The organism is Sphingomonas sp. M1-B02, assembly GCF_026167525.1.
Lineage (GTDB): Bacteria > Pseudomonadota > Alphaproteobacteria > Sphingomonadales > Sphingomonadaceae > Sphingomonas.
Genome location: NZ_CP110679.1, coordinates 3,526,323 through 3,583,454, shown reverse-complemented (window position 1 = coordinate 3,583,454; position 57,132 = coordinate 3,526,323). Strand labels below are relative to the sequence as shown.

Below are 57,132 nucleotides of genomic sequence, written 5' to 3'. Positions count from 1 at the left end.
TTGCTTATTCACCGGAGCGCGAGGATCCTGGCAACCCGACCTTCTCCACCACCAAGATCCCCAAGGTCGTCGGCGCCGACGATCCGGTCTCGGCGGACCTGGCGCTGGCGCTGTATCGCCATGTCGTCCCGAAAGTGATCGCAGTCTCCTCTGCCGCCACCGCCGAGGCGGTGAAGATCACCGAAAATGTCTTCCGCGCCGTCAACATCGCTTTGGTCAACGAGCTCAAGCTCATCTTCACCGCGATGGATATCGACGTGTGGGAAGTGATCGAGGCAGCAAAGTCGAAGCCGTTTGGCTTTATGCCTTTCTATCCAGGACCTGGCCTGGGCGGCCACTGCATTCCGATCGACCCCTTCTATCTCACTTGGAAGGCGCGAGAATTCAACCAGCATACCCGCTTCATCGAGCTGGCCGGGCAGATCAACGCAGATATGCCGCAGCATGTGATCCGCGTGCTTTCGGACTCGCTCGACGCGCGCTTCGGCAAGGGCCTGCGCGGCGCGCGCATCCTCGTCCTCGGCGTCGCCTACAAGAAGAATGTCGACGATATCCGCGAAAGCCCGTCGCTCCGGCTGATGGAGATGATCGAAGCGCGCGGCGCCACCGCCGATTTCCACGATCCGCACGTCGCCTGCATCGACAATACCCGCGAACATCCCACCCTCAACTTCCGCAAGGGCGTGGCCTGGGATGCAAAGGCCTTCGCCGGATATGACGCCGTCTTGATCGCCACCGATCATGACGCGGTCGATTATGCCGCGCTGGTCGATGCAGCCGAACTCGTCGTTGATACCCGCAACGCCTGCCGCCGCGCCGGCATGTTCAGCGAGAAGATCGTCCGCGCCTGATCGAAGCGACCCGGCATGCTGTGAGCGTCAGAGCTTCGCGATGAAGTCGCGCACCGCCGGCCCGATATCGTCCCGACCCAGCGCCACTGCGATATTGGCCTCGATGAACCCGGCCTTGTCGCCACAGTCGTAGCGGGTGCCGGCGAAGGTGACGCCGTGGAACGGCTGATCGGCGATCATCCGCGCCATCGCGTCGGTAAGCTGAATCTCGCCGCCGGCGCCCTTTTCCTGGCCTTCGAGCACCTTCATCACTTCGGGCTGGAGGATGTAGCGGCCAATCACCGATAGGTTCGAGGGCGCGGTGCCGGCCGCAGGCTTTTCCACCAGGCCTTTGACTTCGGTCAGCGCCCCGTCGCGGGCGCCCGGCGTGATGATGCCATAGCGATGCGTCTGATCGTCCGGCACCTCCTCCGCGCAGATCAGATTGCCGCCGACCTTGTTATACGCTTCGACCATCTGCTTGAGGCAGCCGGGCTTGCCGAGCATGAAATCGTCGGCGAGCAGCACCGCGAACGGTTCGTCGCCGACGATATGCCGCGCGCACCACACCGCATGGCCCAGCCCCATCGGCTCCTGCTGGCGGACATAGGCGACCGAACCTGGCTTGAGGAGCGTCGCATCGAGAATGTCGAGCGACTTGCCGCGCTCGTGCATCGTCGTCTCTAGCTCGAAGGCGATGTCGAAATGATCCTCGATCGCACTCTTGCCCCGCCCGGTGACGAAGATCAGCTGTTCGATCCCCGCCTCGATCGCTTCCTCGACCGCATATTGAATCAGCGGGCGATCGACGATCGGCAGCATCTCCTTGGGCATCGCCTTGGTGGCGGGGAGAAAACGCGTGCCCAATCCTCCGACGGGGAACACGGCCTTGCGAAGCGGCTTGAAGGGCATGGGATTTCCTAAGCTTTTCGGTTCAACGGCAGAAGCGGGTCATCAGATCCACGATCGAGTCCTTTGCCGACGGCTGCTTCGTCGCGACCAGCCACAGATCGAAATAAGTCGGCCGGTGGCGCACACCCAGCGACGCGAACCCGGCGAGGGCAGCATTTTCCTGGAGCGTCTTGCGCGTGAACCCGGTGCGGTGCGCCATATAGGTTTCGCCACGAGCGATCGCGGCGCCATGCCCGTAGAGAATGTCGAGCGGCGAAATAGGGCCCGCGGGTGATTGGTACAGCGGATCGGCAAGCTTGCCCGCAGCGATATGCGCCGCCACCGATTCGAGATCGGGGCAGGTGACGACCGCGAAGCCCTCGGGCTTGATCACCCGGCGGAACTCGGCGAGCACGCGCGGGACTTCATGCGCATAGACATGCTCCAGATTGTGCGACGAATAGACCGCATCGACGCTATCGCTTTCCACCGCCACCATGTCGGTGATCGTGCCGACGATGTCGGGGCGGGCATCCGGATTGATGTCGAAGCGGATTTCCTCCCAGCTGCCGTCCTGGAAGCCGGGGGTCATGTTCGCGATCGTCGCCTGACCGCAGCCGACATGCAGGACTTTGCGCATTGAATGAATGCTCCGAAGGAAAGGGTGCGCCGCTTTCCTACGATTGGGACGTGGATGGCAAGCATTGTCCGCCGCGGTTAGTCCAAGATTAAACCGGCCCGGCTAGGAGGTCCCATGGCAAGCGCGCACCCACCCAAGATTCTGATCGTCTTCGGCACCCGGCCCGAGGCGATCAAGCTGTTCCCGGTCATCCAGGCGCTGAAGGCACGCGGAGACCTCCAGGTGCGCACCTGCGTGACCGCGCAGCATCGCGGGCTGCTCGATCAGGTGCTGGCGATCGCCGACCTCGTCCCCGACGTCGATCTCGACGTGATGACCCCCGGCCAATCGCTCGACGATCTCACCGCGCGGCTTCTCACCGGGCTGGGCCGCGTCATGGATGACGAGAAGCCGGATCGCGTGATCGTCCAGGGCGATACCGCCACGGCGATGGTCGGCGCGCTCGCGGCTTATTATCGCAAGGTGCCGGTCGGCCATGTCGAGGCGGGCCTGCGCTCCGGCGACATCTATCAGCCCTGGCCCGAAGAAGTGAACCGCCGCATCGTCGCGCCCATCGCCGACCAGCATTTCGCGCCGACCGAGACCGCCGCCGCCGCGCTGCGTCGCGAGAATATCGATCCCGCCTCGATCCACGTCACCGGCAACACCGTGATCGACGCGCTGCACGCCACCCGTGCCCGCATCGACGGCGATTCCTCGCTCGCCGCCGGACTCGACGCGATCGAGATGCGGCTTCAGGGCAAGCGCATCATCCTAGTCACCACCCACCGGCGCGAGAATTTCGGCGACGGCATGTCGGGCATCGCCACCGCGCTCGCCCGCATCGCCGACCGCCCCGACGCCGCGATCCTGTTCCCGATGCACCCCAACCCCAATGTCGTCGCGGTGATGGACAGGATGCTCGGCGACCGCCCCAACATCGTCCGAATCGATCCGCTCGATTATCCGCACTTCATCCGTGCGCTCGGCATGGCCGAGATCGTGCTCAGCGATTCGGGCGGCGTACAGGAGGAAGCCCCCGCGCTCGGCAAGCCGGTGCTGGTGATGCGCGAGACCACCGAGCGTCCCGAAGGCGTGGAAGCGGGCACTGCACGGCTCGTCGGCACCGACCCGGATCGGATCGTTTCCGAAATCTCAACCTTGCTGGACGATAGCCTTGCCTATTCGGCAATGGCCCGCGCCCACAATCCCTTCGGCGATGGCCATGCCGCGACACGGATATCGGGGATCGTCGCACATGGTTTCGGACTCTGAACTCCAGGTAGCCGTATTGGGCCTGGGCTATATCGGCCTCCCCACCGCCGCAGTAATCGCCCGCACCGGCGCCAAGGTGCTCGGCGTCGACGTCCACGCCCATGTCGTCGATACGGTCAATTCGGGCCGCGTCCATATCGAGGAGATCGATCTCGACGCTTTGGTCTCGGGCGTGGTCGCGCGCGGCAATCTGCGCGCCTCGCTGCAGATCGAGCCGGCGGACGTGTTCGTCGTCGCGGTCCCCACCCCGTTCGGCGACAATCACGCGCCCGATATCGGCTATGTGCTCAAGGCCGCGACCACGATCGCGATCGTGCTCAAGGCAGGCGACGTCGTCATCCTCGAATCGACCTCGCCGGTCGGCACCACCGAGAAGGTCGCCGAACTGCTCGCGAAGCTGCGGCCCGATCTCAAGGTCCCCGGCCATTGCACGGGCAGCGCCGACGTCGCCATCGCTTATTGCCCCGAACGCGTCCTCCCCGGTCGTATCCTCGTCGAGCTGATCGACAATGATCGCGTCATCGGCGGCATCACCCCCCGTTGCGCGCGGAAGGCGCTGCAATTCTATCGCCGCTTCGTGCGCGGCGCTTGCGTCACCACCACCGCCAAGGCGGCCGAGATGACCAAGCTCAGCGAAAACGCCTTCCGCGACGTAAACATCGCCTTCGCGAACGAACTCTCGCTGGTCGCCGATCAGATGGGGGTCGACGTCTGGGAAGTGATTCGCCTCGCCAACCGCCATCCGCGGGTCAACATCCTCTCCCCCGGCCCCGGCGTCGGCGGGCATTGCATCGCGGTCGATCCCTGGTTCCTGGTCAGCGCCGCACCCGATCAGACCCCGCTCATCCGCACCGCGCGCGAAGTGAATGACGGCAAGGTCGAGCATGTCATCGCCCGCGCCTGCGCGATGCTGGAGGCCGATCCAACGGTCCGCGCCGCCTGCCTGGGCCTCGCCTTCAAGGCCAATATCGATGATTTCCGCGAGAGCCCCGCGCTCAAGGTCGCAACCGCATTGGCCGAACGCTTCGGCGCGCGGGTGTCGATCGTCGAGCCCTATGCCAGCACCCTGCCCGCGGCGTTCGACGGCAGCGGCAGCGCGCTGATCGACGTCGATTCGGCGCTGGAGAGTTGCGACACGCTGATCGTGCTGGTCGATCACGAAATCTTCCGCTCGATCCCGCTCGAGGAACGGGTGGGCAAGCAGGTCTATGACACGCGCGGCATCTGGCCCGATCAGCCGCACCCGGCCCCTGGCGAACCGCTGAGGCTGGCCAGCTGAACGCCTAGCGTCGTACCAGCAACGATTGCCAGTCGCCGCTCAGCGGCTGGCTTCGTTCCGCGATCAGCGCCGGCACGATCGGCCGCGCCGCCTGCGCCTCGATCTTGGGGATTTCCGCCTCCAGCGTGGCGATTCGATCGCGCCAGTGGGGATGCGAGCGGCTGCGGAACAGCCCGATCAGCCCGTCCGATCCGTATTTGCGCCAGAAGTCGATCGACGCACGCGGTGGGTAACCGGCATTGGCGAGCAGATAGGCCGACAGCAGGTCCGCCTGAATCTCGGTCTGGCGAAAATACTTCACGTTCGCCCCGAAACCCGAGAGCAAGCCGTAATCGACGCCGCGCGCGACCAGACGATCACGGTGGTGCAAGACATTGTGTGCGAATTCATGTGCGGTAACCGCGGCGACCTGATCGTCGGAATAGTCGTCGAGGAAGCGCGAACTGATCTGCACCATCGTGCCGTCGGCCGACGCACCGAAGCTGTTGATGATTTCGAGCTCGAACCGCGACTTGCAGGCGGGTACGGGCTCGATCGTGACGCGGATGGCCTCGCCGCCCCGCAATGCCTCGACAGCGATCGACGCTTCAGTCGGAAGCGCCGCGATCGCCAACTGTGCGGCGACAAGGCGCTCTGTCGTCCCCGCTTTGCCTGCAATGGCGCGCATATCCACCGAGCCGACACGAATCAGCGAATCATCGGCGCGCAGTCCGGCGCGTTCCGCCGGGCTCCCGGACACGATCGCCTCCACGGCAATCGGCGAAGCGAACCCGAAATGCGTCTGCGCCTGCGCACGAGTCGCCGAATCGAACTGGTCGAGCGTGTGCAGTTGGATTCCCGTCCCGGGCTCCAGGCGCTCGCACAGCGGGGCGTTGGCGGTCGCAAGGCGCCAGCCGATAGTCGCCAGCTTCAGATCCGCCGCGCGAAGTGCTTCGAACTGGGCGTTACCCTCAGTGGACTGCGCCCCTGCTCCTGCCGTCAAGCCAACGCAGGCGATCGATACCAGCGCGCAGGCCCGGAGGGCGCGGACGCAGCGAAGGGCTGAAAATCGGAACCGGAAGAACATTCGTCTCCATAGTCGCCATGCCGCCCCGCCGACAAGGATAGCGCCGCTGCAGGGACCATAATGAGCCGCGCGAGGAAATGCGTTGGGAGAGATTGTTAATACCCTTGGCCTTAATGCTGCGCCGCGTTATAGAAGGCGTACGCTTGCATCGCGGGTAACCGTTATGGGCATTGTGTTGAGCTCGAGACTCGACCAGTGTTGCGTTCCTGCAACGGCGAGAGTATCTCGTCGCGGCGTGGATTTTGAGGTGTTGCCGTCTGCGGGCTCCTATGCCATAGGGTCGCTGGACGAGAGCACCGGAGCTCGAAGAGGGAGTAGAATAATGTTGTCAAAGCTTCTCACGGCAGCTGCAGTCGCTACGATGGCAGCGACCCCGGTTCTGGCCGCTACGGCTAGCCCGGCTGCCAAGCTGTCGCTGTCGCGCGCTGCGACGTCGGGTGATGAAGAGAGCGAGCTCGCGCCCGCAGTCATCATCGGCGTGCTCGCAACCGCAGCAATCATCGGCGGCGCTGTTGCGCTCGCAAACAACGATGACGATCCCGACAGCCCCTAAGCTGTTTTCCGGATTATCGGATTTCGAAGTGGCGGCCTTTGGCCGCCACTTTTTTGTGCGTGAAAGATGCTTCGATTTGATTCGCGATTCGCAATCCATCGTCTTTCCGCCGCCCAAGCGAGCCTATGCTTCGATGCAATGCATTGAACCCACCTGGGTCTTCGAATATCTGCCGGGCACATAATTTTTGGCCAACATATGATTTTCAAGCTTTTTTCGAAGCGCGTCGTGACAGGCGAGCCAGTGGCAGCCGTCCCCGATGGTAAACGGGTTTATGCGATCGGCGATATACATGGCCGGTTGGACCTTCTCGAAGCGCTGCTCTCGAAGATCCATGAAGACGATCGCCGACGCGGCTCCCTGGACACGCAGCTGATTTTGCTTGGCGATCTGGTCGACCGAGGTCCGCATTCGGCGCAAGTCATCGATCGCGTCCTGCAGCTAAAGGCCGAGTATCCGGCAACCAGGATCCTGCTCGGCAACCACGAGGAGATTTTCAGCCTCGCTTTGGCCGGCGACCTCAAGGCGCTGAAGCTGTTCACACGGATCGGCGGGCGCGAGACGATTCTGAGTTATGGGATCTCCGAAGAGACATATCACGAGGCTGGTTTCCCCGAGCTCCTGACGATGATCCAGGCGGCAGTGCCGCGCGAGCATGTCGAATTTCTCGACGCACTCGAGGATCTTATCATCATCGGCGGCTATGCTTTCGTGCATGCCGGCATCCGACCGGACGAGCCGCTCGATCGCCAGCGCGTGGCAGACCTGCGCTGGATCCGCGACGAATTCCTGCTCCACCGCGGTGCGCTTGAGAAGGTCGTGGTCCACGGCCACACCATCGCCGAGGATGTCGAATTGCTATCGCACCGCATCGGCCTCGACACCGGCGCCTACAGCAGCGGCGTTCTGTCGGCGATGGGGTTCGAGGGCCACGAGCGCTGGGTCTTGCAGGCGAAGATATAGCTCGCGCCAGGCCCCCGCCCGCCCGGTGGGGCGTTACTGCCCCGGAGCGCCCTGCGGCGGAGGACCGGCGCCCGGAGGCGGGCCCTGAGGAGCGCCGCCGCCTGGGGGCGGCGCGCCCTGGCCGCCCTGCTGCTGCATCATCTGCTGCATCATCATCTGCTGGACGACGGCGGCGGGGAGGACGCGCTCGGGCGAGACGGTGAAGATCAGCATCGCATCGGCGGGAACCCGCTCGGGATCCGGGCTCTGCATGCCCGGGGCGCCATAAGCGAGATTGGCGGGGATCCAGAGGCGATAGGTGCCGCCCTTCTGCATCAGCTTCAGGCCTTCGAGAAAGCCGGGGATCGCGCTGCCCTGCTGCACCGGGAAGGGCACGGGGCGCTCGCTCTTGTCGAAAATGGCGCCGTCGCGGAAACGGCCTTCATAATTGGCGATGACATAATCGCCCTCGCCCGCCTTGGGGCCCTCGCCCGCCTTGAGCACCTGATATTGCAGCCCCGAGGCGGTGGTCACGACGCCGGCGCGGCTGCCGTTCCAGGCGAGGAACTGCTCGTTCGTGCCCTTGGCCGCGACGCGCTCACGCGTGCCGGCCCAGGCGAGGCCGAAAGCCAGCAGGATCGCGGCGACGACGCCGACCCAGATCCAGACGGAATAGGCTCGATTGAGGCCACGAAGCGGAACGGCGGTCACGGACATCAGATTATCCCAGTTTCGGCGTTCCGCCGCTTAGCTTCGCACTTTTCCCGCGAATCGGGAAAGAAAACTGCGCCGAAGCGCAGCAATCTTACCGTGCGCTGTCGCGCTCGACGCGCTTGCGCTCGAGCTTGCGGGCGCGACGGATCGCTGCCGCACGCTCGCGAGCACGCTTCTCGCTGGGCTTTTCGTAGTGCCGACGAAGCTTCATCTCGCGATAGACGCCCTCACGCTGCAGCTTCTTCTTGAGCGCCCGCAGCGCCTGGTCGACGTTATTGTCGCGAACGATGATTTGCATAAGGCCGTACAGCTCCAATCTCGAATTCAATAGAATAGGGTTCGCCGAAGCAGGGCTGCGGCGTTATCCGCGGGCACCTATCAGGGGGAATCCGATTTTTCAAGGCGTGAGAGGGGGGTGACGCCGATTATCGGCGTTTGTTGCCCATGTGCGATGCTTTGGTGCGCAACTACACCGTTCGCCATCCCCGGGCAGGACGGGATCCAGGGTCAAGCACGACTGGCCGGGCAGCGCCATCCTGGATCCCGGCCTGCGCCGGGATGACGGTCATACAGGCAATTGCGATGCTATGAGCGATGACGGTAGATTCGCAGGCATGGCGTAAATTGCCCGCCTTTGGCGCCGGAAAAGCGCGCCGGCGCCTCAAATTGTCACCCTTTCCGCTGCCTTTGGCCTCGTTATAGTCGCTGCATGGCATCCTCCGCACCCACTTCCACGCGCCACCGGCTTCGTTCGATCCTGGGGGGCTCGGCGGGGAATCTCGTCGAATGGTATGACTGGTATGCCTATTCGGCGTTCACGCTCTATTTCGCACCGCATTTCTTTCCCAAGGGCGACCAGACCGCGCAGTTGCTGAGCGCGGCGGCGGTCTTTGCCGTCGGTTTCCTGATGCGGCCGGTGGGCGGCTGGCTGATGGGCATCTATGCCGATCGGCACGGCCGCAAGGCAGGGCTCACGCTATCGGTGAGCCTGATGTGCGCGGGATCGCTGCTGATCGCGGTTACCCCGAGCTATGCGACGATCGGGGTCGCGGCGCCCGCGTTGCTGGTGCTGGCGCGGCTGATGCAGGGGCTTTCGGTCGGCGGCGAATATGGCGCGAGCGCGACCTATCTTTCGGAGATGGCGGGCAGGAAGAATCGCGGATTCTGGTCGAGCTTCCAATATGTCACGCTGATATCGGGCCAGCTCTGCGCACTTCTGGTCTTGCTCGTGCTGCAGGCAGTGATGAGCGAGGCCGCGCTCGATGCCTGGGGCTGGCGCATTCCGTTTGCGATCGGCGGGGTGCTCGCGGTGGTGGTGTTCTGGATCCGGCGGCGGATGGCCGAGACCGAGAGCTTCGAGCGCCGCGAGGCGGGCAAATCGAGCTTCTGGGCGCTGGTGACGCAGCATCCACGCGAGGCCGCGGTGGTGATGCTGCTGACCGCGGGGGGCACGCTCGCTTTCTATGCCTACTCGATCTACCTCCAGAAATTCCTGGTCAACACATCGGGCTTCGACCGGACGACCGCCTCGCAGATCAATGCGGCGGCCTTGCTCTGCTTCATGCTGATCCAGCCGATCGCAGGCGCGCTTTCCGATCGGGTCGGGCGCAAGCCGCTGATGGTCGGGTTCGGCGTGCTGGGGGTCCTGCTGACCTATCCGATCTTCACCGCGCTGGAGGGGGTGCGCAGTCCGTTCGTGGCGTTCCTGCTGATGCTCGGGGCGCTGGTGATCGTGACGGGCTATACGTCGATCAACGCGGTGGTGAAGGCCGAGCTGTTTCCGGCGCATATCCGGACGCTGGGGGTGGCCCTGCCCTATGCGCTGGCGAACGCGCTGTTCGGCGGGACGGCCGAATATGTCGCCTTGTGGTTCAAAAATGCCGGCTGGGAGCGCGGCTTTTACTGGTATGTTACGGGGATGATCGGGATTTCGCTGATCACCTATCTGCGGATGCGCGATACCGCGAAGCATTCGAAGATATTGGAGGATTAGCGGCACGGGTCCTACTCACATTCCCGCGGAGGCGGGAATCCAGAGTGACGGACGGACTGAGCAACCCTGGATCCCCGCCTTCGCGGGGATGACGATAAGGTGGGTTTAGGCGATCACCCCGCCGCCGCCACGCAGCGCGAGGACGCGGCCGATCGAATCGAACAGGGCGTCCATTGCCACCGGCTTGAACAGGATATCGTCCGCGCCGATCGCCAGGCAGCGCTCGCGCAGATCGACGGCGGTGTCGGCGGTGACGACGATGATCGGCAGTTCCTTCTTCGCATCGTCGCGCGCGCGAATCTGGCGGATCGTCTCGAACCCGTCGGTGCCGGGCATGCGAAGATCGACGAGAATGACGTCGAAGGTCTCCGCGTCGATCCGGGCAAGACCCTCCTCCGCCCAGGAAGCCTCGGCCATCGTCGCGCCAGCGACGTCGAGCATGTCCTTGACGACCCGACGGTTCATCGGATCATCCTCGATGAAGAGGATGTTCATCGGAGCCTGCCGAAGCCGGCTGAAGGGAGGTTTGCGACCATCATTTTTATCATATTGAGTGTGCTATTGCGCTAAGCCGCCTCCGACACAAGCGGCTCAGCGCTGCCCTTTCCTGATTTTTCCGGCGAGGCCGGGATGACCGCGTCGACGAGCGCCGCTCCCGAGATCGGCTTTTCGACGATCCGCCCAATCCCTGAGGATGAAAGCTGAGACCGAATCTCAGCATCGGGCTGCATCCAGAGCACCGTTGTCTCGGCAGCGCCGGAGATCGCAACCAATGCCCGCAATGTTTCCACAGCGTCCGCATCGGCCACCTTGAGGGTCGCTTCGTCCGCCAGCAAGTACGTAATGTCCCCCATGGCCAGGGCGGCAAGCGCTTCGTCCGCGGTGCCGGCGAAACGGAGTTCGGCGACGCGCGGCTCGAACAGCGTGCGCAACATGCTGCGGGCGATCGGGTTTCGATCGAGGATCAGCATGGTGCCGCCGGCGTTGGCTTCGCCCGGCGCGACCGCAGCGGGCGCTTCGGAAGGAACCAGCGGCAGATCGATGGTGAAAGCCGACCCGCGATCGGGCTCGCTGGCGACCGTGACGTCTCCGCCGAGCGCGCGGGCAAGGTTGCGGCAGATGGTGAGGCCCAGGCCGGTGCCGCCGAACTTGCGCGTCGTGCTGGTATCGACCTGGCGGAAGGATTCGAAGATGTCGTCGAACTTCTCGGGCGGGATGCCGATGCCGGTATCCGATATGACCAGCTTGAGCCGCCGTGCATCGCCCTGCCCCTCGTCGATCGCGCGCAGCGTGACGGTGCCGCGCTCGGTGAACTTGATCGCGTTGGACAGCAGGTTGAAGACGATCTGGCGCAGGCGCCCGGCATCGCTGACGATCCAGCGCGGCGCGTGGCTGAGCTCGAGCCGGAACACCAGACCCTTGGCGCGGGCCTGTTCTTCCCAGATGCGCGTGACTTCCTTGAGCGTAGCGCAGAGGTCCATCGGTGCCGCCTCGACGGTGAGGTTGCCGGTTTCCATCTTGGCGACATCGAGGATGTCGTCGACCAGCGCGCGCATCGTCACCCCGGCGCCGTGGACGATGTCGATGCGATCGCGAATCTCGGGCGTCAGCTTCGAATCAGTCAGCATGACCTGGGTCATGCCGAGAATGCCGTTGAGCGGGGTGCGGATCTCGTGGCTGGTGGTGGCGAGGAACTCGGTCTTGGCCCGCAGCGCCTTTTCGAGTGCGACATTGGTCTCGCCGAGCACGACGTTGGCGGCGCGAACCTGATTGCGGCTGCGGCGGATGGTGACGAGGCCGAAGGTCAGCAGCGCGATGAGCACCAGCGTGCCGCCGCCGATGCTGAGGAACAGCGTACGCTGGAATTCGGCGGTCTTGCGCAATTGCTCGGTAGTCAGTTGCTGGATGGTCAGCTGCTGATTGGTGTAATTGAACTTGGCCGCCATCAGCGCGGCGCTGGTCGAGGTCGCGACCTTCGCCGCCTCGTCGCTGAGCCGCTTGAGCGCCTCGAGGTGAACCAGCGAGAGCCGGATGTGTCCGGTCTTGCGGAAGATTTCGTGCGCATAGAGATGCGCGTTGCGAAACTCGTTGGCGGTCGTCGCGGGATCGATGCCGGCGAAGCTCTCTCGGATCAACTCGGCGGCGCGGGGATAATTGCCACGATCGGCGGCCAGCCGGGCGCTGGTGGCAAGCAGATGCCGCCGGGGCATCTCGGCATCGGAGCCGCGGACCAGCGCGAAACCGCGCGCGAGCGTGCGCTCGGCTTCATCGAACCGCTTGAGATCGACCTGAGCACGGGCAAGGTTCACGAGCACGCGGACTTCGAGCGTCGGCTTGGCAAGCCGCTGGGCGAGACGCAGCGCAAGCTCGAACTCCACGGCGGCTTCGGCATAGCGTTCGAGCGAGAGGAGGACGTTGCCGCGATTGTTGTGCAGCGAGAGTGAAAGAGTCGCGTCTCCGCCATAGGCCTGGGCAGCCTGCTTGTAATAATTCTCGGCGCGCGCACCATCGTTTGCAGATTGATAAAGCGACGCGATGTTCTGGAGCGCGATCGCTTGGCTGCGGGGCTCCCGCACCTCGCCGTAGATTCGATAGGCCTGCTGGAAATTGTCGAGCGCTTTCTCGGCCTGCTCGCGCTGCATATACAATGCGCCCTGCGAGATCAGCAGATCGCCGCGGACCTTCAGCGGCTCGTTGATCGACTCGACGAGACGAAGCCCCTGCGCGAGCAGCGGTACGGCCAGATCGGGACTGGCGCTGCGCAGGTGCGCTTCGGCGCCTAGCCACCGCGTCGTGGCGAGGCCGATGATGCGCTGGCGGGGATCGCTGATTTGCTGCGCGAGCGCTTCGGCAGCGGCAATTTGATCGAGCTTGTCGGGTGCATCCGCTACGACGCTGTCTTTGGCCGCGGTGATGGCTGCCTCGACGGACGCGGGCACGGGTCCAGCCGCGGCCGGGAGCGCGGGAAGGCCAAGCGACAGCAAGATCAGAATGCGGAGCAGCGTCCGCATCACGCGCGCTTCCAGAAGCTCTCTGGCCGGATGAAGGACGATGGCGACTCGCCCGATGTGGCGCGCGCCGCATCCTCCGCGAGGAAGTTGCGGAAGGCATCGAAGCCGAGCGGGCGGGAGATCAGATAGCCCTGGACCATGTCGCAGCCCATCACGCTGAGCAAGGCCAGCGCCGAGGGCGTCTCGACCCCCTCCGCCGTGACTTCCATCTCGAGCGCGTGCGCGAGATCGATGGTCGATCGGACGATCAGCGGATCGCGATTGCTGCTGGTGAGCTGAAGGACGAACATCTTGTCGATCTTGAGCTCGCGCGCGGGCAATTGCTTGAGGTAGGCGAGCGACGAGAGGCCGGCGCCATAATCGTCGATCGCGAGCTGGACGCCGATATCGGCGAAGGTCTGCAGATGGCGGATCGCGCTGTCCGGATCGCGGATGACCGCGGTCTCGGTGATCTCGAAGCCGAGCTTGGCGCCGCTGGAGGTGACGATCTCGCACGCCTCCGCGACGAAATGGGCGTCGGCGAGCAGCATGCCCGAAATGTTGAGGAACAGCGTCAGATCATAGCCGTCGGCGGCGAGGCGCTTCTGATCGGCGATGACCTGGCGCAGCGTCCAGATGGTGAGCGCGCCGATCTCGCCGGCCTCCTCGGCAACCGAGATGAAGTCGCCGGGCAGGATCAGCCCGCGCTGGGGGTGCTGCCAGCGGATCAGTGCCTCGGCGCTGGCTATTTCCTGGCGACGGACATGCACCTTGGGCTGATATTGCAGGAACATCTCGCCCTTGGCGATCGCGCGGGGGAGTTCGCGCATCAAGGTGAGCTTGTCGAAGGCCAGGTCAGCGCGCGAGAGATCGAGCATCACCGCCTTGCCCTGGCCGCGCGCCTGCTCGAGCGCCGATTCGGCGGCCTCGGTGAGGCGAACCTCGTCGCTGTCGTCCGAGGGCGAGGCGGCGATGCCGAAATGCAGATGCAGCGTGTAGGGTTCGCCGTCGAGATCGAGCGGTTTCAGGAATGCCGTGCGGAGGCGATCGATATCGGCGGCGCCTGCTTCGGGGGAGTCGCGCTCGAACGCGATCTCGATCAGCGCGCGGCCGGCGGTCACAATCCGGATGTCGGGGCAGAGATCGATGATCTGCGTCGCGACGTCCTGCACCAGCGCATCGGCGCGCGGGCGCCCGAGATGGCGCCGCAGCGTGGCGAAATTGCCGATCTCGCACAGGCAGAGGATCCGCCAGATACCGGCCTCCCCGCGCTGGCCGCGGCCCCAGGCCGGCAGCTTGGCGGGAGCGGCGGGCGCCGGCGACGGTCCAGCGGTGTCCGCAGCGATTGCGGGCTCCGTTCGCCCATCGCGATTGGCATTGGCCGATGGCATTATGGGCTCGATCCTCGCCGACATCCGCAGACCCATAGCCAGAGAGCCTTGAAGGAACGGTTAAGCGGTTCTCGGGGCCAGGCAATACGTGCCGGGCTCAGGAGAGTTCCGGATTGATTTATGCTAAACAGATCGTTAACCATCCGAATCGCGCATCACTGCGCACGATGGGAGAACAATGATGTTCGCGTTCAATCTTCTCTTCCGCGACGGCGCGACCGGCGAAGACATTCGCCCCTTGTGACCGACGCTACTTCCGGGCCGGCGGTGAGGCGATCTCAGCAGTGAGAGCGCGCTGACCGGCCCGGACGGTTTCAAAGAGGCGGCCTGCGGGCCGCCTTTTTTAATGCCGCCGCGCTCGGCCCGCAGCGCCCCCTCCCCTTGTTCTGACCGCAGGCTGCGCTAAGTGCGCAACGGACATTCACCCGAAGGGGAAACACGTTGCGCATCGCGATGATCGGCACGGGCTATGTGGGCCTGGTATCCGGCGCCTGCTTCTCGGACTTCGGCCATGACGTGGTCTGCGTCGACAAGGATGCGCGCAAGATAGAGCTGCTCCACCAGAATGTGATGCCGATCTACGAGCCCGGGCTGGCCGAATTGGTCGCCTCCAACGTCAAGGCCGGGCGGCTGACCTTCACCACCGACCTGGCCGAGGGCGTGCGCGATGCCGACGCGGTGTTCATCGCGGTCGGCACCCCCAGCCGGCGCGGCGACGGGCATGCCGATCTCAGCTATGTCTATGCCGCCGCGCGCGAGATCGGCGAAAACCTCACCAAGCCGAGCGTGATCGTCACCAAATCGACCGTGCCGGTGGGCACCGGCGACGAAGTCGAGCGGATCCTGGCCGAAGTGGCGCCGGACAGCGGCGCAATGGTCGTCTCCAACCCAGAATTCCTGCGCGAGGGCGCGGCGATCGCGGACTTCAAGCGGCCCGATCGCGTCGTCGTCGGCACCGACGATGAAGCTGCCAAGCAAGTGATGCGCGACATCTATCGCCCGCTGTCGCTCAACCAGTCGGCGCCGATCCTGTTTACCGGACGGCGAACGTCCGAGCTGATCAAATATGCCGCCAACGCCTTCCTGGCGGTCAAGATCACCTTCATCAACGAGATTGCCGACCTGTGCGAGGAAGTGGGCGCCGACGTCCAGGAAGTGTCGCGCGGGATCGGGATGGACAATCGGATCGGCGCCAAGTTCCTCCATGCCGGCCCCGGCTATGGCGGTTCGTGCTTCCCGAAGGACACGCTGGCGCTGCTCAAGACCGCGGCGGACAATGAGACCCCGCTGCGGATCGTCGAGGCGACGGTGCAGGTCAACGACGCGCGCAAGCGGGCGATGGGGCGCAAGGTGATCAAGGCGATGGGCGGCGACGCGCACGGCAAGACCGTCGCGGTGCTCGGCCTGACCTTCAAGCCCAACACCGACGACATGCGCGACGCGCCGAGCCTCTCGGTGATCGCGGCGCTGCAGGATGCCGGCGCGAAGGTGCGCGCCTATGACCCGGAGGGCGTCGAGCAGGCGCGGCCGATGCTGCAGGACGTCGAGTTCAGCGACAGCCCCTATGCCGCGGCCGAGGGTGCCGACGCGCTGGTGATCGTGACCGAGTGGGACGCGTTCCGCGCGCTCGATCTGGGCCGGATGGCCAAGATCATGGCGACTCCGCTGCTGGTGGATCTGCGCAACATCTATCCCCCCGCCGAAGCCGAGCGGGCGGGGCTGACGCTGGTGGGCGTGGGGAAGCCTAAGGGCTGAGACCCGGGCGGTATGCCCGGCTAAACATAAACTAGATCGCGCGCCCGGCCTCCGCTTCCTAAATCGCGTGCCATGCCGCATCCACAGAGCCTGATCCGCGAAGAGCATGGCGCGCCCCGAAGCGCGACACCGCCGCTTACGCACCTCCAGCGGCTCGAGGCCGAAAGCATCCACATCCTGCGCGAAGTGGTGGCCGAGGCCGAGCGGCCGGTGATGCTCTATTCGGTGGGCAAGGACAGCGCGGTGATGCTGCACCTGGCGCGCAAGGCATTCTACCCCGCGCCGCCGCCCTTCCCGCTGCTGCATGTCGATACGACGTGGAAATTCCGGGCGATGTACGAATTGCGCGACCGCGCCGCCGCGGACGCGGGAATGGAATTGCTGGTCCACAAGAATCCGGATGCGATCGCCCAGGGCATCAATCCGTTCGATCATGGCAGCCTCCACACCGATCTGTGGAAGACCGAGGGACTGAAGCAGGCGCTGGACCATCACGGCTTCGATGCGGCGTTCGGCGGGGCGCGGCGCGACGAGGAGAAGAGCCGGGCGAAAGAGCGGATCTTCTCGTTCCGCACCGCCTCACACCGCTGGGACCCGAAACGCCAGCGGCCCGAGCTCTGGCATTTGTACAATGCGCGGAAAGCCAGGGGCGAGAGCATGCGGGTGTTCCCGCTCTCCAACTGGACCGAGCTCGACATCTGGCAATATATTCTGGCCGAAGGGATCGAGATCGTGCCGCTTTACTTCGCGGCACCCCGGCCGACGGTGGAGCGGGATGGCATGCTGCTGATGGTGGACGACGATCGCTTCCGGCTGCGTGACGGCGAAGTGCCGTTGGAGCGATCGGTCCGGTTCCGGACCTTGGGCTGCTATCCGCTGACCGGCGCGGTGGAGAGCGAGGCGGATACGCTGGAGGCGGTGATCCAGGAGATGCTGCTGACCACGACCTCGGAGCGGCAGGGGCGCGCGATCGACCATGACCAGTCGGCGAGCATGGAGAAGAAGAAGCAAGAGGGGTATTTCTGATGCGGTCCCTTCTCAAAATCCTCCCCGGTCCGGGGAGGTGGCAGCGCGGCGCGCTGACGGAGGGGGCTCTCCTCTTGGCGACTCCTGCGCGGCACGCCCCCTCCACCATGCTTCGCATGGTCCCCCTCCCCGTGCCGGGGAGGATATTTTGACCTCCTCCTTCCGGCCGGATGCGCTGATCGCGTCCGACATTTCGGCCTATCTTGCGCAGCATCAGAACAAGTCGCTGCTGCGCTTCATCACCTGCGGATCGGTGGACGACGGCAAGTCGACACTGATCGGGCGATTGCTCTACGATTCGAAGCAGATTTTCGAGGACCAGCTGTCGGCGCTCGAGGCGGACAGCAAGCGGGTGGGCACGCAAGGGCAGGAGATCGACTTCGCCTTGCTGGTCGACGGGCTTGCCGCCGAGCGCGAGCAGGGGATCACGATCGACGTCGCCTATCGCTTCTTCGCGACGGAGAAGCGCAAGTTCATCGTCGCGGATACGCCGGGCCACGAACAATATACCCGCAACATGGTGACGGGCGCGTCGACCGCCGACCTTGCCGTGATCCTGATCGATGCCCGCAAGGGCGTGCTGACCCAGACGCGGCGGCACAGCTATCTCGCGCACCTGATCGGCATCCGCCACATCGTGCTCGCGGTGAACAAGATGGACCTGGTCGGTTACGACCGGGCGCTGTTCGACCGGATCGTCGACGACTATCGGAGCTTTGCCGAGAGCATCGGCATAGCGGGTTTCACCCCGATCCCGATCTCGGGGTTCAAGGGCGACAATATCACCGCGCTCAGCGACAACACGCCCTGGTATAGCGGGCCGACGCTGATCGAGCATCTGGAGCGGGTCGAGGTCGAGACCGAGGCCGCCCGCGCCAAGCCGTTCCGGCTGCCGGTGCAGTGGGTCAACCGGCCCAATCTGGATTTCCGGGGTTTTGCCGGGATGATCGCGAGCGGCACCGTGCGCCCGGGCGACGCGGTGCGGATACTGCCTTCGGGACGGACGACAACCGTGGCGCGGATCGTGGCGTTCGGCGGGGATCGCGACGAGGCGGTGGCCGGCGAATCGGTGACGCTCACGCTGGCGGACGAAGTCGATTGTTCGCGCGGCGACGTGATCGCGCTGGCCGATGCGCCGCCGGAAAGCGCCGATCAGTTCAAGGCGAAGATCGTCTGGATGGACCAGACCGAGCTGCTGCCCGGTCGGGCCTATTGGCTGAAGCTCGGCACGCAGACGGTGAGCGCGGTGGTGCGCGAGCCCGAATATACGATCGACGTCAACACGATGGCCAAGATGTCGGCCAAGTCGCTGGGGCTCAACGATATCGGCGTGGCCGAAGTCGCCGCCGACCGCGCTCTGGTGTTCGAGCCCTATGCCGACAGCCACGATCTGGGCGGGTTCATCCTGATCGACAAGGCGACCAACGCGACGGTTGCTGCGGGCATGCTGCACCATGCGCTGCGCCGCGCGCAGAATGTCCATTGGCAGGCGGTGGAGATCACGCGCGAGGCGCATGCCGCGCAGAAGGGCCAGCAACCGCGCTTGCTGTGGTTCACCGGGCTTTCGGGATCGGGCAAGTCGACGATCGCCAATCTGGTCGAGAAGAAGCTGCACGCGATGGGCAAGCACAGCTTCCTGCTCGACGGCGACAATATCCGGCACGGGCTCAACCGCGATCTGGGCTTCAGCGATGCCGATCGGGTGGAGAATATCCGCCGGGTGGGCGAAGTCGCGCGGCTGATGACCGACGCCGGGCTGATCGTGCTGACCGCCTTCATCTCCCCTTTCCGCGCCGAGCGTGAGCTGGTGCGCGGCATGATGGCGGCGGGCGAATATTTCGAGATCTTCATCGATACGCCGCTGGAGGTGGCCGAAGGCCGCGACGTGAAGGGGCTCTACAAGAAGGCGCGCGCGGGGGAGATCGGCAACTTTACCGGCATCTCCAGCCCCTATGAGCCGCCCGAGCGACCCGACATCCGGATCGACACGACGAAGGAGTCGCCCGAGGCGGCGGCCGAGCGGATCGTCGAGACGATCATGGGGACGTGGAGCCCGGTGATTTGACCGACGCCGAACTTGCCCGCGACATCGCGACGGAGGCCGGCGCGCTGTTGCTCGCGATCCAGCGCGACTGCGCGGGTGGGGATCGGGGCGATCGCGAGGCGAATTCGCTGATCCTCGAGCGGCTGCGCGCGGCGCGGCCGGACGATGCGATACTCTCCGAGGAGTCGGCGGACGACCTGGCGCGGCTCGATCAGCGCCGGGTGTGGATCGTCGATCCGCTGGACGGGACGCGCGAATTCGCCGAGCGGCGCGACGATTGGGCGGTGCATGTGGCACTCGCGGTGGACGGCGCGGCGGCGGTGGGCGCGGTTTCGCTGCCGCGGCTGGGCGTGACCCTGTCGAGCGACGCCCCCTCCCCGCTCCCGCCGGCGCATCGCCCGCCGCGGATGCTGGTCAGCCGTAGCCGGGCCAGCGCGCTGTGCATCGACGTTGCGGGGCGGATCGGTGCCGAGCAGATCGGCATGGGATCGGCGGGCGCGAAGGCGATGGCGGTGGTGCGCGGCGAGGCCGAAATCTACCTCCACAGCGGCGGCCAGCATCAATGGGACAATTGCGCGCCGGTCGCGGTGGCGCTGGCGGCGGGGCTCCATGCATCAAGGATCGACGGCTCCGCGATCGTCTATAACCGGGCGGAGACCAGCATCCCCGATCTGCTGATCTGCCGGGCAGAATGGGCAGAAATCGTCTTAAGTACCGTCTCTAACTGCAGCTGAGCGATTCGCCGCGACTCGCGGATTCACCGCGAGTCGCGCATGGACTGCCCCTACCCGACATGGTAAATGCCGCGTTCGGGAAGGGGGCAGTGAGGCGTGGGTATCTGGTTCCTGGTGGCGGTGGGATTCATGTTCACGGGCTATGCAGTCTATCTGCTTGGCCTGCGGCGTGAGCTCGTCCAGCCTAACCGCGCCTCCTGGCTGATCTGGAGCGCCGCGACCGGGCTGGAGGCGCTGACCTATGCGGCGGTGAACCCCGGCGCGCCGCAGGGCTGGGTATTCGCGGTCTCCGCCGTCGCCTGCATCATCGTGACGATCGGCATCTGGCGACGGTCGTCCTGGGCGCCGCCCTCGGCGACCGAGACCTTCTGCATCGCCGCCTGCCTGACCGCGCTGGTGATCTGGCTGGTGTTCCGCGAGACCTTCTGGGCGCATATGCTGGTGGTGGTCGCGGTGCCGGCGAGCTTCTGGCCGACCTGGGTCAGCGTATGGGAAGACCGTTCGCGCGAGCGTTCGCCGGCCTGGGGGCTGTGGACCTTCGGCGATCTGGCCACGCTGCTGATCGCGGTGCGTGGGCCCGAACTGGGGGTGGCCGAGCTCGGCTATGTGCTGGTCGAGCTGCTGTGCCATGCCAGCGTCTGGTTCCTGATCGGGCTGGCGACGATCAACCCGCTCCGCTCGCTGGGCGTGCGGCGCGGGGGACTGCGGATCTTCGACCGCTATCGGCACTCGGACAATCTGTTCAAGGTGGGCGAGAACCATCTGGGCAAGGCGGTCTATGCCGCGGCGCCCTTTGCCGAGGGCGACGTGCTGATCGAATTTACCGGCCGGCGCTTTCGATCGGACCAGGTGCCGAGCCTGATGCGCGGCGGCGGCGACCGCTTCGTCCAGGTGACGCCGGATCATTATATGGGGCCGTCGGGCCGGATCGACGATCTGGTGAACCATAGCTGCGCGCCCAATGCGGGCCTGCGCTTCACCGATGCGGGCGTGTTCCTGGTCGCGGTGCGTGCGATCCCGCCGGGCGAGGAAGTGGTCTGGGACTATTCGACGACGCTGCGCGAATCGAATTGGCACATGATCTGCCAGTGCAAGGCGCCCGAATGCCGGCAGGTGATCGGCAATTTCGCGTCGCTGGCGCCGGACCGGCAGGAATGGTTCCGGGCGCGGAATTTGGTGGCGCCGTACCTGCGGCGGAGCGACGATGTGAGCGCGACGAAGAAGGTTGTGGGGTGGTGAGCTAGTCCCTCTCCCTTTGGGAGAGGGAGGGAGCCGACATAGTCGGCGGAAGGGTGAGGGTCGAGGGGGAAGAACTGTCCTCACCCTTCCCACCGCTGCGCGGCGGGCCCCTTCCCGCTCCCAATGGGAGCGGGAGTTTAGGCCGCCAGTTCTTCTTCGGTCTCCATGATCTCGGTTCGCCCGAGCGTCAGCACCGCCCGCGCACCGGTGCCCAGGCCGTCGCTGCGCAGTTCGAGCGTGCCTTCCATCGCAAGCATCGAATTGGCGCACCAATGCAGGCCCAGGCCGCCGGACTTGTGCTTGCGGGTCGAGAAGCCGCGCTGGAACAAGGTCGGCGCGGTGGCGGGGTCGAAGCCTTCGCCGTCGTCGCGGATGATGATTTCGACGCGGTCTTCCTTGTCGTGGATCGCAACCGCGATGCTGCCCCCGCCCCGCCCGGTAGCGGCGATCGATTCGGCGGCGTTGGCAAAGAGGTTGCCGATCACCTGGCTCAGGATCACGCGATTGCCGAGCACCCAGTGTGGGCGCGAGGGGAAGCTGAAGGCGATCGAGGTTTCGCCCGAATAGCGCGCGATCGTCGCATTCTGGGCGACGATGTCGCTCATGTCGCAGGCGTCGAGCGGTGGGCGCTCGTGCGCGGCCTCCTGTTGCATGCCGATGATTTCGAGGACGTGGTGGAGCGCTTCGCGGCCGATGCCGAGCTGATCCCTGCGATCCTCGCGCTCCTGGTCGATCGCCTCGAAGGCGGCGGCCAAAAAGGCGACGAGCTTCTGGCGGCGGACCGGCGAAAGGTCCTCGCGGGTGAGTTCGGCCAGCGCCTTGTCCATCGTCGGGCGATCGAGCGCGAGCGGGCGGCCGAGGCCCTGGCTGAGGACGGTGCTGATCGGATTGAGCGCGTTGCGGACATTGTGCATCACCGCGACGGCGCTTTCGCTGCGGCCGAGGGTGAAGCTTTGGACCTCGAGCTGCTCGCGCAGATCCTTCAATTGCTTGAGCATCGAGTTGAAACTGGTGACGAGGCTGCCGATCTCGTCGTCGCGCGGCTTGTCGGTCAGCAGGCCGAGCTGGCCCGAGGCGCGCACGAGCCCCATGTGACGCTCGACGCGGTTGAGCGGGCGCAGCACGAGGCGGCTGATCATGCGGCGCAGGACCCACAGGACCACGGCCAGCAACAGCGACGAACCGACGACCGCGAGGATCAGCATGCGGGTGCCGAGCGTGGAGAGATCGCGGGGCACGGCATAAGCGGCGGTGGCGACGGCACGGCCATCCGGACCGGGGATCGGCACGGCGATCCGGGTGCGGCTGCGGCTGGGGGTGATGGTGACCGCGGCGACGGGATCGGCGAGGCTCGCTTGGAGCTGGAGCAGGGTGCTGAGCTGGGCCGAGGTGATCGCGCGCGCCATCAGGACATAGCCGCGCGGATCGCCGCTGCCATCGCTGCGGCGGACCTGCGCGACGCCGATCGCGGCGAGCGTATCGCCGAGCCGGAGATAGAAGCCCGCCGAACTCTTGCCCTTCAGCGCGGCGCCGACGTCGAGCTTGGCGATCGCGGCGTTCAGCCGGGCGCGCATCGCCGGCACGTCGGCCTCGCGCTCGATATCGAGCCAGCGCGAGATGAGGATGCGGCCGTCATTGGCAACATAGGCCATGCCGTTGACGTCGAGATTGACCATCGCCAGCGTCGAAAAGCTCTCCTGCTCGAACGCCGCGGTAGGATTGGCCATATAGTCGTAGGACGAATTCCAGTCGCCATAGTCGCGCACGCCATTCTCGACCTTCGAGGCGACGTCGTGGACGACTGCCTGGGTGCGCGCGACATGGCCCTCGACCGCGTCGCGCTCGAGCCTGTTGAAGCCGGGCGTGATGACGGTCGCCAGCAACAGCGCCAGCGCCGCGGCGCCGAGCAGCCCGACCGCGGTCAGGATCAGGACGAGCTTGGCGCCGAGCGAGGCCGGCGCGCGCGGGCGCCTGGTGATCGGCATCAGCCGTGGGTTCCGTTGCTCGCTTCCAGGGCGGGTTCGGCCACATCGTGCAGGACGCCTTTCTCGGCGAGCAGCAAGGCATCTTCGGCATCCATCGGGCGCGCGAGATAATAGCCCTGGACGTGGCTGCAGCCGGCCAGACGCAGCGCCTGGAGCTGGGCCTCGGTCTCGACGCCTTCGGCGACGACTTCCATGCCCAAAGCGCGGCCGAGATGGATGATCGAGTGGACGATCGCCGCGCTTTCGCGCTCGCGACCCATGCCGTCGACGAAGCTGCGATCGATCTTGAGGCAATCGAGCGCGAAGCGGCGGATATTGTAGAGCGACGAGTAACCGGTGCCGAAATCGTCGAGGGCGATGCGGAAGCCCATCTGGCGCAGCTTGAACAGGATCTCGGCGGCACGCTCGACATTGTCGAAGATTGCGGTCTCGGTGATCTCGATCTGGAAGCGGTTGGGATCGACCCCGGCATGCGTGACGCGCTCGACGACATGCGCGACGAAATTGTGGCGGCGGAACTGGCGCGGCGAGAAGTTGACCGAGACATATTGGCCGGGCCAGGTCTGCAGCGTCTTCACCGCTTCGTCGATCACCCAGTCGCCCAGCTCGTGGATCAGGTTCGATTCCTCGGCGATCGGGATGAACATGCCCGGCGAGACCATGCCATATTCGGGGCTGCACCAGCGGACGAGCGCTTCGAAGCCGGTGATCTCCAGCTTCTCGCGCGCGACGATTGGCTGGAAGACGAGCTTGAGCTCGCCCTTGGCGATCGCTTCGGAAAGCCCGCCTTCGATCTGGCGGCGGAAGCGGATCGATTCGTCCATGCTCTCGTCGAACACGCGGACGATGCCGCGGCCCTGGCGCTTGGCTTCGTTGAGCGCGAGATCGGCGCGGCGCATCACGTCGATCGGATCGCGGATCGTATCGGGGGCCACGACCATCAGGCCGATCGAGGCGCCGCCCTGGACCGAATGGCCGAGCACCTTGAAGCTGATCGTGCACGCCTTGAGCAGCCGTTCGCAGAGCATCACCGCTTCGTCTTCGCCGGTGACCTGCATCAGCATCGCGAACTCGTCGCCGCCGAGCCGCGCGACGAAGCCGCCCTCGGGGCAGTTTTGCTGGAGGATCTGGCAGACCATCCGGATCAGCTCGTCGCCGGCCAAATGGCCGAGCGTATCGTTGACGAGCTTGAAGCGATCGAGATCCATCATCGCCATGGCGAAGCAGTGATCGCCCTTCACCGCCTGGCCGAGCATGCGGAGGAAGGCGAGGCGATTGGGCGCTTCGGTGAGCGAATCATGGTTCGCCATGTGGATCGCGCGCGATTCGTTGGCGGCGAGCTCGTGCTGCTGCTCCTCGAGCTGGCCGATCTTTTCGGCGAGCAGCCCGCGGGCATGTTCGAGTTCCTGATCGACCTGCCAGCGATGGCCGAGCGCGGTCGCGGTCTGGATGACCTCTTCGGCCTGGAAGGGCTTCGCGATGTAGAAGATCTTGTCGGCGGGGCCGGCGGCGCGGCTGATGTCGAGCGGCGAGAAATCGGAATAGCCGGTGACGATCACCAGATTGATGTCGGGATCGAGCGCGCGGATGCGCTTGGCGGTCTCCTTGCCGTCGATGCCGGGGGGCATGCGGACGTCGATGAAGGCCACGGAATAGCGTTCGCCGCTTTCCAGCGATGCCTGGATCGCGGCGACGGCGTCGAGACCCTGCATCTTGTGGGTGCAATCGAAGGTGATGACGGGCTCGTCCGCGGCGGAATCGGCAGGCACTTCCTCGTCATCGTCGCCGAACAGCTCGGCTGCCATGGCGCTGAGCGCGGTCTCGTTGCCGTCGCTGCGCGACGTGGTGAAGCACTGCCGATAGGATTCGTGCATCGCCGGTTCGTCGTCCACGATCAATATGCGCACGGTGCCAAATTCCCCTGATTTCCTGCCTCAACGAGGTAAGCGGGCAGCGTTAAGGAGAGGTAAAAATGCGCCTTGCAGCCCGCTTTCGTCACCGGCCAAATGGTTAACGGCGCGCGCACCCTACCCCCCGTTATTGCCCGGAGAAGACCGGCGCGTCCGGATTGCATAGAAGCCTGCCTGCGGACGCTTGCCGCCTCGAGAGCGCCGCTAGTACCGTACCATCGAGGCCCAGGCCGGAGCCGCTTCCCCCCCCTCAGCAGCTCCGGCCTGTTTTCGCGCAGGTTTACCCGCGCGCGTCGCCCCTCTAGCGTGGCCTCCAACCTCTGGAGGACCCATGGCCGACCCGCTTATCGCCCGATCCCTGCTCTTCGCGCCCGGCGATTCCGAGCGCAAGCTGGCCAAAGCGGGCGGAAGCGGGGCCGATCTGCTGCTGCTCGACCTGGAAGACGCGGTGGCAGAGGCGCGCAAGCCCGACGCGCGGAGCATGGTGGCCGAACATCTGCGCAGCGCCGATCGGCAGCAGCCGCACTGGGTGCGGATCAATCCGCTCGACACCGGCCATGCCCTGAGCGACCTCGCCGCGATCGTGCCGGCGCGGCCCGACGGGATCATGCTGCCCAAGGCGACCCGCGCCGAGGCGGACCGGCTGCATCATTATCTGACCGCGCTGGAAGCCGCGGCCGGCCTGCCGATCGGCGGGATCCGCACGATGGTGGTCGCCACCGAAACCGCCCCCGCTCTGTTCGGGCTGGGCGACTATGCCGGCTGCCCGCGGCTGGCGGCGCTGACCTGGGGGGCGGAGGATAGCGCCGCGGCGCTGGGGGCGAGCGACAATCGCGACGAGGACGGCGACTATGCCTTCCCCTATCAATTGTTTCGCGCACTCTGCCTGGCGGGCGCGGCGGCGGCGGGCGTCACCGCGATCGAGACGATCCATGGCGACTTTCGCGATGCGGCGGGGCTGGAGGCAGTCGCGGTGAAGGCGCGTCGCGCGGGCTTTCGCGGGATGATGGCGATCCACCCCGATCAGGTGCCGGTGATCAACCGCGCTTTCTCACCCTCCGAAGCCGAGATCGAGCGCGCCGAGCGCATCGTCCGGGCATTTGCCGACAATCCCGGCCAGGGCACCATCGGGATGGACGGAGCGATGCTCGACATGCCGCACCTCAAGCGCGCGCAGGCGGTGCTGGCGCTTCGCGTCGGCTGAGTCGACGCGGTTGCTTCCCGCGAATCCAGGGCTAGGAACTTGAACTATGCCAGTTAGAACGCGCGTCTGCCGATGATACGGTCCGCAGCCGAGGAGTTGCCGCCGATCGACGCGGATGAGTTTCGCCTGATCGCGGACAGCGCGCCCGTGGCCGTCTGGGTCACCCGGCTCGATGGGCGCCGCAGCTTCGTCAATCGCGCTTATGCGGCGTTTCTGGGCGTCTCCTATGAAGCGGCGCTGGAGTTCGACTGGCGCGCGATCATCCATCCCGATGATGCGGCGCGGCTGATGGCGGAATCGCTGGCCGGCGAAGCCAGCCTCGACACGTTCGAACTGCAGGGCCGCTATCGCAGCGCCAGCGGCGATTGGCGCTGGCTGCATTCCACCTCGTCGCCGCGGCGCGACGCCAAGGGCCGGCATGTCGGCTTCATCGGCGTCGCGCACGACATCACCGAGGCAAAGGAAGCCGAGCTTTCGCTGCGCGAGCGCGAGGCCCAGCTCTCCGCGTTCATCAGCCAGGCCACCGCCGGCTTCGGCCAGGTCGACCTGCAGGGCCGCTACACGCTGGTGAACGACCGCTTTTGCGAGATTGCCGGCTGGAGCCGCGAGGAACTGATCGGCATGTCGATGTTCGACCTGACCCATCCCGACGACCGCGAACGCAACAAGCCGCTGTTCGGGCGGGCGGTGGCCGACGGCACGCCCTATACGCTCGAGAAGCGCTATGTGCGCAAGGATGGCGGCGTGGTCTGGGTCAGCAACAGCGTCTCGGTGATCCGGCGGCCGACCGGCGAGCCGTTCGGCGTGCTCGCGGTGACGATCGACGTGACCGAGCGGCACGAGGCCGAGGCGCGGCTGCGCAAGAGCGAGGAGAGCCTGCGCCTGGCAACCGGCAGCGCCGGGATGGCGACCTGGGAACTCGACCTGGCGACGATGGAGGGCAAATGGTCGCCCAATCGCTTCGACCTGCTCGGCATGGAGCGGCGAGCCGACAGCCAGGGGACGTTCGACGAGTGGCTGGAGCGGGTGCATCCCGACGATCGCGAGATGGCGCGCGGCGCCGCCCTGCACTGCTTCGAGGACGGCATCCCCTACACGCTGGAATATCGCATCTGCCGTGCCGACGACCAATCGGAACGCTGGCTGCTGAGCCATGGCAGCCGGATCGATTATGCCGACGGCCGGCCGAGCCGCTTCGTCGGGGTATCGTTCGACATCACCCACCGCCGCAAGGCCGAGAGCGACCTGCGCGAGAGCGAGGCGCGCTTTCGCCGCATCTTCGAACAGGCCAATGATTTCTTGATCACGACGACGCTCGACCAGAAGATCACATCGGTGAACCCCGCGGTGGCGACGACGCTGGGCTATGCGGAATCGGAGATCATCGGGCGATCGATCGCCGACTTCATGGATCCCGAGCAGTTCGCGATCAGCATGGCGTCGTTCAACCAGAAATTGCAGGAAGGCGGCAATACCCGGCTGACGATCAGCGTTCGCGCCAAGGATCGCCGCACGCTGATCTGGGAAATCAATTCGCGGCTGACGACCGACGCGCAGGGCGTGCCGACGGGCCTCCATGCGATCGGGCGCGACGTGACCGAAGCCAAGCGTGCCGAGGCGCATTTGCGGCTGCTGGTCGACGAGCTCAACCACCGCGTGAAGAACACGCTGGCGATCGTCCAGGGCATCGCCCAGCAGAGCTTCAAGAGCGACGTCGATCCGCGGGTGGCGCGGCGGGCCTTCGAGGGGCGGCTCGCCGCGCTTTCTGAGGCGCACAACCTGCTCACCCGCGAGCATTGGGGCGTGGTCCCGATGACCCAGATCATCGGCGACGCGGTGGCGCCGCATGGCGGACCGGCGGGACGCTTCACGCTGGAGGGGCCCGACCTGCCGCTCGTCCCGAAGACCGCGATCTCGCTCGCGCTGGCGATCCACGAGCTGGCGACCAACGCCGTGAAGCATGGCGCGCTCTCCGATGCCGAGGGTTGGGTCTCGATAGGCTGGACGCGGCACCAGGGCGACGGGCCTGGACGGCTGACGATGGTGTGGGAAGAGCATGGTGGCCCGCCGGTCGCGCCGCCGACGCGGCGCGGCTTCGGCACGCGGATGATCGAGCGCGGGCTCGCCGCCGAGTTGGGCGGCACGGTGACGATCGAATTCCGGCCGGAGGGGCTGGTCTGCACGGTGGACGCGCCGTTGCCAGAGGGGGCCGAATGACCGAGCTGATGGGGCTGCGCGTGCTGGTGGTCGAGGATGAGCCGATCGTGGCGATGTGCCTCGAGGATATTCTCGAGACGCTGGGCTGCGTCGCGGTGGGCCCCGCGGGGCGGCTGAGCGAGGGGCTGGCGCTGGCGCAGGACGCGGCGATCGACGCGGCGATCCTCGACATCAACCTGGGCGGCGAGCGCAGCACGGCCATCGCTTCGATGCTGCGCGCGCGCGGCGTGCCCTTCGCCTTCGCCAGCGGCTATGGCTCGGCGCCCGAAGGCTTTGCCGACGAGGTTCCGCTGATCGAGAAACCCTATCGCGAAGGGGATATCGACGCGGTGCTGCGGGCGCTGGTGCGCTGAGCAAGCCGGCGGGCGCGCCTCCCCGCCGTCAGAATTCGCTCGAGACGGTCAGGCGCAGCGTGCCGGCGCGCTCGCCCGAGGCGCCGCGCAGGGCGGTCTCGATATCGAACGTCCAGGCCGCGGGTAGCAGGAAGCGCGCGCCCAGGCTGACCATATATTGCTCGCGCTTCCAGCCATTGCTGTCGACGCTGTAGAAGGCCGGTCCGGCGATATCGGCATAATCGAGCCGCTGGACACCGGTATCGGCGAATTCATAGTTCCATTCGGCGCGGATACGCGGTGCGGCCGAGCCCCAGGCGAACTTCTGGCGATATTCGAAGCGCGCGCCGAGCGAGCCGGTGACCGAACGCAGCCGCCTTTCGTCGAAGCGCAAGTCGAAGCGGCCCGCGCCGCTCTCGGTATAGGCGCCCAGCTCGCCGTCGAGGAGCTCGCCGCGGCCGTAGAGCGACCAGCTGAGCGGACCGCTTTCGCGCTCGATCCCCGCGGCCAGCGCGCCAAGGGTGAAGGATCCGTCGCGATTGCCCGAGGCTACGGCATTGACGCCCGCCACGCTGCGGCGGGTGCGGAAGCTCAGATCGCTGCGGCCGATCATGCCGTCGAGGAACAGGCTCTCGGCGGGGACGATGCTGGCATAGGCGGCGACCAGGCTGTTCTCGCCGCGCACCCGCGCCGCGCCGCCGCCGATATGGCTGACATCATTGCCATAGCCGCCGCCGACCCCGAGGGTGACGCCTTCGGCCAGCTTGATGTCGGCACCGGCGCTGAGCCCCGATGTGGTGGCGGTGATCTTGGTGCGATCGGTGGTCGCATCGAGCGTGCCGATGTCGATCGCGCCGCTGCTCCAGAGCGCGATCGAGCCGATCCGGCGACCGCCCGTACCGTCGTCGTCCTCGGACGATCCGGGCGGCGGCGCGTCTGCGCTGCGGCGGTTGCGGGCGATGGCCGGAGCGCCGCCGCGCAGCGACGAGCCCAGCTCGTCTGCGCGGAGCCGCTCGGGGCCGCGACGATTGGCATATCGGCCGAGTTCGGGATCCTCGCCCGAGAGGCGCATTCGCTCGGTAATCTCGAGCGCCGATGCGTCGAACGCCGGGCTGGCGCGGACCACGCCGCGACCGTCGCGCGAGGCGAGCCGCACGCCCATCTCCGCTCCGCCATTGCCGCCGCCGGATCCGTGCAATTGCTCGGCGCGGGCCATGAAGTTGCTGACCTGGCTGCGCGCGAAGCGGCGCGCGGTCTCGACCTGGGCGTCGACGATGCCGCGGACATTGGGATCGGCCGCTGGATCGGGCCGGGCGGTGACCGTGACCGTGATGGTGGCCGGGTTCGACGCGCCGCTCTGGTTGCTGATCGTATAGGTGACAAGGACGGTGCCGCCGAAGCGCGCGAGCGCGGTGACGTCGAGCCGATAGGCGCGGCTCGCCCCCGCCCCGCTCTCGACGAGCGCGGTCTTCACGGCATTGGCCGGGGCGACGCTGACGATCGTCGCCGCCGTGAACGGCGCGCCGCTGGCCCCGGCGGTGAGATCGACCGACACGGTCTGGCCGTCGCCCACCGACGCGCTCTTCGGCAATGCCACCGGGCGATCCGGCAGCACGGTGATCGAGATCGTCGCGGGCGCTGAACTGCCGCCGGGGCCGACTGCGATGAACTGGAAGCTGTCGCTACCGGTGAAGCCGGGATTGGGGCGATAGGTCGCGACGATCGGCGTCACGGCGAGCGTGCGCAGGCTCCTGGCCCCCGCCCCGCCGGTCGAACCGCCATTGGAAAGCGTGACGGTGCCGTTGGCGGGCGGCTTCGAGATCTGGAGCGAGGTATATTCGCCGCCGGCCAGCGCAGAGAGATCGACGTCGATGCTGGTGACCTTGCCGCCCGTCGCGGCGGGGACGTTGGCCCCGCCCGAACTGACACTGGGCGGCGGCGGCGCGGTGACGCTGACGGTCACGGTGGCGACGTTGGAGGTGCCGCCAGGGCCGGTCGCGACATAGGTGAAGCTGTCGGCGCCCGCAAAATCGAGCGCCGGCACATAGGTGACGACATTGCCCGTGACGCTGGTCGTGCCGTGCACCGGGGCGCTTGCCACGGCGATGGCGGTATGGACGCCGCTGATCGACGCGGCGAGATCGATCGCGGTGCCGCCGCTCTCATAGGGGATGGCGATGCCGCTGCGATCGGCAGCCACCGGCGCCGCTGGTGTCGCGACGGTGAGGCGAACCGTGGCAGGCGCGGAGGTGCCGCCGGGTCCGGTCGCGGTGAAGGTGAAGCTGTCCGTCCCGAAATAAGTGGGGGCCGGGACATAGGTGACGACGCTCCCCGCGAGGGCCGCAGTGCCGTGCGCCGGCGCGGTCGCGATGGTGAGCGCGCTGCTGACGCCGCTGACCGACGGGGCCAGATCGATCGGGGTCCCGGCGCTGGCATAGGCCACTGCGACGCCGTTTCGATCGGCGGCCGTCGGCGCCGGGGGCAGGCTCACGGTGACGCCGATCGTCGCGGGCGGCGAGGTGCCGCCGGCGTTGGTCGCGGTATAGGTGAAGCTGTCTGCGCCGTAATAGCCGGGTGCCGGGGTGTAGACGATCGCGGTTCCGCTGGCCGTGGCGGTCCCGTGCTGCGGCGCCGTCGCGATGGCCACGGCAGTGGCGGCGGCGCCCGACAGCGGCAGCGCGACGGGATTGCTGGTCGATCCGAACGCCACGGTGATGTTGGCGGGACCTGCGACGGGGATCGGCGGCGTGCCGATGGTCAGCGTATAGGCCTGGCTGCCGCTGAACGGGCCACTGCCGGTCGCGCTATCGGTGGCGGTGACGGTGAAGCTGTAGCTGCCCTGCGCGGCCGGCGTACCGGCGAGCGTGCCGTTCGCCGCCAGGCTGAGCCCGGCGGGAAGCGCCCCGGCGCTGACCGCAAAGCGATAGGGGGCAACGCCACCGGTGGCGCCGAGCGTCGCGGTGTAAGCGGTCTCGGCCTGGCCCGCGGGCAGCGTCGGCGGCGTGACCGAAACCGCGGCGCCGGCGATGTCGAGCGTATAGGCGCGGCTGACCGTATAGGGCCCGCTGCCGCCCGAATTGTCGGTGGCGGTGATCGTGAGCGCGAAGCTGCCCGCCGCGGTCGGCGTACCGCTCAGCGTGCCGTCGGTCGCCAGGGCCATGCCGGCGGGAAGCGCGCCGGCGCTGATCGCATAGCTATAGGGCGCGGTGCCCCCCGACGCGGCGACGCTTCCGCTATAGGCCAGCCCGACCGATCCGGCGGGCAGCGGCGGCGCGGACAGCGCCAGCGCGGGCGCGGCGACGACGAGCGTATAGGCCTGCGAACCGACCGCGCCCGAGCCGTCCCTGGCCGCGATCGTGAAACCGTAGCTGCCGCCCGCGATCGGCGTGCCCGAAAGCGCGCCGCCGGTGGCAAGCGTCAGGCCCGGCGGCAGGCTGCCCGATGCCAGCGTGAAGCTGAATCCACCGGTGCCGCCGCTCGCAGTCACGGTCTGTGCATAGGCCATCCCGACGGTGGCCGGAGCCAGCGTGGCGGGCGCGACGACGATCGCGCCCGGCGATACGACCAGCGTGTAGCTTAGCAAGCCCGAATAAGGCGCGCTGCCGCCGACGGAACTGTCCGTCGCGCGGATCGTGAAGGCGAAGCTGCCCGGCGCGCTCGGCGTCCCGCTGATCGTGTCGCCGGTCAGGCTGAGGCCCGCCGGGAGCGATCCGGCCGCGAGCGCGAAACTGTAGCCCCCGACTCCGCCGCTCGCGCCGAGCTGCTGGCTGTAGGCAACGCCCGCCGTGGCCGGGGCGAGGACCGGCGGTGAGACGCTGATCGAAAGCGGCGCGATCGTGATGCTGTAGGAACGGCTGCCGGTGAAGGGGCCGGTGCCGGTCGAGCTGTCGGTTGCGGTCACGGTGAAGGCGAAGCTTCCGTCGGCCGTCGGCGTGCCCGAAAGCGCGCCGCCCGGCGCGATCGTGATCCCGGGCGGAAGCGCGCCGGCCGTGAGGGCAAAGCTGTAAGCGCCGGTGCCGCCGCTTGCCGTAATTGCCGCCGCATAGGCCGAGCCGACCGACCCGCCGCCGAGCGATACGGGCGCCACCGCGATGGCCGGGGGGTTGACGGTAAGCGTATAGGCACGGCCCACGGTATAGGGCCCGGTGCCGGTCGAGCTGTCGATCGCGGTGACGGTGAAGTTGAAGGCCCCGCCCGCGGTCGGGGTTCCGGTCAGCGCGCCGCTCGTGGCGTCGAGCAGGATACCCGCCGGGAGCGCGCCCGCGGTGATCGAATAGGCATAAGGGGCGGTGCCGCCGCTCGCGCTGGTCGCCTGGCTGTAGGCGACGCCGATCTGCGCAACGTTCAGCGCCGTCGGCGCGATCGTCATGCCGGGGGCGTTGACGGTCAGGCTGTAAGCCTGGGTAACCACGATCGCGGCCGCATCTGTGGCCTGCACGGTGAAGCTGAAGGTACCCCCCTGCGTCGCGGTGCCGGCGAGGATCCCGCCCGACGAGAGCGTGATCCCTGCGGGAAGCGCGCCCGCGCTGATCGTGAAGGCATAAGGCGCGGTGCCGTCGACCCCGACGAGCGTCTGGCTGTAGGCGGCGCCGATCACCGCCGCGGGAACGACGCCCGGGCTGATCGTCACCGGCGGATCGATGTGGAGCGCGAATGCCTTGTCGACGAAATGCGGGCCGCCGCCGCTGCTGTCGGTCAGACGCACGGTGAAGGCGTAGTCGCCCGCCGTCGTCGGCGTACCGCTCAACAGGCCTCCGGTGCTGAGGCCGATGCCCGGCGGCAACGCCCCCGCGGCCAGCGAGAAGGCGTAAGGCGTGGTGCCGCCCGAGCCCGCCAGGGTGCGGCTATAGGCGCTGCTCACCTTGCCGGCCGGCAGCGGAGTCGCCGTGGTGATCGCGAGGACGGGCGCGGCGACGGTCAGACTATAGGCGTGGGCGACGGAGGCGGGGGTGCCGCTGGTCGCATCGGTCGCGGTGATCGTGAAGTTGAAAGTGCCGGTCGCGGTGGCGGTGCCGGTCAGCGCGCCGCTGCCGCCGTCGAGCGCGATCCCGGCGGGAAGCGCGCCGCCGGTCACAGCATAGCCGTATGGCGTGATCCCGCCGCTCGCAGAGACCGACTGCGCATAAGCGACGCCGGCGGTGGCGCCCGGCAGCGCCCCCGCGGCGGGTGTCAGCGTCAGCGTGGGCGCCGCGACGGCGAGGGTGTAGGCGGCGGATACCGTATAAGGGCCGCCGCTGCCCGCCGTCGAGGAATCGGTCGCAGTGATCGTGAAGCTGAAATTGCCGCTCGCCGTCGGGGCGCCCGACAGCGTGCCGCCGGCGATGCTCAGGCCGGCGGGCAAGGCTCCTGCGGTGACCGAGAGCGTGTAGGGCGCGGTTCCCCCGGTGGCGGTTATCGCCTGCGAATAGGCCGTGCCTGCGGTTGCCGCGGGCAGCGCACCGGCGACAGGCGAAATGCCGAGCGTCGGGGCGGCGATGACTAGCGCCAGCGGTCCGCTGGCTTGGGTGAAGGGACCGGTTCCGGTCGATTGATCGGTGACGCTGGCGGTGAAGTTGAACGTCCCGCTCGCGGTCGGCGTGCCGGTGATCGTGCAATCGGGCTGGAGCGCCGTGCCGGCGGGCAGCGCGCCGCTCGCCAGCACCGGGTTGCAACTATAGCTGCCGGCGCCGCCGCTGCTGTTGAGCTGCACGCCGGCAAGCACGACGTCGCGGGTGCCGGTCCCGGCGAGCGTGGTCGCCAGGGTGGGATTGTTGACCAGGACGGTGACCGCGACCACATTCGAATCGCCGCCGACATTGGTGGCGCGGATGTAGAAGCTGTCGCTGCCGCGGAAACCCGCGGGCGCATCGTAGATGACCTGGCCCGCCGGGTTGATCTGGACATTGTTGACGCCCCCTGCCGTGCTTTGCGAGGCGGCGGCGAAGGGCCCGCCTGCCGTCTTCGCGACTCCCCATGCCGTGGGCACGTTGGTCGCGCCCGAGCCCGCGGCGGCGTCGATGGGATTGCCTGTCGAACCATAAGCGACGGCGGCGGCGGCGAACCCGGTCAGCGCAGGCGCCGCGACATAGCTATATTGATTGGCAACGGCCGTACTGCTGGTACCGGCGGGGTTCGTCACGCGCACATTCACCGTCCCGCTGCCGGGCGGCGCGGTGGCAGTGATGCTAAGATCGCTGTTGACCGTGTAGGATGCGGGAGACGCACCGAAGCTGACTGCGGTCGCGCCGGTGAAGCCGGTGCCGGTCAGCGTCACCGCATTCGTCCCGGCGACGGGACCGCTGGCGGGCGCAAGTCCGGTGACGCTGGGAATCGCGGCCACTGTGAAGTTGCGCGTGGCGGTCGTAGGGCCGAGATTGTTCGCGGCGTCGCGCGCGAAGGCGGTCACGCTGTGCGCGCCAAGCGGCAGCGCCGCGGGGGTGTGGCTCCAATTGCCGCCGGAATCGGCGGGCACGACGACGGGCGTGGCGTCGATCGTCAGCGTGACGCTGGCATTTGCTTCTGCGGTGCCGCTGATGTTCGGGGTGGGCGACGTGGTCTGTCCCTCGGTCGGCGTGGCGATCACCGGCACGGCGGGCAGGACCGTATCGATCGTGATCGACCCCGCCGTCGATTGCGGGCCGAGATTGCCCGTCAAATCGGTTGCGGTCGCCCAGAAGCTGTAGGTCGCGTCGGCAAGAAGCGGGGCGGCGTAGGTCCAGTTCGTCCCCGTCAGCGAGGCCGTGCCGCTGAAGGCTCCGTCGATATAGACGCGCACCGTCGAATCGGCCTCCGCCGTGCCGGTGAAGTTCAGCGTGTTGTCGTTGGTCCGGGTGCCGGTGACGGGAGCGGTGATCACCGGCGCGGGCGGCGCCACGGTGTCGACGATGAAGGAGATCGTGGTCGAATCGGCGCTTACGATACCGTCGCCATTGGTCGCCCGTGCGCGCACCGTATGCGATCCCTCGGCCAGCGCAACCGGCTGGGCAAACGTCCAGGCGCCGCCGGTGGCCGTGGTCGTGCCAATCGAACTGCCGTCGACCAGGACGGTGATCGTCATGCCGGGATCCGCGGACCCGGCATAGACAGACGAGGCGCTGCCGACGCGAGCGGCGTTCGTCGGGGAGGTCACAACCGGCGCGGCCGGCGGTGCGACGTAGCGGAAATCGTCGGCCGCGCTGTTGGCACTGGGGCCCCCGGCCGTCGTCACGACCACATCGAAGGTGCCGGCGGCGTGCGCTGGCGACACGGCAGTGATCTGGGTGGTACCGTTCGGCGTGACGCCGGTGGCGGCGGTCCCCCCGAAGGTGACCCCGCTGATGTTGCTGAAGCCGGTGCCGCTGATCGTCACCGACGTGCCGCCCAGTGTGGTCCCGACCACCGGCGTGATTCCCGAGATGGTCGGCGCCGCCTGGACCACCGAGAGCCCTGTCGGAGTCGATGCCGCGATGCCCGTGACGGCCGCGGGTCCGGTCGCCGAGGGGGCTCCGCTGGTGAAATTATAGGTGGCCGGCGTGGCGGATGCGACGGTCAGGGTCAGCGTGCAGCTGCCACCTGCAGCGATGCCGCCACCCGTCAGGCCCAGGCCGCCACCGCCGAAGGATGCCGCGCCGCCGCAGTTCGTGGCGGGGGTCGATCCCGTCAGCCCGGCCGGCAGCGTCGTCGGCGCGACCGCGACTCCGCTGAGCGCCACCGCATTGGGGTTGGTGAGCGTCAGCGTCAGCGTCGAATCGGCGTTGATCGCGACCGAGGTCGGGCTGAATGCGGCGCTGATCGTCGGCGCGCCGACGACGTTCAGCGTCCCGGTCGTCGCGGTCGCGCCGGTGAGGGCCACGGGGCCCGTGGCGACCGCGGTGCCGGTGGTGAAGCTATAGCTGCCCGCCGTGGCGCCGGTGACTGCCAGGGTCACCGTGCAGGTCCCGCTGGCGGCGAGCGAATGTCCGGAGGAACTCAGCGCGCGGGTGCCGCCATTGTAGCTGCCGCCCGCGCAGGTTCCGCCGACCGCGCCGCCGGTCAGCCCGATCGGCAAGGTGCCAATGTTGAAGCCGACGCCGGTGAGCGCGACTCCGCTATTCGGATTGGTCAGGGTGACGGACAGCGTGCCCGCGCCGCCGACCGCGACGGTCGCCTGATCCCAGGCAGCAGCGATCGTCGGCGGGCTGGGCGGGGTCTGCACCGTCAGATTGGCACTGGTGCCCGGCGAGCCGGCGTTGGCACCAGTCGCCGAGGGCGTTCCCGACGAAATCGAATGCGTCGCAACCGTCGACGACGTGATGTTGAACGTCATCGTGCACGTACCGCCGGCTGCCAGCGAGCCGCCCGAGAGCGTCACCGCCCCCGCGCCGGTGGCGCCGGGGGCCGCCGTGACGGTGCCGCCACAAGTATTGCTCGCACCGGGCGACGCGGCGACGGCAACGCCGGTCGGCAGGGTGATCGAGTTGCCCACGCCCGAAAGCCCCGCAGTGCTGTTCGGATTGGTCAGCGTCACCGTGACGGTGCTGGTGCCCCCCGCATAGATTGTGGACGGGTTCGGCGTGCCAAGCGCCGCGGTCGGAGCGCTGGGCGCGATGACGGTGACGTGAATATCAAAGTATTTGAAGACGCCCCCACTGGTCCATTGTTGCTCGAACTGGACGGTCTCGCCGGAGAAAGCGGCGGCATTCGCCCGCGTGCCCGAGGCCCCGGATCGGGGAGAAACGATATCGGTCCCGATTACGCCCGGACCGGGCGTGTAGACGATCCGGCGATAGATCCCGTTGCTCGTCAACTTGACCTTAGAGCCATTGGGGAAGGTCACATAAATATTGTCCGCGACCGTCGTTGCGTAGACAGGCGGTATCTCGAAGGTGATCGAATCATTCTCCAGACTCGGGCTGTTCGGCGGGCATTTGCTGTTGAGCACCGACAGATTGGTCTGCGTATCGACGATGACGACGTCGCTCGACCCGGCGACCACCGACAGAGTGGGAATGTCATCTTTCGTAAGGGGCGAAGTACATCCCGCCACCGCTGTCTGAGCCCAGGCGGCGTTCGCATTGCACATCATCAACAGCAGAAGCAGCGCTGCAGACAGATGCGCTCGAATCGACTTGCGATTCGCGATCGGAGTCCTCTTATCTGCGCTTGCCTGCACGCGATTTTCCCCCTGGCCGTCCTTCAGGACGACATTCCCTGCGCCGCCCCGCGCGGGAATCCCCATTTGTCTTTAATATATCAGTTGCAGGGTCTAGTCGACTCCACGATCTCGACAATATCTTACCGCCAGAATGGATAATAACGTCCATACCGGATTGATTTCATATGCGGTTGACTTGCAGATTAACCAGCTTACTAATCTGTATCGAGACTCCACGCTCGCGTTGCGTTTTGCCAGCTTATTTTTTGTGAGACATGCTTTGCATCTGTCGGATAGCAAAGGCGTATTGCTGCGCCTTTGCAATGTCGGCGACTTTGGGGGGAAGATCGTGAGCCAGAGCTATGTGGGTCAGATCATGATGACCGGATTTGGTTTTGGGCAGAAAAACTTTGCCCAATGCAACGGTCAATTGATGGCCATCGCCCAGAACCAGGCGCTGTTTTCCCTTCTAGGCACCGTATATGGTGGCGACGGCAGAACGACCTTCGGTTTGCCCGATCTGCGCAGCCGCACCCCCTTTGGCGCGGTCCAGTCGCAGGACGCGGCCTGGCAGCCGCCGACGACGCAGCTCGGCCAGATCGCAGGGCAGGAGCAAGTGCAACTGCTCACGACCGAGCTTCCTCTGCACAACCATAGCGTGACGGTAACCACGGCGCCGGGCGGGCGCCCGGCACCGCGCGGCTCGGGCCTGACCTTCGGGACGACCGTGCCCGACACGTCGCTTTTCTACGGGGCTGCCGCGTCGCTCGTGCCGATGAGCGGTGGGCCGCTGGGGCAGGCGGGAGGCAATCAGCCGCACCCGAACCTGCAGCCTTATGAGACGATCAACTTCAACATCTGCCTCTATGGCGTCTTTCCGTCGCGCAACTGACCGCGTGAAGACGTCCGGGGCGAACAAGCCAGCTTTTCGGGGGAGTGAGTGACATGAGCCAACCCTATGTCGGTGAGATCCGCCTGTTTCCCTATCCCCGCGGCGCGCCGGAGGGCTGGCAGGCCTGCGACGGATCGCTGCTGTCGATCGCGAACTATGAAGTGCTGTATCAGTTGATCGGCACGGTATATGGCGGCGACGGGCAGAACACCTTCGCAGTGCCGGACATGCGCGGGCGGATCCCGATCCACCAGGGAACGGGACGGGGTCTTTCGAGCTATTCGCTGGGCCAGCTGGCGGGCACCGAGCAAGTGACGCTGACGTCGCTGCAAATGCCTTCGCACGATCACCAGCTTGTCGCCTCCACCGTGCAGGGCACCTCTGCGTCACCGCAAGGCAATGTGACGGCGGTGCAGACGACGGAGACCTTCTACGGTGTCGGGGGCGACGGCAGCACGCCCTATCCCCTGCCCGCAAGCACGGTCGGTTTCTCCGGGGGCAATCAGCCGCACGACAATGTCGGACCGACGCTCGCACTCAATTACTGCATCGCCTGGGCCGGGATCTATCCCGCGCAGTCATAAGGCCAATCGGCGCGGGCGCGCGGGCCTGTCCCGCAACAGCATGGGAGCATTTTGATGAGCGACCCCTTTCTCGGCGAGATCAAGCAATACGGTTTCCCTTTCGCGCCCCGCGGCTGGGCGTTTGCCGCAGGGCAGACCTTACCGCTTCGCCAGTATACATCGCTATTTTCGCTGATCGGCACCGTCTTCGGCGGGAACGGCACGACGACGTTCCAGCTCCCCAATCTGGCAAGCCTGCAGGCCTGCGGCAGCGGCACGGGACCCAATACCTCGCCCCGACAGATTGGCGACAGGTTCGGGAGCGCCTTCGTCACGATCACCAGCGACACGATGCCGATGCACAATCACGGCATGCAATCCTGCACCGGTTCGCCGAACCCGACTGCGATACCGGCGTCCAATTCGTGCCTGGGCGCATTCACCACCACGGCGATCTACGCGACGCCGGCAACCGGGGCGCCGATGAGTCCCTCGATGGTGCTGCCCACCGGGGGCGGCCAGCCGCATAGCAACCTCCAACCCTATCTCGGGCTCAACTTCTCCATCGCGATGGTGGGGCAATTCCCCTCATTTTCCTGAGTTGAGATGGCAGCGGGCTTCCCGCCGGCGGCCGCCACGCCGCCGGCGCTTTCCGATTCGCTGCGTGCCAGGGGGATCGCGCTGCGCCCGGCAGCGACGGGCGACCTGCCCTTCCTGCGCGATCTCTTTGCCGATTTCCGCGCGATCGAACTCGCGCTGACGCCCTGGTCCGAGGCACAGAAGCGTGCTTTCACCGACGACCAGTTTCGCCTGCAGCATCTGCATTTCACGCGGCACCATGCGCGGGCCAATTTCTGGGTGACGGTGCAGGCGTTGCCGCTAGGCCCGTCCCGCGCCATCGGCCGCCTCTATCTCGATCGATCGACTCGCGACTGGCAGATCATCGATATCGGCTTTGCGGCGGAATCACGCGGCCAGGGGCTGGGGCACCTGATGCTGAAATGGATCCAGCAAAGCGCCGCGGCGGCCGAAGCCGGATCGGTACGGCTGCAGGTGGCGTCGAACAATCCGCGCGCGCACGCCCTCTACGCGCGGCTGGGTTTTCGTGACGACGGCGACGGCGGCGAAACGCATCAGCCGATGGCCTGGCGGCCGCAGGTCAGTTGAACACGGCCTCATAGACGATCGCCCCGCCATCCTGCGCTACGGGTACCAGGAACATGCTGAGGCTTCCGACCGTCGGGTTCTGCATGCGATACATCTTCTGCGGCAAGATCACCGGCGAGGCGCTCTTGAACAGCAAAGAGAAGGGTTCGCGCAGCATGCCCGGAAATGCATGTCGCTGAAGCGGCTTTACCTCGATCAGCGTCACGGTCATCGCCGCTTCGCCTACGCTGATCTCGAACTCCTGATTTGCCGCACCGGCGAATTTCTGAACCGACAATAGCTGCACGACTCGTCCCCCCGCCGCCAACTTATCGCGATTTGGCGGAGTGTCGAGCCGCGACTATTCGACGGTGACCGACTTCGCCAGATTGCGCGGTTGATCGACGTCGGTCCCCTTGGCGACTGCGACATGATAAGCCAGCAACTGCACCGGGACTGCATAGACCAAGGGCGCGATCAGCGGATGGACGCTGGGCATCTCGATCGTCGCCACCGCATCGTCGCCGGCGAGCGCCAGGCCCTCGGCGTCGGAGATCAGCACGACGCGGGCGCCGCGGGCCTTGGCCTCCTGCATGTTGGACACGGTCTTGTCGAACAAGGGGCCCGAGGGGGCCAGGACGATCAGCGGGACCTGATCATCGATCAATGCGATGGGACCGTGCTTCATCTCGCCCGAGGCATAGCCTTCGGCGTGGATGTAGCTGATTTCCTTGAGCTTGAGCGCGCCCTCCAATGCCAGCGGATAATCGGGGCCGCGACCGAGATAGAGGACGTCGCGGGCCGCGGCGATGGTGTGCGCCATCGCCTGGATCTCGTCGTCATGCGCGAGCGCCGCGTTGATCGCGGCGGGGGCCTCGATCAGGTGGCCGACGATGTCGCGCTCTTCCTCGGGGCTGAGCTTGCCCTTGGCGCGGGCGAGATTGACCGCAAGTGCCGCCATCACCGACAGCTGGCAGGTGAAGGCCTTGGTCGAGGCGACGCCGATCTCGGGGCCGGCATGGGTGGAGAGCAAGAGATCGACTTCGCGCGCCATCGAGCTGGTCGGCACGTTGATGATACCCGCGGTGGTGAGCCCCGCGGCCTTCATATGCTTGAGCGCGGCGAGCGTGTCGGCGGTCTCGCCTGACTGGCTGACGACGACGCCGAGCGTGTTGGGGAGGAGGACCGGGTCGCGGTAGCGGAATTCGCTAGCGACATCGACTTCGACCGGCAGGCGCGCCCAGCGCTCGATCCAATATTTGCCGATCATCCCGACATAGGAGGCCGTCCCGCAGGCGACGATCGTGACGCGCTCGACGCTGCTCAGGTCGAAGCTCATGTCGGGCAAGGCGACCATCTGTTCGACCGGGCGGATGTAGGAGCGCAGTGTCTGCGCGACGACGACGGGCTGCTCGTAAATCTCCTTGAGCATGAAATGCGGGTAATTGCCCTTGTCGATCGCCTCGGCGGTCGCGCCGGATTCGACGATGGGGCGGGTGACGGGATTGTTGTCGCGATCGAACACTTCGATGCTCTCGCGGGTGACCACGGCCCAGTCGCCCTCGTCGAGATAGGCGATGCGCTGGGTGAGCGACGCCAGGGCATGCGCGTCGGATCCGAGATAATTCTCGCCCTCGCCATAGCCTACGGTGAGCGGCGCGCCGAGACGGGCGCCGATCAGCATGTCGGGCTCGTTGCGAAACAGGAAGGCCATGGCGAAGGCGCCGTGGAGCTGGGGGAGGACCGCTGCGACGGCGTCGCGCGGGGACTTGCCGCCCTCGAGCTCGCGACTGACGAGGTGGGCGACGACTTCGGTATCGGTCTGGCTCAGGAAGTGGCGGCCCTCGGCGATCAGCGCGTCGCGGAGCGGCTTGAAATTCTCGATGATGCCATTGTGGACGATCGACACGTCGCCGACGATGTGCGGGTGGGCATTGTCCTCGGTCGGCGCGCCGTGGGTCGCCCAGCGCGTGTGGGCGATGCCGATCGCGCCGGGAAGCGGGCTTTCGGCGAGGCGATTGCCGAGATTGACCAGCTTGCCCTCGGCGCGGCGACGATCGATCTCGCCATGATGGAGCGTGGCGATGCCGGCGGAATCATAGCCGCGATATTCGAGCCGCTTGAGCCCCTGGAACAGCCGCTCGGCGACGTCGGTGGTGCCGAGAATGCCAACAATTCCGCACATGATCGATAAGCCCTTTAAAGCGTGTAAGGCACGCGTATACCCGGCATGGATGCCGGAAAGTCCCTAGTATTTCGTGTGACCAGCATTGCGCCGTTGACCTGCGCCGTCGCGAGGATGAGTGCATCCATCAATTTGATGCGCCGCTGAAATCGAATCTCGGCGGCGGCAAGCGCGATCCGCTGATCCACCTCGACCAGATCGAAAGCAACGAGCAAATCCCTCACAAGATCACGCGACGACGGTGGTTCGCCAGCGAGCAATTCGGTCCATACGATACGGCTGATCCGGTGACGCGGATAGCTTCGCAGTTCGGCGATCGCAGGTGGGAGATCAAGCAGCCAGTCGACCAGGATGTTGGTATCGAAAAATGGATCACTCACGGATCGTCGCGGTCGCGACGCATGTCACGCTGATATTCGACGGCATCGCCGATATCGTCGCGATCCTTCCAATAGCCCGCCCCCCGCGCGATCCAATCCTTGTTATGCTCGACGCGATAGGCGGCGACTGCTTCCCGCACCATGGCCGCACGCGACTTCCCCAGTGCCTCGGCCTCGCCATCGAGCCAGCGAATGTCGTCCTCGGGGATGTCGACCAGCGTGCGCATGGCAATTAGATATCACCCCGCGATATCATTTTCCAGCCTTGTCCGCCTTCTTGGCAGACATGATCTCGCGGAAGCGGCGCGCCCAGCCGGGTTTTACGTCCTGCTTGGCGCGGGCGATGCCGAGCGCGTTCGCCTCGACGTCCTTCGTCACCACCGATCCCGCGGCGACGATCGCGCCGTCGCCGATCCTGACCGGCGCGACGAGCGCGCTGTTCGAGCCGATGAAGGCGCCGTGGCCGATCTCGGTGCCATATTTCAGGAAGCCGTCATAATTGCAGGTGATCGTCCCCGCGCCGATATTGGCCCCCGCCCCCACCTTCGCGTCGCCGAGATAGGTCAGGTGGCTGGCCTTGGCGCCGGGGCCGAGCACTGCCTTCTTCATCTCGACGAAATTGCCGACCTTCGAGCCTTGCTCCAGGACCGATCCGGGGCGCAGGCGGGCATAGGGGCCGACCGAGGCGCCGCTCATCACGATGGCCCCTTCGAGGTGGCTGAAGGCGTGGATATCGACGCGGTCGGCGATCTCGACGCCGGGGCCGAAGACCACGTTGGGCTCGATCACCACGTCGCGGCCGACCCTGGTGTCGTGCGAAAAGAAAACCGTCTCGGGCGCGACCAGCGTGGCGCCGTCGGCCATCGCGCGGATGCGGCGCGCCTGCTGCCATTCGGCTTCGAGCGCGGCGAGCTCACCGCGGCTGTTCACCCCGGTGACTTCATAGGCCAGCGTCTCGATCACCGCGGAGGGGTGGCCCTCGGCGGCGGCGAGCATGACGATGTCGGGCAGATAATATTCGCCCGCGGCATTGTCGTTGGTGACTTTGGCGAGCAACGCGAACAGATCGGCGGCGCGGACCGCCATCAGGCCGGAATTGCACAGCGTCTCGGCGCGTTCGTCGGGCGTCGCGTCCTTGAACTCGACCATCTTGATGATGTGGCCCTGCCCATCGGCGATGACTCGGCCATAAGCGGCGGGATCGGCGGGACGGAAGCCGAGGACGACTGCGGCGGGCGCATCGGGGCCGTGGAGGCGTTCGAGCATGCGGCGCATCGTCGCGGTGGAGACCAGAGGAACGTCGCCATAGAGGATCAGGACGTCGCCTTCGCAGCCCGCGAGCGGCGCTTCGGCCTGGCGGACGGCGTGGCCGGTGCCGAGTTGCTCGACCTGTTCGACGGTCTCGGCGCCGTGGGGGTGGACTGCCTTCTCGACCTGTTCGCGGCCAGCCCCGACCACGACGATCGTGCGCGCGGGATCGAGCGCGGCGACGCTGTCGATCAGATGCAGCAGCATCGGCCGCCCCGCGATCGGGTGCAGCACCTTGTGCAGATCGGACTTCATCCGCGTGCCCTTGCCCGCGGCAAGGATGACGGCGGCTATTGGCGATGTCATTGGCCCCTCCGCGGATCGCCCTGCCATGATAGTCTTGCCAATTCCATAGCGGCGCGCGTCAGGGCGTGTGGCCCTTGCGCCATTTGGTCCACAGGTGGCGCGCGAGCATCGCCGGGGGCATGCGGATCCAGTGGCTGCGCACGAAGAAGGCGAAGCGGGTGAGCTTGTGGCTCTGCCGGCCCCAGCCGTCGCGGGCGAGCAGGCGACGGCGGTAGAGCGGGTCCGACCGCTGCGGGGTGAAATCGACGCGGATTGGGCTGGAATATTCTTGGAGCGGCGTACCGTAGAGTTGATGCGACAGGCGCAGCGCCTGCATGACGGCCGATTGCAGGCCGTGGTACCAACCCTCCTCAGCAACGCTGAGGTAAAAATGCTCGTCCTGATCAGCGAATTCGCGGCAGAGCTGGTCGATGTCCCAGAGATTGCGCATGCCTCCGGCGAGGTCTCCATCCGCGAGCAGGTGCGCCGCGGCGTGTACGATCATATGTTGAGGGCACAGGATACGAAGGCCGTTCTCTAGCTCGACACTCTGCTCCATCATTTGGGCTGGATAGGGCGTAATCCGTGCAGTGAGCGGCAGGATCGTATGGTGGACGTCGATCATCCGATCGCGGTCGCGGTGGATCAGCGGGGGGAGTTCGTGCATCCAGCGGCGATAATATGCGTCGTCATAGGGGTCGGGCTTCACCCATTCCCAGCCGGCGGCGAGTAGCAGCGCTTCGGCTTCCTCGATCCGCGGGCGGGGGACGAGGATATCGAGATCGCCGATCGCGCGCCCTACCCCGGCGGAGAGGCCGGCGGCGACGTAGGCGGTGCCCTTGAGCAGGACCACGGGCATGCCGCTGTCCGCAAGCGCGCGGCGGGCCATCTCGGCTTCCCAGAGCGCGGCGGCGCGGCCTTGTTCGGCGGCGGTGCGCGCGTCTTCGAGGATGCGCGCGGCGGCGGCGGGTTTGGGCAGTCCTGCGACGCGGTGGGCGAGCGTGCCGATGAGCTGCTCGGCGCGGGCGATGGCGAGGAGGGCCGTCCAGCCTTCGCCGTCCAGCGATTCGGTCGAGGCGGGGTCGCGGAGGGCCTGGACGAGGATCTCGGCGTTCATGATGCGCCGCTCCTCCTCGTCACCCCCGCGAAAGCGGGGGCCCATCTCCTGCAATCGCCCGGTCGTACAACGGCTGTGGTGCCGCTGTCATGTCCGGGAGATGGGCCCCCGCCTTCGCGGGGGTGACGGATTTGGGTCATAGGTTACCCCACAGCCGCTCGACCTGCGCGAGCGCGGTCTTGGTGTCGGGATAGTCGAGCGCGCGGGCCGGAACGGTGCGGACGAGCGTCGTCAGCCCCTCGAAGCCGGGCTCGGCGAGCGTGACATAGTTGGTCGAGGCCTGGGTCAGGCGGACGAAGGTTTCGCTCGGCATGACCTCGCGCTCGGCGCTTTCGAAGCCGAAATTGGGAAACAGGATCAGCGCCGGCCGCGCGGGGGCGTCCATTGCGGCGATCGCGCGGGCGTCGGGTACCAGATGGCGGATGAGTCCCTTGGGCGTGCCCTCCAGCCGGGGGCCGAAGCGCGCCTTGGGGAGCGCCTGTTCGAGCACGCCAACCGCTTCGTTCTTCAGGCTGATCAGGCGGGGGAAGCCGTGGATCAGGCCGGTGGCGGGATCGAGCAGCGCGAACTCGTCGCCCATCAGCCGCCAGCCCTGCGCCATCAGCAGCGCTGCCAGCGTCGATTTGCCCGCGCCCGAGGCGCCGGTCATCAGCAGCGCCTTGCCGTCGCGCTCGACTGCCGAGGCGTGGAGCAGCAGATAGCGGCGCTGGCCGAGCGCCATCTGGAGGTTCATCCCCATTTCGGCTGCGAGCAGCCCCTGCGCCAGCGGCAGCGGGGCGGCATCGGGGATCACGAAATCGCCGCCGATATGCACCGAAGGGCGCAGCAGCAGCCGCCACGGGCGCGCGGCGAAGAGGTGGACGTTGAAATCGGGGATGTCGTCCTGGGGCTTGGGATACTCCGCGTAGAGATCGTCGAGCGCGGCGATCGGCGCGCGCCAGTCGCAGCCGATGCGGAAGCCGATCGGGCCGATGCGGAGGCCGGTTACGTGGCGCATCGGCGTTCCACCAGTCCGGCGGCGACGAGTTCGTCGAGCCGCACCGCGAGCGACAAGGGATCGGCGTCTACCAGATCGAAGCGATCCGCGAGCCGCTGGAGCAGGCTCTCGCTGGTCAGCGCTTCATCGCCCAGCGCTTCGAGGATTTCGGGGACCGGCGAATCGACGACATGCGTGATGCCGGATGCGCGGTGGAAGATCAGCGTCAGCGCATCGAGCGGGACGATGCGCAGCGTTGCGGCGGGGGCGGCATGGTATCGGATCATGGCCTGCCCCTCCCCGCGTGGCGAACGACGGATTGGATCAGCGCGGCATCTGCAGCGAGGCGAAGCAGGTGAAGCCGCTGGTGCCCGATTGCAGGCGGCGGATATAATTGGTGTAGGCCCGGCTGCGCTCATAATCGGTGCCCGGCAAGGTGCCGCCCGCCAGCGCCCTCTTCACATCCTCGGCCTTGTAGGAGATTCCGGGGGGCGGATAGGCGCCCTTGGTGCCGGCGGGCACCAGCGAGCCGTCCGCCGCGATATAATTGCCGGCGCGTGCCGGATCGGGGACGGGAATCTCGCAGCTCAGGACGGACGCACTGGTCTGTGCGAGTGCCGGGCGGATCGAAACGATCGCCGAGGCGCTTGCCGCGCCCAGCATCAAGGCACGGCGCGTTGCCGCCGGAATTTTGGTCTCGTCACCCATAATGCCTCATCCTGCGCCCGCGCGCCTTTCGCAATCGTAAATCGCTGGTAGATGGATGCACATGTCTTCATTCTTCGGCTTGCGTTCCTTTTTGGCACTGATCGTGGCGGCGCTGGCGGCGCTGACCTGCTACCTGATCACCAGCGACATCGAGGCGAGCCTGGTCGTGCTGGTCGGTGCCGGGATCGCTGCGATGATCGCGGGCGGCGGCGGCGATGCGGCCCCCTCCCCCGCCCCGACCGCCGCGACCGGCAGCGATATCGGCATCGAAGAGGTGATCGATGCGGTTGCCGAGCCGCTGCTGGTAATCGGGCAGAACCGGGTCGAGGCCGCGAACCGCGGGGCGCGGCAATTGCTGGGCGAGCATATCCTGGGTGAGGACGTCCGCGTGGCGATCCGCCACCCGGCCGCCGCCGAGCGCTTGTCGAACCCCGATGACGGTGTTCCCGGTGCACCGATCCACCTGGTCGGCCTGGGCAATCGCGATCAGCGCTGGGAGATGCGCGTGCAGGCGCTGCCCGACGGGCGGCGGATCGTTCATCTTTTCGATCGCACCGGCAGCTATGCCGCGGAGCGGATGCGAGTCGATTTCGTGGCCAATGCCAGCCACGAGCTGCGCACGCCGCTCGCCTCGCTGCTCGGCTATATCGAGACGCTGCGCGAGGAAGCCGGCGACGATCCCGCGACGCGCGAGCGTTTCCTGAAGATCATGTTCGGCGAGGCGCGGCGGATGCAGCGATTGGTGGACGATCTGATTTCGCTCAGCCGGATCGAGGCCGAGAAATATCGCGCGCCGAGCGACAAGGTCGAGCTGGGCACGCTGATCGAGCAGGTGACCGCCGAGCTTTCGAGCAGCCCGCGCTCCGCCGACCTGGTGCGCCGGATCGCCGACGTCCAGCCCGTGCGCGGCGACGCCAGCCAGCTCAGCCAATTGCTCCACAATGTGATCGGCAATGCGATGAAATATGGCCGCGACGCGACCCCGGTCACGATCTCGCTCGCGCCCGAAGGCGAAGCGATGGTGCGGCTGACGGTCACCGACGAGGGCGAGGGCATTCCGGCGCAGCATCTGCCGCGGCTCACCGAGCGCTTCTATCGAGTCGATTCGGGGCGCAGCCGCCAGGCGGGCGGCACCGGGCTGGGCCTGGCCATCGTCAAGCATATCATCGAACGGCATCGCGGACGGCTCGATATCGCGAGCACGGTCGGGGTGGGCACCAGCGTAACGATTCTGCTTCCCACGGGCACGCTGTCATCATGACGTAATGCAACTGAAACAGAGGCTGGCGCGAAGGGGCCGGCCGGCCCCTGCGAGTCGCCGACCGGCCGAGGGATTACTCCATGCGTTGCACCCCGATGATCGCGCTTTCCGCGCTCGCTCTGTCCGCCTGCGGCGGAGGGGGCGGTCAGGCGTCGCGGGACCAGATCAAGATCGTCGGATCCTCCACCGTCTATCCCTTCACAACCGCAGTAGCCGAGCAGTTCGTCAACGGATCGAGCTTCAAGGCGCCGGTGATCGAATCGACCGGCACCGGTGGCGGCATGCGCCTGTTTTGCGCGGGCGTCGGCCCGCAGCATCCGGACATGACCAACGCCTCGCGCCGGATGACGCCCAGCGAATTCGAGCTGTGCCAGCGCAACGGCGTCACCGATATCCTGGAGGTGCAGGTGGGCATGGACGGCATCGCCTTCGCCGAATCGGTCAATGGTCCCAAGATCAGGCTGACGCTGGCCGAGGCCTATCGCGCGCTGGCGGCCAACCCGATGGGCAAGCCCAACACCGCCAAATTGTGGTCGGAGATCAATCCGGCGCTGCCCGCGGTGCCGATCACCGTGATGGGGCCGCCCGCGACCAGCGGCACGCGCGATTCGCTGCATGAGCTGATCATGCATCCGGGCTGCGAAGCGGCCTATCCCGAGGTCAAGCAATTCGAGAAGACCGACAAGGATCGCGCCGCCGACCTGTGCACCCGCATCCGCGAGGACGGCGCCTATGTCGATTCGGGCGAGAACGACAATCTGATCGTCCAGAAGCTGGCCGCGAATCCCAATGCGATCGGGGTGTTCGGCTATTCCTATCTCGAGGAAAATGGCGGGCGCCTGCGCGGCGTGCCCTTCAATGACGTCGAGCCGACCTATGCCACCATCTCTTCGGGCCAATATCCGGGAGCGCGGCCGCTGTTCGTCTATGTGAAGAAGCAGCATCTGAAGGCGGTGCCGGGAATAACCGAATTCCTGACGCAATATAGCAAGATGTGGAATTCGGATGGCCCGCTTACCAAGCGCGGCATGATCGCCTCGTCCGACGCGGATCGGGCCAAGGCGACCGCGACGATCGAGCAGGGCCGGGTGATGCAGGGGAGCGATCTGAAGTGATCCTTTCCTTCCTTCGCGCCGACCAAGCACGCGGCGGCGGCCAGTGAATCTCTACGCGCTCCTCTTCCTGATCTTCGGGCTCGGCCTGGTCGCGTGGCTGAGCGCGCGGGCGCGCGCGTCGCGAATGGCGCATGCCCTGCCCGCGCGCAGCCTGCACAGCCTGCCGGGGCAACATGGTTGGTATGTCGCCACCTGGGCGGTGGTGCCCGCTTTACTGTTTGTCGCCATCTGGTGGAACATCAGCCCCGGGCTGGTGACCGAAGCGGCGCTCCAGACCCCCGCCGCGGCGCAGCTTCCCGGCTTCGGCTTCGAGCGCGAGACGATTTTGAACGAGGCGCGCAGTATTGCCGAGGGGCGCAGCTATGGCGCTTTCTACCCGCTTTCCGAGCAACTTGCGCCGACTTATGCCGCGGCGATCTCGCGCTACAGCTGGATCGGCGCGCTGATCGCCCTGATCCTGGCCTTCGCGTTCGGCGCCTGGGCGTTCACGCGGGTGAAGCCCGATTTCCGGGCGCGGACCAAGTTCGAACGCGCGCTGATGCTGCTGCTGCTGATCGCGTCGCTGATCGCGATCCTCACCACGCTCGGCATCTTCCTGTCGCTGATCTTCGAGAGCGTCCGCTTCTTCCGGATCGTGCCGATCACCGATTTCCTGTTCGGGCTCAACTGGAGCCCGCAGGTGATCCGCGCCGACGATCCGGGGGCCAATCTGGGCGCGCTGCCGCTTTTCTGGGGCACCTTCTTCATCGGCGCGGTGATCGCCATGATCATCGCGATCCCGTTCGGGCTGATGAGCGCGATCTACCTCACCCAATATGCGCCGCGCACCTTCCGCGCCTGGATGAAGCCGACGCTCGAGATGCTCGCGGGCGTGCCGACCGTGGTCTATGGCTATTTCGCCGCGCTGACGGTGGGGCCGCTGATCCGCGACTTCGCGGTGTCGCTCGGCTTCACCTTCGCCTCTTCGGAGAGCGCGCTTTCGGCCGGGATCGTGATGGGGATCATGATCATCCCGTTCGTCTCGTCGATGGCCGACGATTCGATCGCTGCCGTCCCCACCGCGATGCGCGACGGATCGCTGGCGATGGGCGCGACGACCAGCGAGACGATCTCGCGCGTACTGATCCCCGCCGCTTTGCCCGGCGTGGTCGCGGGCGTGCTGCTCGCGGTGAGCCGGGCGATCGGCGAGACGATGATCGTGGTGATGGCCGCATCGGGCGCCGCCAACATCACGCTCAACCCGTTCGAAGGCGCGACCACCGTCACCAAGCAGATCGTCGACCTGCTGACCGGCGAGACCGCGTTCGACAGCCCCAAGACGCTCGCGGCGTTCGCCTTGGGGCTGACCTTGTTCATGATCACCCTGCTCCTCAACATCGTCGCCCTGCGCGTCGTGAAGAAGTATCGCGAAGCTTATGAGTGAGACCCTCGTCCCGCAGCTGCCGACCAGTGCGGAGGAGCCTGCCGCAGCCGCCCCGACCGGCTGGACCACCGATTCGATGCAGAAGCGCATCCGATCGCGCTACCGCAGGGAGCGGCGCTTCCGGATGTGGGGGCTGGCGGCGGTGGTCGGCTCGGCGGGCTTCCTCGCCTTCCTGCTGATCACGATGCTGTGGCAGGGCATTGGCGGCTTCCAGCGCGCCGAGCTGGCGCTGCCGATCGACTTCAAGGCGGCCGCGCTGGAGGTAACGCCCGACCAGTTGCGCGCCGAGGGTGCCGACTTGGCGCTGGCCAGCGCGGGACTGCAGGACGCAGTCGAGAACGCCGCGGTGGCCGCTTATGGCCCCGAAGGCACCGACTATATCTCCGAAAACGCCTGGGTGCAGGTGCGCGACGCGCTGAAGGACGATCCCGCCCTGCTGGCTGGACGGGCGACGATCCACGTTGCGGCCTCCTCCCCGATCGCGCTGGCGGCCAAGGGCGACGGCAACGATCCGGAAATTGCCCGCGTGGCGGCGAAGCTGCGTGATCAGGGCGTGCTGGTGCAGGGCTTCAACGCCGAGTTCCTGACCGGATCGGACGCGACCGATCCCACCGGCGTGGGCATCTGGGGCGCGCTCAAGGGTTCGCTGCTGACGATGTTCGTGACGCTGCTGATCGCCTTCCCGGTCGGCGTCTGCTCGGCCATCTATCTCGAGGAATATGCCCCCAAGAACCGCTGGACCGACCTGATCGAGGTTTCGATCAACAATCTGGCCGCGGTGCCCTCGATCATCTTCGGCCTGCTCGGCCTCGCGATGTTCCTGAACTTCATGCATCTGCCGCGCTCGGCGCCGCTGGTCGGCGGCATGACGCTGGCGCTGATGGTGATGCCGGTGATCGTCATCGCCGGGCGCAACGCGATCAAATCGGTGCCGCCGTCGATCCGCGATGCCGCGCTCGGCATCGGCGCGAGCCGCATCCAGGTAGTGTTCCACCACGTATTGCCGATCGCGCTGCCCGGCATCCTGACAGGCACGATCATCGGCATGGCGCGTGCGCTGGGCGAGACCGCGCCGCTGCTGCTGATCGGGATGCGCGCCTTCATCGTCACCCCGCCGGGCGGGCTCTTCGATCCCGCGACCGTGCTGCCGGTGCAGATCTTCCTGTGGTCGGATCAAGTGAGCCGCGGCTTCGTCGAGAAGACCAGCGCGGCGATCATCGTGCTATTGGTGTTCCTGCTCGCAATGAACGGGATCGCCATCTACCTCCGCAACAAATTCGAGACCCGCTGGTGATGACCGAAACGATCCATAAAATGTCGGCCCGCGACGTCAGCGTCTTTTATGGCGACAAGCAGGCAGTGAAGAATGTCTCGATCGACGTCGACATGGACAAGGTGACTGCGTTCATCGGCCCCTCCGGCTGCGGCAAGTCGACCTTCCTGCGTACGCTCAACCGGATGAACGACACGATCGCCAGCGCCCGCGTCGAGGGCGACATCACGCTGGACGGGCAGAATATCTATGCGCCGTCGATGGACGTGGTCCAATTGCGCGCCCGGGTCGGCATGGTGTTCCAGAAGCCCAACCCCTTCCCCAAGTCGATCTTCGAGAATGTCGCTTATGGGCCGCGCATCCACGGACTTGCCGGATCGAAGAGCGACCTTGAGGCGATCGTCGAGCGCTCGCTCAAGCGCGCCGGGCTCTGGGAAGAAGTGAAGGACCGGCTGCAGGACAGCGGCACCGCGCTTTCGGGCGGGCAGCAGCAGCGGCTGTGCATCGCGCGGGCCATCGCGGTCGATCCCGAAGTCATCCTGATGGACGAGCCGGCTTCCGCGCTCGATCCCATCGCCACCGCCAAGATCGAGGAACTGATCCACGAATTGCGCGGCCGCTATGCGATCGTGATCGTCACGCACAACATGCAGCAGGCCGCGCGCGTATCGCAGCGCACCGCCTTCTTTCACCTGGGCCATCTGGTGGAGTATGGCGATACCGACCAGATCTTCACCACGCCCCGTGAGACGCAGACCAAGGACTATATCACCGGAAGGTACGGATGAGGGTTTAAACTCCAGTAGAATGAGGATCGAGATTGCCCATGAAAGCCCGCCGACAAGAAGCGCAGCGCAGTCGCGTAGCAGAGCTACGCGCAAGCAAGCGACGCAGCTCGGCGGGCTTTCATGGGCAACCGCGAAGCGGCGGGCGGCTTTTCGCGCCAGGCGTCGTCTCTCGTCGCTCACCATGGAAACCCATGGCTCCCTCCTCGATCCTAGCCTGGCGCGAAAATCCGCTCCGTCTCGACCTCATTCTACTGGAGTTTAAACCCTGATGGCCACAGGTCAGGAACATACGGTCAAGGCATTCGACCAGGACATCAGCCAGCTGCGCGCGCTGATTTCGCAGATGGGCGGGCTGGCCGAACAGGCGATCCACGACGCGATGAAGGCGCTCCAGCGCGGCGATACCGAGCTGGCGCTGCAGGTGCGCCGCAAGGACAAGGCGATCGACGCGATCGAGGCGGAGATCGAGAAGCTGGTCGTCCGGGTGATCGCATTGCGCGCGCCGATGGCCGACGATCTGCGCGAAGTGATCGCCGCGCTCAAGATCGCCGCGGTGGTCGAGCGGATCGGCGACTATGCCAAGAACATCGCCAAGCGCGTGCCGCTGATCCACACCGAAGGACGCGAGCGGATCGAGGCGATCTCGCTGCTCCCCGCAATGGCGCAGCTCGCCAGCGATATGGTGCATGACGTGCTCGACGCTTTCTCGGCGCGCGATGCCGAGACTGCAGTGGAAGTGGTGGAACGCGACAATGCGCTCGACGATTTCTACGACAGCATCTTCCGGACGCTGGTGACCTTCATGGTCGAGAATCCGCGCACGATCAGCCAGGTCGCGCATCTCCTGTTCGTCGCCAAGAATATCGAGCGGATCGGCGACCATGCCACCAACGTCGCCGAAATGGTCTATTTCGCGGCGACCGGACATTATCTTGCCGACCGCGATGTCGGCGAACCGAGCGGGAATTGAAGAACCCCATGGCCCGCGTGAAGATGCTGCTGGTCGAGGACGACCCTGCAATCGCCGAACTCGTCGCCTGGCATTTCAAGCGCGAGGATTATGAGGTCAAGCACACCCCCGACGGCGAGGAAGCCTTGCTGCTCGCCAAGGAGGCGACGCCGGACATCGTTTTGCTCGACTGGATGGTCGAAGGGCTTTCGGGGATCGAAGTCTGCCGCCGGTTGCGGCGCATGCCCGAAACCGCGAACATCCCGATCATCATGCTGACGGCACGCGGCGAGGAAGAGGATCGCGTTCGCGGGCTCGAGACGGGCGCCGATGATTATGTGACCAAGCCCTTCTCCCCGCGCGAGCTGGTCGCGCGTGTCGGCGCAGTGCTGCGCCGCGTGCGGCCCGCACTGGCGGGCGAGTCCCTGAGCTATGCCGATCTCGAAATGGATACGGTGGGCCACAAGGTCCGCCGCGGCGGGCAGGTGATCTCGCTGGGGCCGACCGAGTTTCGCCTGCTCAAGCATTTCCTGGAGCATCCCGGCTGGGTCTTCTCGCGCGAGCGGCTGCTCGACGCGGTGTGGGGGCATGATTCGGAGATCGAGGCGCGCACCGTCGACGTCCATATCCGGCGGCTGCGCAAGGCGATCAACGAAGGCGATCGGCCCGACATCATCCGGACCGTACGTTCGGCGGGCTATGCATTGGATACGGGGAACTGAGGAGCTTATCGGGCTGCCCCGGCGTTTGATTGGCGGGGCGCACAGGATGCGCCCAGATCGATTTAGGAGAAGCTCGATGAAGCTGATCGCATTGGCGGCCGCTCTGGCCGCATTCGGCGGCACTGCCGTCGCCCAGGATATGCCCCAGACCACCCCCCCGACCCAGGATATGCAGACCACCACGACGGCGCCTGACACGACCACGACCGCCCCGGATACGACGACGACAACTCCGGACACGACGACGACCACTCCGGACACTAGCACGACGCCCGCCACCACGCCCGACATGGCAATGCCCGGCGCGCCGGCCGCTGCCCCGGGTGCACCGAACACCACGGTGGTCTTCCAGCCCGGCAACGCAACGCCTCCTCCGCCGGCACAGGAGAGCTATCCCGTCTGCTCGCGCACCGTGCGCGATCAATGCCGCAACCCGGGCGGCCGCTAAAGCCCGCCGGGCTGTTCAGCCCCGCATAGAAGCGTCTAGGAAGCGCTCCTGATATTCGGGAGCGCTTCCATGGCCATCAATTTCGACAATCGCGTCGCCATAGTCACCGGCGCCGGAGGCGGCCTGGGCCGGGCCTATGCGCTCGAACTTGCGCGGCGCGGGGCCAAAGTGGTGGTCAACGACTTGGGCGGCGCGCGCGACGGCTCCGGCCATTCCGATGCTGCGCTGGACGTGGTCGAGGAGATCGTTGCCGCCGGCGGTCAGGCCTTCTCGAACGGCGGCAGCGTGACCGAATATGACCAGATGGTCGCGATGGTCGAGGAGACCAAGGCGCGCTGGGGCCGGATCGACATCTTGATCAACAATGCCGGCGTGCTTCGCGACAAGAGCTTCGCGAAGATGGAGCCGGAAGATTTCCGGTTCGTCGTCGACGTGCATCTGATCGGGTCCGCCAACGTCACCAAGGCGGTGTGGGATACGATGCGCGCCCAGGCCTATGGCCGCATCCTGATGACCGCTTCCTCCAGCGGGCTCTACGGCAACTTCGGGCAGGCCAATTACGGCGCTGCGAAGCTCGGGCTCGCCGGGCTGACCAAGACGCTTTATCTTGAAGGCGCGAAATACGGGATCAAGGTCAACACGCTCGCGCCGGTAGCCGGCACGCGGATGACCGAGGACATTTTTCCCGAGGCGGCGTTCAACGCCTTTGCGCCCGAGAATGTCGCACCTGCCGCGCTGTTCCTGGTCTCGGAGGATGCGCCGACCAACATGATCGTGGGTGCCGGCGGCGGCGTCGTCCAGGCGGCCTATGTCACGCTGACCCGCGGCGCGAAGCTCCAAGCGCCGACCCCCGAAAGCGTCGCCGCGCAATGGGCGGAGATCGTCGATCGCAGAGGCGAGATCGTCCCCAATTCCGGGGCCGAGCAGACGATGCTAATCCTCGGCAAATTGCAGCAGTGACCCAGCGTATTGCTTCACTAACACACTAATGGTACGCCGCCTGCAGAAGGAGGATTGCCATGTATAGCGAAAGCGACCTGACAAGCGCCGTCGAGGCGGGGGTACTGACCCCCGACGCGGCCAATGCCCTGCGAAACCATGTTGCCGCCGGGCGGGCGGCGCCCGCGGTCGACGAGGAATCGTTTCGACTGCTGACCGGCTTCAATGACATCTTCGTCGGGATTGCGGCGATCCTGATTCTGGTCGCAGTCGGCTGGATCGGCTTCTATATCGGCGCGCAGTTGATGGACCTCGATGCCAACCCCGGTCCGCGCCAGGTGGGCATCGCCACGATGCTCGGCGGCTTCGCGGTATCGATCACCAGCTGGCTGCTCGCCGAATATTTCACTGCGAAGCGGCGGATGGCGCTCCCCAGCATCCTGTTGCTGATCGGCTTTGCCGGCGGTTTCTTCGTCGGACTGGGCGCCATCTTCGGCGCGAACGCGCCATGGCTGGCCGAGCAGCTCAACCTCACCACCGACTTGCAGCAGCGCCAGCTTGCCGGAACGATCGG

General features: G+C 66.4%; 49 protein-coding genes (2 of these 49 running past the window's edge). 29 read left to right on the top strand and 20 right to left on the bottom strand.

Translation table 11 applies throughout. The features are described from left to right. Positions 1-851 carry the 3' portion of a nucleotide sugar dehydrogenase gene (locus OKW87_RS17355; RefSeq protein WP_265541332.1) on the top strand. 496 nt of this gene lie to the left of the window's left edge, so the window shows 851 of its 1,347 coding nt (coding positions 497-1,347); the start codon falls outside the window, past its left edge; the stop codon is at positions 849-851. A 27-nt stretch (positions 852-878) separates the two neighbouring features. On the opposite strand, the gene galU is transcribed toward OKW87_RS17355, so the two are convergent. Further along, on the bottom strand, positions 879-1,742 hold the full coding sequence (gene galU, locus OKW87_RS17350; protein ID WP_265541331.1) for a UTP--glucose-1-phosphate uridylyltransferase GalU: 864 nt from the start codon (positions 1,740-1,742) through the stop codon (positions 879-881). Between the two features lie 22 nt (positions 1,743-1,764). Next, on the bottom strand, positions 1,765-2,361 hold the full coding sequence (locus OKW87_RS17345; protein WP_265541330.1) for a class I SAM-dependent methyltransferase: 597 nt from the start codon (positions 2,359-2,361) through the stop codon (positions 1,765-1,767). A 114-nt stretch (positions 2,362-2,475) separates the two neighbouring features. Here OKW87_RS17345 and wecB point away from each other — a divergent pair, with 114 nt between their 5' ends. Next, positions 2,476-3,615 carry a non-hydrolyzing UDP-N-acetylglucosamine 2-epimerase gene (gene wecB, locus OKW87_RS17340; protein WP_265541329.1) on the top strand — a complete coding sequence of 380 codons (1,140 nt, stop codon included), beginning with the start codon at positions 2,476-2,478 and terminating at the stop codon, positions 3,613-3,615. Continuing rightward, complete coding sequence (gene wecC, locus OKW87_RS17335) at positions 3,599-4,894, top strand: UDP-N-acetyl-D-mannosamine dehydrogenase (protein ID WP_265541328.1); 1,296 nt, start codon at positions 3,599-3,601, stop codon at positions 4,892-4,894. Before wecB ends, wecC begins: the two co-directional genes overlap by 17 nt. Positions 4,895-4,898: 4 nt before the next feature. Here wecC and OKW87_RS17330 read toward each other — a convergent pair whose 3' ends face one another. Then, positions 4,899-5,876, bottom strand: coding sequence for a M48 family metallopeptidase (locus OKW87_RS17330; RefSeq protein WP_265541327.1), 978 nt, complete (start codon positions 5,874-5,876; stop codon positions 4,899-4,901). 445 nt (positions 5,877-6,321) lie between these two features. Between OKW87_RS17330 and OKW87_RS17325 the strand changes: the two genes are divergently transcribed. Genes OKW87_RS17325 through OKW87_RS17315 form a run of 3 tightly spaced genes read left to right on the top strand, consistent with a single transcriptional unit; the run spans position 6,322 to position 7,476 of the window. Continuing rightward, positions 6,322-6,513, top strand: a complete 192-nt coding sequence (locus tag OKW87_RS17325) for a hypothetical protein (RefSeq protein ID WP_265541326.1) — start codon at positions 6,322-6,324, stop codon at positions 6,511-6,513. Then, the gene (locus OKW87_RS17320; RefSeq protein ID WP_265541325.1) at positions 6,491-6,697 is read left to right on the top strand and encodes a hypothetical protein; all 207 of its coding nucleotides are present in this window, start codon (positions 6,491-6,493) and stop codon (positions 6,695-6,697) included. Before OKW87_RS17325 ends, OKW87_RS17320 begins: the two co-directional genes overlap by 23 nt. Positions 6,698-6,711: 14 nt before the next feature. Next, positions 6,712-7,476 carry a metallophosphoesterase family protein gene (locus OKW87_RS17315; protein WP_265541324.1) on the top strand — a complete coding sequence of 255 codons (765 nt, stop codon included), beginning with the start codon at positions 6,712-6,714 and terminating at the stop codon, positions 7,474-7,476. A gap of 33 nt (positions 7,477-7,509) precedes the next feature. Here OKW87_RS17315 and OKW87_RS17310 read toward each other — a convergent pair whose 3' ends face one another. Both OKW87_RS17310 and rpsU read right to left on the bottom strand, forming a co-directional pair. Continuing rightward, complete coding sequence (locus tag OKW87_RS17310) at positions 7,510-8,172, bottom strand: FKBP-type peptidyl-prolyl cis-trans isomerase (protein WP_265541323.1); 663 nt, start codon at positions 8,170-8,172, stop codon at positions 7,510-7,512. A gap of 88 nt (positions 8,173-8,260) precedes the next feature. Next, on the bottom strand, positions 8,261-8,467 hold the full coding sequence (rpsU, locus tag OKW87_RS17305) for a 30S ribosomal protein S21 (RefSeq protein ID WP_265541322.1): 207 nt from the start codon (positions 8,465-8,467) through the stop codon (positions 8,261-8,263). 411 nt (positions 8,468-8,878) lie between these two features. Between rpsU and OKW87_RS17300 the strand changes: the two genes are divergently transcribed. Further along, positions 8,879-10,162: an MFS transporter gene (locus tag OKW87_RS17300; protein ID WP_265541321.1), complete on the top strand. Its 1,284-nt coding sequence runs from the start codon at positions 8,879-8,881 to the stop codon at positions 10,160-10,162. Positions 10,163-10,267: 105 nt separating this feature from the next. On the opposite strand, the gene OKW87_RS17295 is transcribed toward OKW87_RS17300, so the two are convergent. The 3 genes from OKW87_RS17295 to OKW87_RS17285 form a co-directional block, all read right to left on the bottom strand. Further along, positions 10,268-10,657, bottom strand: coding sequence for a response regulator (locus tag OKW87_RS17295; protein WP_265541320.1), 390 nt, complete (start codon positions 10,655-10,657; stop codon positions 10,268-10,270). 71 nt (positions 10,658-10,728) lie between these two features. Next, entirely contained in the window at positions 10,729-13,173 is a 2,445-nt protein-coding gene (locus OKW87_RS17290; RefSeq protein WP_265541319.1) for an ATP-binding response regulator, read from the bottom strand. Beyond that, entirely contained in the window at positions 13,173-14,543 is a 1,371-nt protein-coding gene (locus tag OKW87_RS17285) for a putative bifunctional diguanylate cyclase/phosphodiesterase (RefSeq protein ID WP_265541318.1), read from the bottom strand. The genes OKW87_RS17290 and OKW87_RS17285 overlap by 1 nt, the downstream gene beginning before the upstream one ends. Before the next feature lie 441 nt (positions 14,544-14,984). On the opposite strand from OKW87_RS17285, the gene OKW87_RS17280 reads away from it, so the two are divergent. The 5 genes from OKW87_RS17280 (at position 14,985) to OKW87_RS17260 (ending at position 21,341) form a co-directional block, all read left to right on the top strand. Beyond that, positions 14,985-16,298, top strand: coding sequence for a UDP-glucose dehydrogenase family protein (locus OKW87_RS17280; protein ID WP_265541317.1), 1,314 nt, complete (start codon positions 14,985-14,987; stop codon positions 16,296-16,298). Between the two features lie 72 nt (positions 16,299-16,370). Next, complete coding sequence (gene cysD / locus OKW87_RS17275; RefSeq protein ID WP_265541316.1) at positions 16,371-17,324, top strand: sulfate adenylyltransferase subunit CysD; 954 nt, start codon at positions 16,371-16,373, stop codon at positions 17,322-17,324. A 148-nt stretch (positions 17,325-17,472) separates the two neighbouring features. Beyond that, on the top strand, positions 17,473-19,389 hold the full coding sequence (gene cysN / locus OKW87_RS17270) for a sulfate adenylyltransferase subunit CysN (RefSeq protein WP_265541315.1): 1,917 nt from the start codon (positions 17,473-17,475) through the stop codon (positions 19,387-19,389). Then, positions 19,386-20,102, top strand: a complete 717-nt coding sequence (locus OKW87_RS17265; protein WP_265541314.1) for a 3'(2'),5'-bisphosphate nucleotidase CysQ — start codon at positions 19,386-19,388, stop codon at positions 20,100-20,102. The genes cysN and OKW87_RS17265 overlap by 4 nt, the downstream gene beginning before the upstream one ends. A gap of 96 nt (positions 20,103-20,198) precedes the next feature. Further along, complete coding sequence (locus OKW87_RS17260) at positions 20,199-21,341, top strand: SET domain-containing protein (RefSeq protein ID WP_265541313.1); 1,143 nt, start codon at positions 20,199-20,201, stop codon at positions 21,339-21,341. 137 nt (positions 21,342-21,478) lie between these two features. Here the strand turns inward: OKW87_RS17260 and OKW87_RS17255 are convergent, their stop codons facing one another. Next, complete coding sequence (locus tag OKW87_RS17255; protein ID WP_265541312.1) at positions 21,479-23,326, bottom strand: CHASE4 domain-containing protein; 1,848 nt, start codon at positions 23,324-23,326, stop codon at positions 21,479-21,481. After that, entirely contained in the window at positions 23,326-25,233 is a 1,908-nt protein-coding gene (locus OKW87_RS17250) for a GGDEF/EAL domain-containing response regulator (protein WP_265541311.1), read from the bottom strand. The genes OKW87_RS17255 and OKW87_RS17250 overlap by 1 nt, the downstream gene beginning before the upstream one ends. A 334-nt stretch (positions 25,234-25,567) precedes the next feature. Between OKW87_RS17250 and OKW87_RS17245 the strand changes: the two genes are divergently transcribed. The 3 genes from OKW87_RS17245 (at position 25,568) to OKW87_RS17235 (ending at position 29,010) form a co-directional block, all read left to right on the top strand. Continuing rightward, positions 25,568-26,440 (top strand): HpcH/HpaI aldolase/citrate lyase family protein, encoded by an 873-nt coding sequence (locus tag OKW87_RS17245; protein WP_265541310.1) that lies wholly within the window; start codon positions 25,568-25,570, stop codon positions 26,438-26,440. A 72-nt stretch (positions 26,441-26,512) separates the two neighbouring features. Continuing rightward, a complete protein-coding gene (locus OKW87_RS17240; RefSeq protein ID WP_265541309.1) occupies positions 26,513-28,657 on the top strand; it encodes a PAS domain-containing sensor histidine kinase in 2,145 nt (714 codons plus the stop codon). Then, on the top strand, positions 28,654-29,010 hold the full coding sequence (locus OKW87_RS17235) for a response regulator (RefSeq protein WP_265541308.1): 357 nt from the start codon (positions 28,654-28,656) through the stop codon (positions 29,008-29,010). Before OKW87_RS17240 ends, OKW87_RS17235 begins: the two co-directional genes overlap by 4 nt. 28 nt (positions 29,011-29,038) lie before the next feature. Here the strand turns inward: OKW87_RS17235 and OKW87_RS17230 are convergent, their stop codons facing one another. Further along, on the bottom strand, positions 29,039-37,921 hold the full coding sequence (locus tag OKW87_RS17230) for a putative Ig domain-containing protein (RefSeq protein WP_265541307.1): 8,883 nt from the start codon (positions 37,919-37,921) through the stop codon (positions 29,039-29,041). Between the two features lie 310 nt (positions 37,922-38,231). On the opposite strand from OKW87_RS17230, the gene OKW87_RS17225 reads away from it, so the two are divergent. Genes OKW87_RS17225 through OKW87_RS17210 form a run of 4 tightly spaced genes read left to right on the top strand, consistent with a single transcriptional unit; the run spans position 38,232 to position 40,702 of the window. Beyond that, positions 38,232-38,972, top strand: coding sequence for a phage tail protein (locus OKW87_RS17225; RefSeq protein WP_265541306.1), 741 nt, complete (start codon positions 38,232-38,234; stop codon positions 38,970-38,972). A 53-nt stretch (positions 38,973-39,025) separates the two neighbouring features. Further along, on the top strand, positions 39,026-39,556 hold the full coding sequence (locus OKW87_RS17220; protein WP_265541305.1) for a phage tail protein: 531 nt from the start codon (positions 39,026-39,028) through the stop codon (positions 39,554-39,556). Positions 39,557-39,610: 54 nt separating this feature from the next. After that, a complete protein-coding gene (locus OKW87_RS17215) occupies positions 39,611-40,135 on the top strand; it encodes a phage tail protein (protein ID WP_265541304.1) in 525 nt (174 codons plus the stop codon). A gap of 6 nt (positions 40,136-40,141) precedes the next feature. Continuing rightward, positions 40,142-40,702 (top strand): GNAT family N-acetyltransferase, encoded by a 561-nt coding sequence (locus OKW87_RS17210; protein ID WP_265541303.1) that lies wholly within the window; start codon positions 40,142-40,144, stop codon positions 40,700-40,702. On the opposite strand, the gene OKW87_RS17205 is transcribed toward OKW87_RS17210, so the two are convergent. The 9 genes from OKW87_RS17205 to OKW87_RS17165 all read right to left on the bottom strand — a co-directional run bounded on the left by OKW87_RS17205 (position 40,695) and on the right by OKW87_RS17165 (position 47,640). After that, positions 40,695-40,988, bottom strand: coding sequence for a DUF6916 family protein (locus tag OKW87_RS17205; RefSeq protein WP_265541302.1), 294 nt, complete (start codon positions 40,986-40,988; stop codon positions 40,695-40,697). The genes OKW87_RS17210 and OKW87_RS17205 overlap by 8 nt on opposite strands. A 54-nt stretch (positions 40,989-41,042) precedes the next feature. After that, a complete protein-coding gene (gene glmS / locus OKW87_RS17200; RefSeq protein WP_265541301.1) occupies positions 41,043-42,866 on the bottom strand; it encodes a glutamine--fructose-6-phosphate transaminase (isomerizing) in 1,824 nt (607 codons plus the stop codon). Positions 42,867-42,880: 14 nt separating this feature from the next. After that, positions 42,881-43,246: a type II toxin-antitoxin system VapC family toxin gene (locus tag OKW87_RS17195; protein ID WP_265541300.1), complete on the bottom strand. Its 366-nt coding sequence runs from the start codon at positions 43,244-43,246 to the stop codon at positions 42,881-42,883. Beyond that, positions 43,243-43,473: a ribbon-helix-helix protein, CopG family gene (locus tag OKW87_RS17190; protein WP_265541299.1), complete on the bottom strand. Its 231-nt coding sequence runs from the start codon at positions 43,471-43,473 to the stop codon at positions 43,243-43,245. The genes OKW87_RS17195 and OKW87_RS17190 overlap by 4 nt, the downstream gene beginning before the upstream one ends. 25 nt (positions 43,474-43,498) lie before the next feature. Beyond that, positions 43,499-44,860, bottom strand: a complete 1,362-nt coding sequence (gene glmU, locus OKW87_RS17185; RefSeq protein WP_265541298.1) for a bifunctional UDP-N-acetylglucosamine diphosphorylase/glucosamine-1-phosphate N-acetyltransferase GlmU — start codon at positions 44,858-44,860, stop codon at positions 43,499-43,501. A gap of 58 nt (positions 44,861-44,918) precedes the next feature. Then, on the bottom strand, positions 44,919-45,956 hold the full coding sequence (locus OKW87_RS17180) for a nucleotidyltransferase domain-containing protein (protein ID WP_265541297.1): 1,038 nt from the start codon (positions 45,954-45,956) through the stop codon (positions 44,919-44,921). A 136-nt stretch (positions 45,957-46,092) separates the two neighbouring features. Next, positions 46,093-46,953 carry an HprK-related kinase A gene (locus OKW87_RS17175; RefSeq protein WP_265541296.1) on the bottom strand — a complete coding sequence of 287 codons (861 nt, stop codon included), beginning with the start codon at positions 46,951-46,953 and terminating at the stop codon, positions 46,093-46,095. Beyond that, positions 46,941-47,219, bottom strand: coding sequence for an HPr-rel-A system PqqD family peptide chaperone (locus OKW87_RS17170; protein WP_265541295.1), 279 nt, complete (start codon positions 47,217-47,219; stop codon positions 46,941-46,943). The genes OKW87_RS17175 and OKW87_RS17170 overlap by 13 nt, the downstream gene beginning before the upstream one ends. A gap of 37 nt (positions 47,220-47,256) precedes the next feature. Next, positions 47,257-47,640: a hypothetical protein gene (locus OKW87_RS17165; protein ID WP_265541294.1), complete on the bottom strand. Its 384-nt coding sequence runs from the start codon at positions 47,638-47,640 to the stop codon at positions 47,257-47,259. Positions 47,641-47,731: 91 nt separating this feature from the next. On the opposite strand from OKW87_RS17165, the gene OKW87_RS17160 reads away from it, so the two are divergent. The 10 genes from OKW87_RS17160 to OKW87_RS17115 all read left to right on the top strand — a co-directional run. Then, positions 47,732-48,901 (top strand): ATP-binding protein, encoded by a 1,170-nt coding sequence (locus OKW87_RS17160; RefSeq protein ID WP_443025062.1) that lies wholly within the window; start codon positions 47,732-47,734, stop codon positions 48,899-48,901. Positions 48,902-48,996: 95 nt separating this feature from the next. Continuing rightward, entirely contained in the window at positions 48,997-50,016 is a 1,020-nt protein-coding gene (locus OKW87_RS17155; RefSeq protein WP_265541292.1) for a substrate-binding domain-containing protein, read from the top strand. 43 nt (positions 50,017-50,059) lie between these two features. Continuing rightward, positions 50,060-51,439 carry a phosphate ABC transporter permease subunit PstC gene (pstC, locus tag OKW87_RS17150; protein WP_265541291.1) on the top strand — a complete coding sequence of 460 codons (1,380 nt, stop codon included), beginning with the start codon at positions 50,060-50,062 and terminating at the stop codon, positions 51,437-51,439. Then, positions 51,432-52,733 carry a phosphate ABC transporter permease PstA gene (pstA, locus tag OKW87_RS17145; RefSeq protein WP_265541290.1) on the top strand — a complete coding sequence of 434 codons (1,302 nt, stop codon included), beginning with the start codon at positions 51,432-51,434 and terminating at the stop codon, positions 52,731-52,733. Before pstC ends, pstA begins: the two co-directional genes overlap by 8 nt. After that, positions 52,733-53,500, top strand: a complete 768-nt coding sequence (gene pstB / locus OKW87_RS17140; RefSeq protein ID WP_265541289.1) for a phosphate ABC transporter ATP-binding protein PstB — start codon at positions 52,733-52,735, stop codon at positions 53,498-53,500. The genes pstA and pstB overlap by 1 nt, the downstream gene beginning before the upstream one ends. Before the next feature lie 268 nt (positions 53,501-53,768). Continuing rightward, positions 53,769-54,470, top strand: a complete 702-nt coding sequence (phoU, locus tag OKW87_RS17135; RefSeq protein ID WP_265541288.1) for a phosphate signaling complex protein PhoU — start codon at positions 53,769-53,771, stop codon at positions 54,468-54,470. An 8-nt stretch (positions 54,471-54,478) separates the two neighbouring features. Beyond that, on the top strand, positions 54,479-55,171 hold the full coding sequence (phoB, locus tag OKW87_RS17130) for a phosphate regulon transcriptional regulator PhoB (protein WP_265544170.1): 693 nt from the start codon (positions 54,479-54,481) through the stop codon (positions 55,169-55,171). A 76-nt stretch (positions 55,172-55,247) separates the two neighbouring features. Continuing rightward, the gene (locus tag OKW87_RS17125) at positions 55,248-55,619 is read left to right on the top strand and encodes a hypothetical protein (RefSeq protein WP_265541286.1); all 372 of its coding nucleotides are present in this window, start codon (positions 55,248-55,250) and stop codon (positions 55,617-55,619) included. A gap of 69 nt (positions 55,620-55,688) precedes the next feature. Continuing rightward, positions 55,689-56,579 (top strand): SDR family NAD(P)-dependent oxidoreductase, encoded by an 891-nt coding sequence (locus OKW87_RS17120; protein WP_265541285.1) that lies wholly within the window; start codon positions 55,689-55,691, stop codon positions 56,577-56,579. Between the two features lie 59 nt (positions 56,580-56,638). After that, positions 56,639-57,132 carry the start of a hypothetical protein gene (locus tag OKW87_RS17115; protein WP_265541284.1) on the top strand. 625 nt of this gene lie beyond the right edge of the window, so only the first 494 of its 1,119 coding nucleotides appear in the window; its start codon is at positions 56,639-56,641; the stop codon falls past the right edge of the window.

What these genes read in the sequence shown, in the direction of transcription:
- galU (WP_265541331.1), bottom strand. Translation starts at nt 1,742, where the DNA reads ATGCCCTTCAAGCCGCTTCGCAAGGCCGTGTTCCCCGTCGGAGGATTG.
- OKW87_RS17345 (WP_265541330.1), bottom strand. Translation starts at nt 2,361, where the DNA reads ATGCGCAAAGTCCTGCATGTCGGCTGCGGTCAGGCGACGATCGCGAAC.
- wecB (WP_265541329.1), top strand. Translation starts at nt 2,476, where the DNA reads ATGGCAAGCGCGCACCCACCCAAGATTCTGATCGTCTTCGGCACCCGG.
- wecC (WP_265541328.1), top strand. Translation starts at nt 3,599, where the DNA reads ATGGTTTCGGACTCTGAACTCCAGGTAGCCGTATTGGGCCTGGGCTAT.
- OKW87_RS17325 (WP_265541326.1), top strand. Translation starts at nt 6,322, where the DNA reads ATGGCAGCGACCCCGGTTCTGGCCGCTACGGCTAGCCCGGCTGCCAAG.
- OKW87_RS17320 (WP_265541325.1), top strand. Translation starts at nt 6,491, where the DNA reads ATGACGATCCCGACAGCCCCTAAGCTGTTTTCCGGATTATCGGATTTC.
- OKW87_RS17315 (WP_265541324.1), top strand. Translation starts at nt 6,712, where the DNA reads ATGATTTTCAAGCTTTTTTCGAAGCGCGTCGTGACAGGCGAGCCAGTG.
- OKW87_RS17310 (WP_265541323.1), bottom strand. Translation starts at nt 8,172, where the DNA reads ATGTCCGTGACCGCCGTTCCGCTTCGTGGCCTCAATCGAGCCTATTCC.
- rpsU (WP_265541322.1), bottom strand. Translation starts at nt 8,467, where the DNA reads ATGCAAATCATCGTTCGCGACAATAACGTCGACCAGGCGCTGCGGGCG.
- OKW87_RS17300 (WP_265541321.1), top strand. Translation starts at nt 8,879, where the DNA reads ATGGCATCCTCCGCACCCACTTCCACGCGCCACCGGCTTCGTTCGATC.
- OKW87_RS17295 (WP_265541320.1), bottom strand. Translation starts at nt 10,657, where the DNA reads ATGAACATCCTCTTCATCGAGGATGATCCGATGAACCGTCGGGTCGTC.
- OKW87_RS17290 (WP_265541319.1), bottom strand. Translation starts at nt 13,173, where the DNA reads ATGCGGACGCTGCTCCGCATTCTGATCTTGCTGTCGCTTGGCCTTCCC.
- OKW87_RS17285 (WP_265541318.1), bottom strand. Translation starts at nt 14,543, where the DNA reads ATGCCATCGGCCAATGCCAATCGCGATGGGCGAACGGAGCCCGCAATC.
- cysD (WP_265541316.1), top strand. Translation starts at nt 16,371, where the DNA reads ATGCCGCATCCACAGAGCCTGATCCGCGAAGAGCATGGCGCGCCCCGA.
- OKW87_RS17255 (WP_265541312.1), bottom strand. Translation starts at nt 23,326, where the DNA reads ATGCCGATCACCAGGCGCCCGCGCGCGCCGGCCTCGCTCGGCGCCAAG.
- OKW87_RS17245 (WP_265541310.1), top strand. Translation starts at nt 25,568, where the DNA reads ATGGCCGACCCGCTTATCGCCCGATCCCTGCTCTTCGCGCCCGGCGAT.
- OKW87_RS17240 (WP_265541309.1), top strand. Translation starts at nt 26,513, where the DNA reads ATGATACGGTCCGCAGCCGAGGAGTTGCCGCCGATCGACGCGGATGAG.
- OKW87_RS17235 (WP_265541308.1), top strand. Translation starts at nt 28,654, where the DNA reads ATGACCGAGCTGATGGGGCTGCGCGTGCTGGTGGTCGAGGATGAGCCG.
- OKW87_RS17225 (WP_265541306.1), top strand. Translation starts at nt 38,232, where the DNA reads ATGGATAATAACGTCCATACCGGATTGATTTCATATGCGGTTGACTTG.
- OKW87_RS17220 (WP_265541305.1), top strand. Translation starts at nt 39,026, where the DNA reads ATGAGCCAACCCTATGTCGGTGAGATCCGCCTGTTTCCCTATCCCCGC.
- OKW87_RS17215 (WP_265541304.1), top strand. Translation starts at nt 39,611, where the DNA reads ATGAGCGACCCCTTTCTCGGCGAGATCAAGCAATACGGTTTCCCTTTC.
- OKW87_RS17210 (WP_265541303.1), top strand. Translation starts at nt 40,142, where the DNA reads ATGGCAGCGGGCTTCCCGCCGGCGGCCGCCACGCCGCCGGCGCTTTCC.
- glmS (WP_265541301.1), bottom strand. Translation starts at nt 42,866, where the DNA reads ATGTGCGGAATTGTTGGCATTCTCGGCACCACCGACGTCGCCGAGCGG.
- OKW87_RS17190 (WP_265541299.1), bottom strand. Translation starts at nt 43,473, where the DNA reads ATGCGCACGCTGGTCGACATCCCCGAGGACGACATTCGCTGGCTCGAT.
- glmU (WP_265541298.1), bottom strand. Translation starts at nt 44,860, where the DNA reads ATGACATCGCCAATAGCCGCCGTCATCCTTGCCGCGGGCAAGGGCACG.
- OKW87_RS17180 (WP_265541297.1), bottom strand. Translation starts at nt 45,956, where the DNA reads ATGAACGCCGAGATCCTCGTCCAGGCCCTCCGCGACCCCGCCTCGACC.
- OKW87_RS17175 (WP_265541296.1), bottom strand. Translation starts at nt 46,953, where the DNA reads ATGCGCCACGTAACCGGCCTCCGCATCGGCCCGATCGGCTTCCGCATC.
- OKW87_RS17170 (WP_265541295.1), bottom strand. Translation starts at nt 47,219, where the DNA reads ATGATCCGATACCATGCCGCCCCCGCCGCAACGCTGCGCATCGTCCCG.
- OKW87_RS17165 (WP_265541294.1), bottom strand. Translation starts at nt 47,640, where the DNA reads ATGGGTGACGAGACCAAAATTCCGGCGGCAACGCGCCGTGCCTTGATG.
- OKW87_RS17155 (WP_265541292.1), top strand. Translation starts at nt 48,997, where the DNA reads ATGATCGCGCTTTCCGCGCTCGCTCTGTCCGCCTGCGGCGGAGGGGGC.
- pstA (WP_265541290.1), top strand. Translation starts at nt 51,432, where the DNA reads ATGAGTGAGACCCTCGTCCCGCAGCTGCCGACCAGTGCGGAGGAGCCT.
- pstB (WP_265541289.1), top strand. Translation starts at nt 52,733, where the DNA reads ATGACCGAAACGATCCATAAAATGTCGGCCCGCGACGTCAGCGTCTTT.
- phoU (WP_265541288.1), top strand. Translation starts at nt 53,769, where the DNA reads ATGGCCACAGGTCAGGAACATACGGTCAAGGCATTCGACCAGGACATC.
- phoB (WP_265544170.1), top strand. Translation starts at nt 54,479, where the DNA reads ATGGCCCGCGTGAAGATGCTGCTGGTCGAGGACGACCCTGCAATCGCC.
- OKW87_RS17125 (WP_265541286.1), top strand. Translation starts at nt 55,248, where the DNA reads ATGAAGCTGATCGCATTGGCGGCCGCTCTGGCCGCATTCGGCGGCACT.
- OKW87_RS17120 (WP_265541285.1), top strand. Translation starts at nt 55,689, where the DNA reads ATGGCCATCAATTTCGACAATCGCGTCGCCATAGTCACCGGCGCCGGA.